Raw genomic sequence first — 57,671 nt, 5'->3', positions numbered from 1 at the left:
CAGTCCTGCTACACGCTTCCGACCTGGCGTGCGACCCCGGAGGGCCGGCCGCTCATTGAACCGCTTCTCGAGGAACGCACCCACTTCGTCCGCTTCCTGGAGCCGGTGCCGGGTATCCCGCTCGATCGTTTCCGCCCGCAAGGGCCCGAACTCCGGAGACAGATCGGGCGTCTCGCCGGGATTCTGGACCGCTCGACAACCGGGGTGACGGCCGCGAATCGGCCGATGGTCTGGGACCTCCGCGGCGCCGCGTTGCTCATCCGGGAGAACCTGGCCGCGATCGAGAGTCCCGCGCGCCGCGAGATCATCGAGGCAATCCTCGCACGGTACACGGCCTCCGTGGCGACACGGGTCGCCGAGCTGCGGGAGAGCGTGATCTACAACGACGCGAACCCGGCCAACATCCACGTAGATCCGGGGCGAATGCGGGACGGGGCACCGCACATCGTGGGTGTGGTGGACTTCGGGGACGCGATCCGGTCCTGGACGGTGGCCGACCTGGCCGTGGCCTGCGCCTACGCTGGATTGCAGACCCGCGATGCGCTGGGCGCGTTCTGCGACGTGGCGCGAGGCTACGCCGCGGAACGCGACATTACCGAGGCCGAAGCCGACGTGTTGTACGAGCTGGCGCGCCTGCGGCTCGCGCTCAGCGTGACCGTGTCGTCAGTTCGCGGCGCGCAGGAGCCGGACAACGACTACCTGCTCGTCAGCCACGCCCCCGCGTGGGAGGTGCTCGAGCGGCTGGACGGGACGCCGCCGAACCTGGGCCGCTACCGGCTGCGCGAAGCGTGCGGGCACCCGCCCTGCCCCGAGACGGCGCGCGTGATTGCGGCGCTGGAGCGCGCCGCCCCGGACGTCGCGCCCGTGCTCGATCCGGACCCGCGGGTGGTACCCACGGTCACGCTCGATCTGAGCGTCGAGTCGGGCGACGGCGGCGGGAGCTTCGATCCAACGGACCATGCCGCCTTCTCGCAGCGGTTGTTCGACCACATGCGGGACGCCGGCGCGGCGGTCGGGATCGGTCGTTACGACGAGGTCCGGTGGTGGTATACGGGCGAGGCCTTCCGGTCGCCGGGAAACGAGGTGGACGAGTGGCGCACCGTTCACCTCGGGGTCGACCTGTTCGCGGAGCCGGGGACGCCGGTCGTCGCGCCGCTCGGGGGCCGGGTCGTGTCCGTGCACGGCAACGCCGAGCGCCTGGACTACGGCCCGACGATCATCCTGGAACACGAAGTGGAAGACCCAGCGAACGGTTGGAACGAACCCGTACGGTTTCGGACTTTGTTCGGACATTTGTCTCCCGAATCTCTGCGCGCCGTCGAGCCCGGGGAGATCGTGGAGCCCGGTCGGACGATTGGCTGGATCGGCGCCCCTCCCGGAAACGGCGACTGGGCGCCGCACCTTCATTTCCAGATCCTCGTCGACCCGCTGGGCTACGAGGGGACCTTCCCGGGCGTCGCCGCCCCGAGCGCACGCGACACCTGGACGGCGGTGAGCCCCGACCCGAACCACCTGCTCCGGATTCCGGGCGAGACGACGGCTTCCCGTCCCCGCACCCACACCGCGCTCGTCGAGGACCGTGACCGCCGCCTCGGCCCCTCGCTCAGCCTCTCCTACCGGAGGCCGCTCCACATCGTGCGGGGGCGCGGAAGCTGGCTGTACGACATCGAGGGCCAGCCCTTCCTCGACTGCGTGAACAACGTGGCCCACGTCGGTCACTCGCACCCGCGCGTAAACGAGGCGGCGCGCCGGCAGATGGCGGCGCTCAACACCAACACGCGCTACCTGCACGAGGCCATCCTCGAATACACCGAGCGGTTGACCGGCCTCTTCGCGGCCCCGCTCGACGTGTGCTTCCTCGTCTGTTCCGGCACCGAGGCGAACGAACTCGCCCTCCGCATGGCGCGGACGTACACCGGTAAGGTCGGTGCGGTCGTCCTCGACGGCGCCTATCACGGGAACTCCAGTTCGGTCGTCAACCTGAGTCCCTACAAGTTCAACGGCCCCGGCGGGAAGGGTCTCCGGCCCTGGGTCCGGATGGCACCCATGCCGGACACCTTCCGGGGTCTCCATCGCGGACCGGACAGCGAGGTCGCGCCGCTCTACGCGGCGTACGTCGGCGAGGCCGCGCGAGCGCTGGAGACCGAGCCCACCTGGTTTGGCGATCAACCCCCCGGAGCTGCCGCCTTCTTCCACGAATCGATCCTGAGTTGCGGGGGCCAGATCCCGCTCCCGGCCGGATACCTTGCGGCTTCCTACACGGCGGCCCGCGAGCACGGCGCCGTGTGCGTGGCCGACGAGGTACAAGTCGGCTTCGGTCGCGTGGGGTCCCACTTCTGGGCCTTCGAGGAGCACGGCGTGGTCCCCGATATCGTCACGCTCGGCAAGCCGATCGGGAACGGGCACCCCCTCGCCGCGGTCGTCACGACCCGGCAGATCGCCGAATCCTTCGCCAACGGGATGGAGTACTTCAACACCTACGGCGGGAACCCCGTCTCCTGCGCCATCGGCTCGGCCGTCCTCGATGTGATCGAAGAGGAGGGCTTACAAGAGAATGCCTGCGTCGTCGGCAAACGCCTGCTGCGCGGGCTCGAGTATCTCTGCGACCGCCACGGTCCGGTCGGCGACGCCCGGGGCCGCGGCCTGTTCACGGGGATCGAGTTCGTACGCGAGGGAGACGATCTGGAGCCCGCCGCCGACCTGGCCGACGCCGCCGTTCAGCGCATGCGCGAACACGGCATCCTCCTGAGCACCGACGGCCCCGACCACAACGTGATCAAGATGAAGCCGCCGCTCGTCTTCTCGGAAGCCGACGCGGATCTGCTGGTCTCGAGCCTCGACGACGTCCTCTCCGAAACCGCCTTCCTGAGCTAGCTCGCGGGAGAGAGCGTCGGCGCTGGAGTTGGCGGGTTGGGGGAGTCTCTTGATACCGGACGTTGCACCCTAAATATGTTCTGTTACGTTAGATAGTCCATGAACGAACAAATCGACTCGGTCAAGCCGAGACGGGGACGCCCACCGCGCCGCGAGTTGTACCATCAGCTGCACGCCGAAGTGGTCGAACTCCGCCAACGTCTCGGTGGCCTCCCCCGTCCGGAGGAAGCGGCTGACATCTGGCGCGGGATCTGGTACGAAGAGGCACATCACTCCACCGCGATCGAGGGCAATACGCTCCTGCTCAAGCAGGTCGAGCGGCTGCTGGCGGACGGGGTCGCGGTCGGCAACCGGGAACTGCGCGAATACCTGGAGGTGCGTGGATATGGTACAGCGGCCGAGTGGGTGTACCGGCAGGCACTCGACCCGACCGGACTGTTCCACTCCGGAGAGATTCTCAGCTTGGCGAAGTTACGCCAGATTCACCACACCGCAATGTCCCCGGTGTGGGAGGTCGCGCCGCATCCCGACGCCACCGACAGGGAAACGCCCGGCAGCTTCCGTGAACACGACATCAGGCCGTTTCCCGGAGGGATGATCGCGGTGGAGTGGCCGCTTGTGTCTGCTCGGATGGAAAACTGGATCGCCGACGCGAACTCGCTCGACCCGGACATCGTCGGATTCCCCGAGGCGCTGGCGGAACTCCACTGCCGCTTCCAACAGATCCATCCGTTCCTCGATGGAAATGGCCGGACGGGTCGACTCGTTCTGAACCTGATTCTGGTGCGGCTCGGGTATCCGCCCGCGATCATCTACAAGCGAGACCGCTCCCGGTACCTCGCCGCCCTGCGGAGGGCGGACGGCGGCGACAGCGGTCCGCTCGGCGAGATGATCGCGCGGGCGATTCTGGATAACCTCTACCGCTTCGTCATACCGGCCGTAGCCGGCCCGGCCAGACTGGTCCCGCTGGCCGCGCTGGCAGATCGAGACCTGAAGGCACCCGCCTTGCGGATGGCCGCCACCCGGGGCCGGCTCAAGGCGGTGCGGGGCCCGGACGGCCGCTGGCGCAGTTCCCGTCGCTGGGTCGAGGAATACCAGTCTACCCGTTACCGCCGGGACCGCGCGGGATGACCGTCCGTTCAAGGCCAGATCCGGGGGAGGACGGCGTTTCGCCGCGGAACCGTTACGGGGGGATCGAGCACCATCCGAAAGGGTTGGCCGGCATCGGTGCCGTACGCCCGGAATCCTCTAGGGTCGAGCGTCAGGACCTCGTGCACGTCGAGTCGCTGCGCGAGGAGGACGCAGGTCGCGTCGGCGAAGTCCATCGGAGTGCCGGCGTAGCGGTCCATCAGGAGCGCTGTGCTCGTGACCAGAGAAGGCTGGCAGGCATCGTGGACGCACATGTCGCTGTCCGCGAGAGCCGTGGGGCCGGTCCACTACCGCCTCTCGCTGCGCGACGGGGTGGTAGGGCGCAAGCGTGGATCCACCTTGCGTGGCCGGGCACAGGGCGTGGTGAGTACTCCGGGGGTGCGAGCCAGCGATTCTCTCGTACACGTGGGTAGAACAACGGCGATTCTACCCAGATATGAGGAGAATCTGCCGATAAGCGCGTACCGGATCCGCAATCAGGGAGCGATCTCTCTGAGGCGCTCGGCAATGAAGGAGTTCATTGACATCCGCTGCCTGCCGGCCTTGGCGGCGAGCTCGCGGTGAAGTTCCGGGTCGATTCTGAGCAGGACCCGACCGGAATAGGGCTTACTGGGCTCTCTCCCCTTCTCCTCACAGAACTCCAGGTAATCGTCCACGGCGCGTCGCATCGACTCCTTCAACTCCATCACCGACCTGCCCTCGAAGTTGATGCCGTCTCGGGTATCGATGACGTGGCCTGCAAAAAACTCGTAGTCCTCGTCGTACTCGAAGACGCCGGTGTATCCCTTGTACTCGATCATGGCGCGACTCCTGCCCGTTCCAGGAAGCTACGCATCCGCTTCACGAGTCCTTTGCCGCATTCCGGACGCGGGTGAGGACGGTGGACGGTCTCCGCTTCGCCGTTCAGTTCGATGATCACCGATGAACGGCGCCGTTCGTGAATCTCGGCTCCCAGGCTCCGAAACATCGCCTCGACGTCCTTCCACTTCAGATTCCCTCTCGTTTTCTTGTCAAAGATCGTGGCGAGGGTTCTCCGGTGACGTCGGCGCATGGTATTATGATATCGATATTAGATATCGTCGAGCAAGCGGAGCGGGGCCCTGAGTCGCTGCTGGGGGCAGAGGCGGGCAAGAGCCGCGCTCCCCTCGAGCTCCTCGTTCCCGTCGGCCAACTCACACGGAGACCGGCCGCGAGCGTCAAGAACGCGAGTGTCCGCACCGGCGTCCAGCAGGGCCGAGACGACCTCGGGTCCTGCTCGTTGCGCGGCGTAGTGAAGCGGTGTCCTTCCGTCGTCCCTCTGCACATCAACATCCGCGCCCGCCTGGAGGAGCGACCGGACCACGGCGTATGGAGTGCGGTCTGGTCGACAACGTTTCGCGCATCGACTTCCGTACCGGCCTCGATCAGTGCCAGCACGGCGTCCGCAGCGATGGACGGGGTCCGGGGCCAAGTCGTCTCCGCCGCGTAGTGGAGGGGCGTCCGCCGCTCGACGGTACGGGCGTTTGGGTCCAGGACCGCCTCGAGAAGTGCCCGGAAGACCTCCGGGTCCTGATCGTAACGGGCCCAGTGGTGAAGGGGTGTCAGGCCGCGACTGTCCGTAGCATTCACGTCCGCGCCCGCCGCAGACAGGGCCCGGAAAAGTGCCGGCGGATGCCTCACGGCGTGATGAACCGCGCGCCTTCCGTCGGCCTCTTCAACGTCAGGATCGGCACCCGCCCTCAGCAGTGCCGTAACAGCTTCTTCTCGGCCGCACAATGTGCATCACGCTGGCCACCGTTCGTGGCATTTCCTTACCTCCCTGGGTCGGGGCAGGCTTCGCGCCCACAGCCAGAGAACGAGCGGCTGCCCCGACTCAGGGACAGCGACGATCAGGGCATGGTGGCGGCCGTCCGGTCGTCGTCGTGGGTGCCCCAGCGCTCGAACCACTTCCGCAGGATGAGTTGGGTGCGGAGGAAGTTCGACGGCAGGCGCGAAGTACCGTGCCACTCGCCCTCGAAGCGGACCATCGCGGTCGGCTTGTTCTGCGCCTTCAGCGCCTGGTAGAACTGCTCCGTCTGCGCCATCGGCGTGCGCAGGTCGAGGACGCCCGTCATGAGCATGGTCGGCGTCGTGACGTCACCCACGTACGAGATCGGCGAGCGCCGGATGTGCTCGCTCGGATCCTCCCACGGAAATTGCTGGAAGTCGGCGTACCAGCGCAGGTAGTTGCCGTCGACCTCGTTCGGGAAGTTGAACCAGTTCACCACGGGGCAGTTCGCCGACGCGGCCCGGAAGCGGTCCGTGTGCCCCACGACCCACGACGTCAGCACGCCACCGCCCGAGCACCCGTAGACGAACATGTTGCCGTCGTCCACGTAGCCGCGCGAGATGACCTCGTCGACGCTCGACATGAGGTCGTCGAAGTCGTGGTTCGGATAGTCGTACTGGATCGCGTTGCCGAACTCCGTCCCGTACCCGGAACTGCCGCGCGGGTTGGTGTAGAGGACGACGTAGCCGTTCGCGGCGTGCTCCTGCCACGAGAAGTTGAACCCGCCGTTGTACATGCCGTGCGGGCCGCCGTGGATGATCAGCATCATCGGATACTGCCGCGACGCGTCGAAATCCGGGGGCTTGATGACCCAGCCGTGAATCGGGAGTCCGTCGTAGGAGGACTCGCTCCAGATCTGCTCGACCTCGCCGAGCCGGACGCCGGCGAGAACGTCCGCGTTCACGTCGGTAAGTCGGGTCCGCCGGTCCGGCTCGTCCAGCGGAAAGGCGTAGACGTCGCCAGGTTCGTGCGCGTCGCCCCACATCCCGACCGCCATGCCGCCGTCGCTCACATCATTGAGGCCGAACATCTGCGGGCCCTCTGTCATCGCCCGCACGTCCCCGCCCACGGACGCGTAGTAGATGTTGCGATAGCCGTCCGCGGTGAGGTCGAAGTAGAGGCCGCGGCCGTTGGGGGCCCAGTGCAGCGCCCCGGGGCTGCGGTCGAGTTCAGCCGTCAGCACTCGGGGGTTCGACCCGTCCGCGTTCATCACGTAGACGGCGGATTCGATGTAGTCGAAGGTCGTCGTATCGTGCCCCACGTAGGCGATCATCCGCCCGTCCGGCGATGGCACGGGCCGATTGTCCGGCCCCTTGCGGGTCGTTACCTGGCTCAGCTCGCCGGACTCGGCGTCGAGCCGATAGATCTCGCTCTCCTGCCAGCGATAGTCGGCGTCTTCAATGATGAGGCCGCTGAAGAGGAGTGACCCGCCGTCGGGCTCCCACGCCGGGACGCCGTAGTTGAAGTCGCCCTCTGTGAGCTGGCGCGGGGTCCCGCCGTCCGCGGGCACCGCGAATATGTGCTGGTACTTGTCCCCCAGGAATCCGACGCGGTCCTGTCGATAGACGAGACGCTCGACGATGCGCGGCCCCGGCGTCCACGTCGCCCCCTCCGGCTTCGGGAGCGAGAGGTCCCAGTGACGGGCGGTCGGTTCCTCCGCCACCACCCGCATGGTGAAGGAGAGCCGGGTACCGTCCGGCGACCAGGCCAGGTTCGAAGGACTGTCCGTGAGCCGCGTGACCTGCGACAGCGCGCCCTCGGCATCCATCCAGCGCACGAAGATCTGCGTGTTCCCCTCGTCGTCGGGGGCGAGGAAGGCGATGCGGCTGCCGTCCGGAGACCAGCGCGGCGAGGAGCCGTCCACGAGATGCCGGGGGCGGGTTCCGTCCCGGTTCACGATCCAGATCGAGGTCTCCCACGAGTCGTTCATCTTGTCGACCCACTCGCTCTCGTAGACGACAGAGCCTCCATCGGGCGCGATCTGCGGATCCTGGACGCGCTCCCAGTCGAGCCACGTCTCGAGCGGCAGGGCTCCGTCGGCCTGCTGCGTCGCGAGAAGCGGAGCGGGCGCGGCAACAGAGAGGAGTACAAGAAACGGGAGGAAAAGGCGGGCGCGGGTCTTCATGATACCTCCAGGTGCGAGAACCACCGGCACGTCCCGAAACATGGCCAACACCTCACCGCCTGTCTATCGGCCCGTGATGGACCACGTGGTTGCGCCCCATGCCGGTGTCAGTCCGGCGTCGTATGTTGATTCTGGAACGACTGCGGCTGCCGCGCCGGGATCGCACCGCGCTGCGACGGCCCCCAACACGGGAGGTTTCCGTGACGACTCGCACGCCCACCGACGCGTCCCACCTGCCCGACCGTCGTCGATTCCTGAAGCGGGCCGCGGCCGGGGCGGCGCTCGCGGCGACGCCCGCGTGGACTCGGGCGCCCTCGAAGCTCGGCCTCACCATCGAGGAACTGTCGGACCGCCGCGACTTCCCGGGTACGGAGGACGAAGCCTTCTGGGAGATGGTGAAGTCCCAGTTCCCGCTGCGTCCCGGGCTCATCCTCATGAACGCGGCGAACCTCTGCCCGTCGCCCTATCCCGTTCAGGAGGCGGTGTTCGGGTACACGCGCGACATCGATCAGGACGCCTCGTTCCACAACCGGGCCAAGTTCAGCGCGCTCGCCGCGAAGTCCGTCGACGCGCTGGCAGAACTACTCGGCGCTTCGCCCGAGGAGGTCGTAATCACCCGCAACACCTCCGAGAGCAACAACGCGGTGATCAACGGTCTCACGATGGGCGCGGGCGACGAGGTCGTGCTGTGGGACCAGAACCACCCCACGAACAACGTGGCCTGGGACGTCCGGGCCGACCGCTGGGGCTACAAGGTGATCCGCGTGACGACGCCCCCGGCGCCCGAGTCGGAGGATGAACTCGTCGACGCTTTCGTGAACGCCTTCACCGACCGGACCCGGGTGCTCTCGGTGACGCAGATCTCGAACATCTCGGGCGTCGAACTTCCGGCGAGCCGTCTGTGCAGTATCGCCCGTGACCGCGGCATCTACGTGCACATGGACGGGGCGCAGAGCTTCGGCGCCGTGGAAGTCGATCTGCACGCGATGGGCTGTGACTCGTACACGGGGAGCGCCCACAAGTGGTTCTGCGGGCCCAAGGAAGCCGGCGTACTGTACGTTCGAGCCGACCGGGTCGCCGAGTTGTGGCCCAGCGTCGTCGGCGTCGGCTGGGACGGGGCGAGCGCCGGGGGCGGGGCCGACAAGTTCGGCACATTCGGACAGCGGGACGACGCCGCGGTGGCCGGCGTGGGGACGACGGTCGAGTTCCACCAGGCCGTCGGGCCGGCGGCCATCGAGGCTCGGACGCGCGCCCTTGCGGCCGCGCTCAAGGCGGCGATCCGCGAACGGGTGCCCGACGTGAGCTTCCACACCTCGGACGTGCCGGGACTCAGCGCGGGCGTGGTGATCGCGGAGCTGCCGGTCGATGACCATACGGAGATCTACAACCGTATCTACGAGGAGCACGGCGTTGCGGGCGCTCTACGCACGGCCGCGTTCCCGGGCATTCGCCTCTGCCCGCACATGTACAACACAATGGCCGAGGTCGAGCAGGTGGCCGACGCTCTCGCCCGTTCCGTCTAGCCGAGGCCTGGCGGGGCGCTGGTCGAGCACTGCTACTGCGCTCCTTCCCCAAGCGCCGTCGCTGCAATCATGCAGTCGAACGCCTCGGCGGTGGTCCTAGAGCTCGCCGCGGTTCTTCGCCCACAGCGCGTAGTGGCAGGCGCGGGCGGTGAGGGCCATGTAGGTCAGTGACGGGTTCTGACAGGCGGAGGATGGCATCGCCGCGCCGTCGATCACGAACAGGTTCGGGGCGTCCCAGGCCTGGTTGAAGCCGTTGAGGACGGAGGTCGCGGGATCCCGTCCCATCCTCGCCGTCCCCATCTCGTGGATCGTGAGGCCCGGCGCCGTGAGCTTCGTCAGCAACTCCACGTCGACTCCGCCGCCAGCTTCCAGCATTTCCGCGGCGCGGTCCGCGCTGTCCCTCATCATGACGCGCTCGTTCTCGCTCCACTCGCAGTGGATGCGAAGCGCGGGGATCCCCCAGGCATCGACCCGCTCGGGGTCCAGTTCGATGTAGTTCTCCTCGCGCGGCAGACACTCGCCGAAGGCGCCGAGTTCGAACTCCCACACGCCGGGTTCCGTCAGCTGGCGCTTGTACTCCGCCCCGAACCCCGGCATGTCGAGCCCCCGGCTCCAACCCTGCCGCGTCGACCAGCCCTGGTAGCCGTAGCCCCGGATGAAGTCGGGAGAGGGCTCGGTCACGTTCCGGAAGCGCGGGATATAGATGCCGTTGGGTCGCTCGCCGGTGTATCCGTGGTCCTCCCAGCCGGGGAACTTCGCCTTGGCGCCGGTGCTCATGGTGTGGTCCATGAGATAACGGCCGAGGGCGCCGCTCGAGTTCGCGAGGCCGTCCGGGAAGTCGGCCGACTTCGAGTTCAGAAGGATCCGCGTCGACTCGAGGGCCGAGGCCCCGAGCATGACGATCTCGCCGAAGAACTCCAGAGCCTCACCGGATTCACGATCGATCACCCGGACGCCGGTGACGCGCCCGCGGGCGGGATCCCAGATCACGCTGTGCACGACGCTGTCCGGACGTAGCGTCATCCGGCCCGTGGCCTCCGCCGCGGGGAGCGTGGCGTTGAGAGAGCTGAAGTAGCTTCTGGTGCTGCAGCCGCGGTGGCAGGGGCCGCAGTAATGGCAGGCGCTCCGCCCCTTGTGGTCGCGGGTGAGGACGGCGGTGCGTCCGATCGTCATCATCCGCGTGTCGCCGAAGTCACGCGCGATCGCCTCCTTCACGGCGTTCTCGACGCAGGTCATCTGCATGGGAGGCAGCAATACGCCGTCCGGCAGCTGCGGGAGGCCCTCGGCCCGGCCGCTGATGCCGACGAATTCCTCGACGTGAGCGTACCACGGGGCAAGGTCCGAGTAGCGGATCGGCCAGTCGACGCCGATCCCGTCGCGAAGGTTGGCCTCGAAATCGAGGTCGCTGAGGCGGTACGACTGCCGCGCCCACATGATCGAGCGTCCGCCCACCTGGCGGCCCCGGATCCACAGGAACGGCTTGTCGTCGTCCGTCGTGTAGGGGTTCTCGATGTCGTTGACGAAGAACTTCCTGCCCATCTCGTCGCAGGCGTAGCACTCGCGCTGCACGGGCTGCTCGGCGGCCAGCGCCTTGCGGTCGTTCCAGCCGCGGTACGGCATGCGGTACGGGGGCACGTGCTCGACGTAGTCCCGTTCGGGGACGATCATCGGTCCCGCCTCGAGAACCAGTACTCGGAGTCCGAGTTCGGTGAGTTCCTTGGCGGCCCACCCGCCGGTGATGCCGGAGCCGACGACGATCGCGTCCCACAGCTCCTGGCGGTTCACCGTTGCCCACCGGTTCCGTACTGGTCGAGGAGGACGCAGCCCTCGAACGCGCCGGGGATGATGCGGTATCCCAGCGTCCTGAGTCCGACCCTGGACGTGAAGTAGCCGGCGAGTGTGAACCGCTTCATGTCGTAGAAGAAGGTCCGCGTCTCCTCTTCATCGGGATCCTGGCGGCGGCGGTCGAGGTCCCCGTCCATCTCGGCGACCAGTGCGGCCTGCTGCGCCGGGGTGCAGTCGGCCAAGTCGTCGCCGTGGGCTGCCCGGGCGACGGGGTTCACTTCGTCGATGCCGGCCAGGAAACGGTCGCGGTCCGACGCGTCCAGCCAACCGGTCAGGAGGGCATCGACGAATGCGGTCACGCCCGCCTCGCTCGCGCCGGGCGTGTCGGTGCGGGGCAGAATGACCTCGGCGAGCGCCGTCACCGTCCGGGCCTGCGCGGGCGTGAGCGTCGCGGGCGGCGCGCCGCCGACCGGGCCAACCTCCGCGCGGATGCGCTGCCCGAGCGCCAGTGCCTGCGCCACGGCACCGCCCGGCATGAGCAGCGGCGCGCTGGTTGCCGCGCCCATGATCTTGAGAGCCCTGCGCCGTCTCACAGCCGATCCTCCAGAGTGCCCGTCGTCGATCGGACGCGGCGAGGCTTCCGCCGCGGACCGTCATAATATCCGACACCACGGCTCGTGCGAACCCCGCCGTTCGACGGAGACGGTGGCGAGCGACATATTCCGGGCATGAACAGACGACGATTTGTGGAGCATTCTCTTGGCGCGGGATTACTCCTCACGTGCGCCGGGCGCGCGGCCGCGAGCGGGCGACTCCTCCCGGAGGCCTGGGGGCTCCAGCTCTACACCGTGCGATCGCTGATGGCGCGCGACGTGGAGCAGACGCTCGCGGACGTGGCGCGCATCGGCTACGGGGAAGTGGAGTTCGCGGGCTACTTCGGACGTACCCCCGCGCAGATCCGGGCGTCGCTCGACGCGGAAGGACTCGCCGCCCCCGCCGTTCATCTGTCGCTGGACGAGCTGCGGACCGGCTTCGAGGCCCACGCCGAGGCCGCGGCGGAGATCGGGCACCGGTACCTGGTCCTGCCCTACCTGTCGGGCCCCGAGCGGCCGGGCAGCGGTGGCGGCGCGGAGCCGACCGCCGTCGTGGACGGCTACCGGCGTCTCGCCGACGAACTCAACCGGATCGGAGAGCGGTGCGATCAGGCGGGTCTCCGCTTCGCGTACCACAACCACGACTTCGAGCTTCAGGCGGTGGAAGTGGACGAGGAAGAGGTCCGCCCCCTCGACGTCATGCTTGAGCACACCGACCCCGACCTGGTGCGCTTCGAGGTCGACCTCTTCTGGCTCGTTCACGGCGGCGGCGATCCGCTCGACTATTTCTGGCGCTTTCCGGGTCGGTTCGAACTCTGTCACGTGAAGGACCGCACCGCGAGCGGCCAGATGGTGGATGTGGGCGCGGGCGTGATCGATTTCGCGGGGATCTTCGAGCGCGAAGGCCAGGCGGGCCTCCTCCACTACTTCGTGGAACACGATACCCCCGCCGACCCCCTCGCCTCGGTGAGCGCGAGCTACGGACACCTGGCGTCCCTCGATGGCTGACCCCAGCGCTCGGCGAAATCCGAGAGCGGTCAGCCGGCGGGACGCCATTCGCGCGGCGGGCGCCGCCTCACTCGGGCTGCTCGTGCACGGCGGAGCCAGCCCTTCGCCGGCCCACGCGGACATCGCAAGTCGTGGCGCGCAGTCCGTCCCGGGGTCGACCGGCGCCGTCACGCAGTCCGTGGCGCGCTGGTGCTTCGAGGACATCCCGCTCGCGCCCTTCTGCCGCGGCGTGGCCGACATCGGCCTCCCGGCGATCGACCTCCTCACGCTGCCCGAATGGGACGTCGCGCACGACCACGGCCTCGTCGTCTCGTGCGGCGATGTCGCGGCCGGAACGATCGAGGACGGCCTCAACGAGCCGCGCAACCACGCCGGCATCATCGAGGCGTTCGAGCGCCACATCCCGCGGGCGGCGCGGGAATCGGTGCCCAACGTCATCTGCTTCTTCGGCAACCGCCGGGGCATGGAGGACGGGGTCGGGACCGAGAACTCCATCCGCTGCCTCGAGGCGTGCGCCCCCATCGCCGAATCCGAGGGGGTGACGATCCTCGTGGAGGCCCTGAACTCGAAGCCGGGCGGACACGTCGACTACATGGGCGACCACATGGACTACGCGCTCGAGATCATCCGGGCCGTCGATTCGCCCCGCGTGAAGATTCTGTACGACATCTATCACATGCAGATCATGGAAGGGGACATCATCCGCACGCTCACGGATGCGAGTCCCTGGATCGGCCACTACCACACCGGCGGGGTTCCGGGGCGGGCCGAGATCGACGATTCGCAGGAACTGAACTACCCCCCGATCGTGCGTGCGATCGTGGACACCGGCTTCGACGGCTACATGGCGCACGAGTTCATCCCGCGTAGCGGCGATCCCATGAGGTCCCTGCGCGAAGCTGTGGAGTTGTGCGCCGTCTGAGCGGCTATCCGGCGCCGACGGCGTCAGGCCGGGCCGAAGCCTTCTCCGCCAGCACCGCCTGCTTCGTCCCCAGCCACAGCGAAACCACCAGCCACAGGCCGGCCAGTGGAACCATGGTCAGCGCCAGGGCTGCGCTCCCCAGCCCGAGCGCGCCCAGTCCCGCGAAAGACCACACGCCGATCTGATCTCCCGCCCGGTAGACGAAGAGGTCGTTGAAGTTCTTGGCCTTGTACTTGTCCCGTCGCGGGAGGACGGTGTAGAGCACCTCCCTCGTGGGCACCGCCAAGGCGAAGTTCCCCGCCCTGCGCAGCACCTGGAAGACGACGAACACGGCGAACACCGGGACCGCGCCCAGCGCCAGGAAGCCGAGGATGCTGATGAGAGGGAGGATCGCGAGGGTCAGCCGGACGCCGAACCACTTCAGAAGTCGTCCCGTCAGAAACAGCTGCGTGCAGAGTGTGAGCACGCCCACGGAGAGGTCGATGCGGGCGAAGACCGAGGTCCGTTCCGCGGCCGTGGCGAACGCCCGTGAGACGATGTCCGCCTGGATGTTGTACAGGAAGGTCGAGCCGATCGTGAACAGCAGCATGAAGGCGCCGATCCCGAGCAGGTAGGGCGATTTCAGAACGCGTTGGATCCCTTCCAGCGCGGAGCCACCGATCACCCGCTCCGCTTCCCCCGACCGGGAATCGGATGTCGGCCCGGCCGCGCAGCGCGTATCGAGCGCCTTGAGACAGAGGACGGCTCCCTCGAGCAGCACGACCGAGAACAGGAGAAGGGTGGCCGGCGAGAGGAACCCGACCAGAAATGCCGTGATGGAAGAGCCGACGATCCCTCCGACGGTTCCGCCGACCCCGATGAGGCCGAAGAGGCGCCGACTCTGGCGCTCACGGAAGATGTCGGTCATGAACGACCAGAAGACGGAGACCACGAACAGGTTGAAGACGCTGATCCAGACGAAGAACGTCCGGCCGACCCACACCGAAGCGACGCCCTCGGGCACCAGGCTCAGCAGGACGTAGTAGACCAGCAGATTGAGCATGAAGAAGCGGTACGTGACCGACACGAACCGCCTCCGGGTCCACCGGGACACGACCGCGGCGAAGATCGGGTGCACGAGCAGCATCGCCGTCAGCGTCCCGGTGAAGAGCCACGGGATGTTCTCGACGCCGCCCGCCACGGCCATCTCCTCCCGGATCGGCCGAATCACGTAGTAGGCGGACAGGATGAAGAAGAAATAGCACGCGGAGAGGAGGACGAGACCCGCTTCCTCTGGACGCGCGCCGGTCATGCGAGCGGCGAGCCTTGACGACACACTCCGGGATGGCGGGTTCATGAGCGGGCGAATCCAGGGTGACGGTTCACGGAAGCTTGCCGGTCGATGGAGAATGGGATTCTCTTCAGAAACGTCAATGGCGGCGCACTTGATGAAGAAACACGGAGAGGACACCAACGTGGCGGGTTTCGCGGGTCGGATCCTGAACATGAGACGCGGCGAGTTCGGCCTCGCGATCCTGTCCGCGCTCTTTTTCTTCCTCGTTCTGTGCGGCTACTTCTTCCTCCGTCCGGTTCGGGAGGCGATGGGGGTGGCCCGCGGGATGGGCGAGCTCCGCTGGCTGTTCGCCGTGACCTCCGTGGTGTCTCTCTTCGCCGTCCTCGCCTTCGGCGGGGTCGTGGGGGCGGCGCGCATGAACCGGCGCCGCTTCATTCCCTTCGCGTACCTGTTCGTGATCGCCTGTCTCATCGGATTTGCGACGCTGATCATCCAGGATGTGCGGGCGGGCGGCGGCCTGATCGGCACCGACGCGGAGACAAGCCTCTCGCGGGGGGTCGGGTACACCTTCTACGTCTGGTTGAGCGTGATCAACCTCTTCTCCACGAGCGTCTTCTGGGTCTTCATGGTGGACGTGTTCGACGTGGACCAGGGGAAGCGCCTGTTCCCCTTCATCGGGATCGGGGGCACGCTGGGAGCGCTCGCCGGCGGACGGGGCGCCAGCATCATCAGCGGTCTCACGGACAGTCCCTACCTGCCCGCCGGCCTCATGCTCATAGGCGCCGGCTGCTTCGCCATGGCCATCGCGGTCATGCTCATGCTCGATGGTCGTGCGGGGCGACCCACCGCTTCCCGGGCGATCGAAGCCGAAGAGGGTGGCGACGACCGCGCCGGCAAGGGCGGGGCCTTCTGGGAGGGAGCCGCCGCCGTGGCGAAGTCGCCCTACCTGCTCGGGGTCGGACTCTGGGTCGTGTTCATGGCCGTGTCCAACACGATGATCTACTTCGCCCAGGCGAACATCATCCTCGAGAGTACGGACACGTTCAGCCAGCGGATCGGGAGCTTCGCCGACTTCGACTCACTGGCCCAGATCGCGACGCTGCTGACGCAGATTTTCGTGACGACGCACCTGATCCGGAAACTCGGCGTCGGGTGGACGCTGGCCATCCTGCCGCTCGTCACCGTGCTCGGTTTCGTCGTGCTGGCGATCTGGCCCCTGTATGGCGTCATGCTGCTTTTCCAGGCGGTGCACCGCGCCACGCGCTACGCGGTTTCCCGGCCCTCCCGCGAGACGCTGTTCTCCGTCGTCGCGCCGTCGGAGAAGTACAAGGCGAAGCCGCTCGTCGATGTCTTCCTCTACCGGGGCGGCGACCTGGCGGGCGCCGGCATCGATGGCCTCTTCGCCATGCTCGGTCTGGCGCTGGCGTGGGTAGCGATGTCGACCGTGCCTCTGGCCGGGATCTGGATCGCGCTCTCGATCGTGCTCGGACGGGCGCAGGCGAGGAGGGCAAAGTCCTGAGCGGCCGGTTTCGGGGCGAGTCCTCGCGGCTCCAGCGACGCGACCGTCCGTGACGCGCCTGCCCGACGACCTGTTCGGGCCCGGCTCGCGCCTGCGGGTCATCGGCCACCGGGGTGCGGCGGCGTTCGCCCCCGAGAACACGCTCCCCTCGTTCGAGCACGCGGTTCAGGTCGGGGCCGACGCGGTGGAACTCGATCTGCACCGCAGCGCGGACGGCCACCTCATGGTCATCCACGACCCGAACCTGCCCCGCACCACCGACGGGACGGGCCCGGTGGAAGAGCGGACGCTCGACCAACTGCGGGTGTTCGATGCGGGCTATCGTTTCACCACGGACAACGGGAAGACCTTCCCCTTCCGGGGGAAGGGTGTCCGCATCCCCACTCTCGAGGAGGTGCTGGAGGCGCTCGGGTCGCTGCCGGTGGTGGCGGAAATCAAGTCGGCCGCGGCGGGTCAGGCCCTGGGGGCATGGCTGCAGAAAAGCAGGGATCGGGAGCGGATTATCGTCGGCGGGTTCGAGCGCGAGGAGGTGGAGCCCGCGAGCCGCCACGCGCGCTGGCACTGCGCCTACCAGGACGAACTCCGCCCCTACGTGCTTCTCGGAAAGGTCGGGCTGGGCCGCTGGTTCGCCCCGGCCGGGTGCGACGCCGCCATGCTTCCGGAGCGGCAGGGCGCCATCCGCATTGTCACGCGGCGGTTCGTGCGGCGAGCGCACGCGGACGGCATAGGCGTGTTCGTGTGGACCGTGAACGACCCTGACGACATGCGCCGCCTACTGGCCTGGGGCGTCGACGGGCTGGTGAGCGATGCGCCCGGGCGCGCACGCCGGATTCTGGACGAAATCGAGGTGGGGGGAGATGCCACGGTCTGAGCCGCAGAGACGCACCGTCCTCCACGTCGACATGGACGCGTTCTACGCCGCGGTAGAGATCCGCGAGGATCCGTCGCTGCGGGGGAAACCCGTCGTCATCGGATCGGACCCACAGAAGGGCAGCGGCCGCGGGGTCGTGTCGACGGCCAACTACGAGGCGCGGCGCTATGGCGTCCACTCCGCGCTGCCGATCTCGCAGGCGTGGCGACGCTGCCCCCAGGCCGTCTACATACGGCCGCGCATTCGGCTCTACGCAGAGATCTCGGCGCGGATCTTCAACATCTTCCGCTCCTTCACGGATCAGGTCGAAACGCTGTCGCTGGACGAGGCCTTCCTGGACGTCACCGCGAGCCGGCGACTGTTCGGCACCGGACCGGAGATCGCCGCCCGCATCAAGCGACGGATCACCGAGGAGGAGAGGCTGACCGCATCGGTCGGCGTGGCCGTAAGCAAGTACGTCGCCAAGGTCGCGAGCGACCTCGAGAAGCCGGACGGTCTCGTGGTGGTTCCGGCGGGGTCCGAACGTGAGTTCCTGGCGCCGCTGGAGGTGTCGAGGCTGTGGGGCGCCGGCCCCAAGGTTCAGGCGCGGCTGGCGCAGCTCCGGCTGCGGACGATCGGCGAGGTGGCGCGGCAGGATCCGTTGGCGCTCGAACAGTCGCTGGGGCCGAAGCTGGGTCGTCGACTGCACGACCTCGCCAACGGGCGGGATGCGCGGCGGGTCAACCCCGGGGCCGGGCGGAAGTCGCATGGCAAGGAGATCACGTTCCCGCAGGATGTCGCGGACCGGGATCGCGTCGAGCGCACGCTGCTGGGGCTGTGCGAAGGAGTCGCGCGGGGGCTCCGGCGGCAGGGGATCGCGGGGCGCACGATACATCTGAAGCTTCGCTGGGACGGCTTCGAGACGCATACTCGACAGCGGACGGTCGACCGGCCCACGGATACGACGGAGGCGATCTGGCCTGTGGCGAGAGCGCTGTTTCGCGAGGCGGACGACCCTCGCCGGCAGGTGCGGCTCATCGGGGTCAGTCTGTCCGGCTTCGGGGCGCCGGCCGCCGAGCAACTCGCGCTGCTCGACGCGGACAACACGCCCGCCCCTGCCGACACCGAACGGATCGAGCGTCGGCTCGCCGAGACCGTGGACACGTTGACGGAGCGATTCGGGCGCGACGCCCTGAAGCGGGCCGCGCTCCTCGACTCCCATCCGAGAGGGTCGTAGCCATGCAGGTATTTCCGATTCCGCCGGCCGGCGGACGCGGCATCATCTGGTTCTTCATCATCATCATCGTGGTGTTGATGGGCGTCACGCTCATGCTGGGGTGGGCGGCCTGGTCCACGCGGAACAGCCGGGCCGAAGTCTCGCCGGAGGGACTGAAGCTGGTGGGAGACCTGTGGGGACGGACGATTCCGCTGGACCAGTTGCAACTCGACGACGCACGAGTCGTCGACCTTCGCGGTGAACCCGATCTGGTCCCGCGGCGGCGCACGATGGGGACGGCGCTCGGGGGCTATTCGGCGGGGTGGTTCCGGCTGCGCAACGGGGAGAAGACGCTCGTCTATCTCACGGACCGCCGACGCGTGGTGTACATTCCCACCCGCGACGGGTACTCGCTCCTCCTGAGCCAGAGCGCTCCGGGACGATTTCTCGACGCACTGCGGAACGCAACGAGGGGGGGATGACGACGATGGTCCCGACTCGGGATGAGGCGCTCGCGCTCGTCCACGAATACACCGAGAGCCCCGGGCTCAGGCGCCACATGCTGGCCGTCGAGGCCTCCATGCGTGCCTACGCGAGGAAGTACGGCGAGGACGGGGAGCGCTGGGGCATCGCGGGGCTGCTGCACGACTTCGACTACGAGCGCTGGCCCAACAACGACCACGCTGCGGACTCGGAGCACCCCTCCACCGGGGTCGCCATCCTCCGCGACATGGGAGTGGACGAAGACATCCTCGAGACGATCCTGGCCCACGCGGACTATACGGGCGTCGAGGCCGTCTCCCTGATGTCGAAGACGCTGCGGGCCGTGGACGAACTCACGGGCTTCATCACGGCCTGCGCGCTCGTGCGGCCGACCCGCCTCGCGGGGATGAAGACGCGGTCGGTGCGAAAGAAGATGAAGGACAAGGCGTTCGCCGCGGCGGTCAGCCGCGATGAGATGATGGAAAACTGCGCCGAGCTGGGGGAGGAGATGGGCGATCACATCGCCTTCGTGATCGGCGCGATGCAGCTCGCGGCCGATGATCTCGGCCTTAATGGCCCACCCCCCGGCTGAGCGGCCGCAGGCCGCCAGCCCGCATCGGAGAGTCAGACCATGACCACGACCACGATCGTCATGATGATCGTCATCCTCGGATTCGTCTGGGGAGGACTCGCCGTTCTCGCATCGATCGCCTGGCGGAAAGAAGGCGCCAAGCGAGGCGGCGAGGGCTAGCAGCCCTGTGAACAGGACCCGCGTTGCCGGGATGATGTTGGTCGTGAGTCTGGCGGCGTTGGGGTCTGCGTCGTGCTTCCTCCCGCGTTTGATGAAACCACCCGAGCCCCTTCCGGGCGACCCGCCAGCCGTAGAGACCGAGCCGCCGGAGGCCGCCGCCATCATCGATTCGATCGAGGCTGCGGTTCAGGACTCGATCGCGGAGGCCGCACGACGGGACTCGATCGCCGCAGCACGCCGGGACTCGATTGCCGTCGCGCGACGGGACTCCCTGGAGGCCGTTCGCCAGGCCCGGATCGCCGCCGCGGCGCGGAGAGACTCCATCGCGGCCGCGCGTCGGGACTCGATTGCCGCCGCGCGGCGGGATTCGATCGCCGCGGTCCGGAGAGCGGCCGCACGACTTGATTCGATCGCCGCAGCGGAGCGCGACTCACTGGTGGTTGCCGCACTCCGTGACTCGCTCGCCGCCGTCGCCCGACGCGACTCTCTCGCGAGCCCGGAAACGGCACTGGAGCGGCTCCGGACTGCGGGCCCCGAGTATGTCTCCTACGACGAGGGAGCGCGCCTCGTCTGGGACACCGAGGCAGAGGCGTTGCTCGCGACGACGCTCCTCCCGGTGATCCGCGCGGAGGGACTCGACGCGGACGTGACGACCAATTTGTGGCTCCTGGTCCGATCCAACGGGCGGGTCGAGGCGACCGTGGTCCAGACCTCATCCGGCAACTCGACGTTCGATTCGGTCGCCGGACGGGCCGCGCGAGCACTGGTGTTCGCCCCCGCCCTCCGCGATGGCCGTGCGGTACCCATCTGGGTCCTGCGCGAAGTGTCGCTCCTCATGCGGTAGGTGCCCCGCCGAGGGGGCTGCAATTCAAGGTCTGATCGGATAGCTTGCGCGCCCGATGCCACGCCGCGACGACATCTCCTCGATTCTTCTCATAGGCTCCGGACCGATCGTGATCGGCCAGGCCTGCGAGTTCGACTACTCCGGGACGCAGGCATGCCGTGCGCTTCGCGAGGAAGGATATCGAGTCGTCCTCGTGAACTCGAATCCCGCCACGATCATGACGGACCCGGACATCGCCGACGCGACCTACATCGAGCCGCTGACGGCGGACTGGATCGAGCGAGTGATCGAGGCCGAGAAGCCCGACGCCCTGCTCCCGACCATGGGTGGCCAGACCGCCCTCAACGTCGCTCTGGAACTCGCGGAACGCGGCGTGCTCGACGAGCACGGGGTGGAGCTGATCGGCGCCGATGTCCGCGCGATTCAGCTGGCCGAAGATCGCGAGCAGTTCGCCGAGGCCATGACGCGGATCGGGCTGGAACTGCCGGCGGGCGGGTTCGCCCGCTCGCTCGATGAGGCGCTTGCTCTGGTCGATGAGACCGGCTTCCCCGCCATCATCCGTCCCTCGTTCACGCTCGGCGGCACCGGCGGCAGCACCGCCTACAACCGCGAGGAGTTTGCGGATCTCGTCCGCGCCGGCATCCGAGCGTCACCGATCGGGGAGGTGCTCATCGACCGCAGCGTCATCGGCTGGAAAGAGTTCGAGCTGGAGGTGATGCGGGACCGGGCGGACAACGTCGTCATCGTCTGTTCGATCGAGAACTTCGACCCCATGGGTGTCCATACGGGAGACTCGATCACCATCGCGCCGGCGCTCACGCTGTCGGACAGGGAATACCAGGCGATGCGCGACGCGGCGATCGCATGCATCCGCGAGATCGGGGTGGACGCGGGCGGCTGCAACATCCAGTTCGCGGTTCACCCGACGACGGGTCAGATGCTCGTCATCGAGATGAACCCGAGGGTGTCGCGAAGCTCGGCGCTGGCCTCGAAGGCCACCGGGTTCCCGATCGCGCGGATCGGGGCCAAACTCGCCGTCGGTTACCGGCTCGACGAGATCCCGAACGCGATCACGCAGGTGACGCCCTCCTGCTTCGAGCCGGTGCTCGACTACATCGTGGTCAAGATCCCGCGCTTCGCGTTCGAGAAGTTCCCGAAGGCGGACGCCACGCTGGGCGTGCAGATGAAGGCTGTCGGCGAGGTGATGGCGATCGGCCGGACGTTCCAGCAGGCCTGGCTCAAGGGGTTCCGCGCGCTCGAGAACGGGCGGGCGGGGTGGCTGCCCGACCCGGATCCCGACGGAGACCGTCTCGAGGACGACCTCGTCGATACGGTGCGGGCGGCGATCCGGACGCCGACGCCCGAGCGGCCGTTCCAGCTCTATCGCGGCTTCGCCGCCGGCCTTTCGGTAGCCGAGATCAGCGAGATCACCGGGATCGATCCCTGGTTCCTCTCCCAACTCGAGGAAATCGTCCGTGAGGGGCAGGCGTTCGCCGCGGCCGGGAAGATGACGCCCGCGAGCCTCGAACGCATGAAGCGCAGTGGCTTCGGCGACGCGGAACTCGCCTCGTTGCGCGGTATCCCCGAGGCCGACGTACGGGAGGCGCGCCAGGCCGCCGAACTCGCGCCGGTCTACAAGACTGTGGACACCTGCGCCGGGGAGTTTCCCGCCGCGACGCCCTACCTCTACTCGACGTACGAGGTCGAGAACGAATCGGAGCGCTCGGAGCGACGGAAGATCATCATCCTCGGCAGTGGCCCGAACCGCATCGGCCAGGGGATCGAGTTCGACTACTGCTGCGTCTCGGCCTCGCTCGCGCTCCGCGAGGAGGGGTTCGAGACGATCATGATCAACTCGAACCCCGAGACCGTCTCCACCGACTTCGACATCTCCGACAAGCTCTACTTCGAGCCGCTGACGGTGGAGGACGTGCTCGCGGTCGTCGAGCAGGAGAAACCGGAAGGGGTCATCGTCCAGTTCGGAGGGCAGACGCCGCTCACGATCGCCCGCAAGCTGGAGCAGCTTGGCGTCCCCATCCGCGGCACGAGCGTGGAATCGATCGACCGGACGGAAGACCGGCGACGGTTCGACGAGCTTTGTCGCGAGCTGGGCGTTCCGATGCCGCCGGGCGGAACCGCGACGAGCATCGATGAGGCGCTGGGCATCGCGGAGAGCACCGGGTATCCGGTCCTCGTCCGGCCCAGCTATGTCCTGGGCGGCCGCGCCATGGAGATCGTCTACGATCCGATCTCCCTGCGGGAGTATTTCGCCCGTGCCGTGCAGGCCTCGCCCGAACACCCGGTCCTGCTGGACCGCTTCCTCGAGGACGCGTTCGAGGCGGACGTCGACGCGGTGTGCGACGGGGAGACCGTCGTGATCGGTGGGATCATGCAGCACATCGAGGACGCCGGCGTACATTCGGGCGACTCCGCCTGCGTCCTGCCGCCCTATCTGCTGCGCGATGTCGACATGGAGGCCATGCGGCGCTTCACGCGAGCCTTCGCGCTCGCGCTGGATGTCCGGGGGCTCATCAACGTCCAGTTCGCGGTGCATCAGAAGACGGTCTACGTACTCGAGGTCAACCCGCGAGCGAGCCGCACGGTGCCATTTGTGAGCAAGGCGACGGGGGTCCCGCTGGCCCGAGTGGCCGCCCGGGTGCTGGCGGGCGTGAAGCTCGCGGACCTCGGCCTCGGGGACGAACTCGTGCCCCATCAGGTCTCGGTGAAGGAAGCGGTGCTCCCCTTCGACAAGATCCCCGACGCGGACACGGTGCTCGGGCCGGAGATGCGCTCCACCGGCGAGGTCATGGGGTACGCGGACAGCTTCGGACTGGCGTTCGCCAAGTCGCAGATCTCGGTCTATCAGGGGCTGCCGACCGAGGGGGCCGTCGCGATCACGGTGCACGATCAGGACAAGCCGAACATGGTGCCGATCGCGCGGCGCTTCCACGAACTCGGCTTCACGATCCTCGCAACCGAGGGAACGGAGACCTACCTGCGAGCGCGGGGCGTGCCCTGCGAGCGCATCCTCAAGGTGCATGAGGGGCGACCGAACCTGCTCGACCGCATCGTGTCGGGCGAGGTCCAACTGCTCGTGAACACACCGCTCGGCAAGCACGCGCAGCACGACGACTACATGATTCGCCGTGCCGCCGTGTCCCGTCGCGTGCCTTACACGACGACGCTCTCCGCCGCATCGGCGGCCGCCGACGCGATCATCGGACTTCGGCACCGTCGCCACACGGTGCTGAGCCTCCAGTCCCGGGATATAGCGGTGGACGGCCTCCCCCGAGCAGCCGGATCCGCCTGAGCCACACCCTCCTGACGTTCCCGCGGGAACGTGCGGCTGCATGTTATTGCATGTTTATGCATGGCACTGTATTTATTATCGTTTACGCGAGCTGGTTGCATGGACTGGGCAAATCGGGATCGACGAATGACCAAGGTAACCGCGAAGCGGGTCGCACTGGCGTACTCCGGCGGCCTCGATACGTCGGTGATGATCACATGGCTGAGGGAGCACTACGGCTGCGAAGTCGTCGCGGCCGTCGTGGATGTCGGCCAGAGAGAGGACTTCGAGGCCATCCGCGAGAAGGCGCTGTCGACGGGCGCCATAGGGTGCCGCGTGGTCGACCTGCGCGAGCGCTTTCTGACCGAGTGCGCCTTCCCGGCGCTCAAGGCCGGGGCGGTGTACGAAGGCCGCTACCTGCTCGGGACCTCGCTCGCCCGGTCCGTGATTGCCGCGGCCCAGGTGGAGGTGGCGCGGGAGTTCGACTGCGACGCCGTCGCACATGGCTGCACCGGCAAGGGCAACGATCAGGTCCGGTTCGAACTCGCCTACCAGGCCCTCGCTCCCGACCTGACCGTGATCGCCCCCTGGCGCGAGTGGGAGATCACCTCCAGAGAGGATGCCTTCGCATACGCCGCGGCGCGTGACATCCCGGTGCCGGGGAGCCCCCGCAAGCTGTACAGCATCGACCGGAACCTCTGGCACACGTCGTTCGAGGGCGGGATCCTCGAAGACCCGTCCGCGGCGGCGCCGGACGAACTGCGCGAGCTTACGGTCGCCCCCGCCGAGGCCCCGGATGAGCCGGAGGACGTGGTCATCTCGTTCCAACAGGGGGTTCCGGTGGGACTCGACGGTGTGGCCCTCGATCCGGTGGAACTGGTGCAGCGTCTCAACGAGCGGGCCGGGGCGCACAGCGTGGGGCGGGTCGACCTCGTCGAGAACCGGCTCGTCGGGATGAAGAGCCGCGGCGTGTACGAGACGCCGGCCGGGACGGTCTTGCTCGCCGCACTCGCGGACCTCGAATCGATCACGCTCGACCGAGACACGGCGGGCTTCAAGAGAGGCGTGGCCGACCGCTACGCCGAACTCGTCTATCAGGGCCTCTGGTTCTCGCCGCTGCGCCCCGCCTTCGACGCGTTCCTGGATGAGGCCCACGCGACGTCGACCGGCGACGTGACCGTGCGCCTGTTCAAGGGGCTCGCGACACCGGTGGCCCGCACGTCTCCCTTCTCGCTGTACCGGGAAGATCTCGCCACGTTCGAGGAGGATTCCGTCTACGACCAGGCGGACGCGGGCGGGTTCATCCGACTGTGGGGACTCCCCTCGAGCCTGGCCGCTCGAGTCCGGGCCGGGGCGGCGGCGAGCGTTACCGAGCTGGCGGCTCACTCGGTGGCGACCCCGCCGCAGCGTGTCGCGCGACCGATGGCCGCGGTTCGAGGCTAGGAAGAGCTTCGTGGCGGGCGATGTCCTCTGGGGGGGACGTTTCGAGAGTCCGCTCCACCCGGTGATCCGCGAGTTCACCGGCTCGCTGCCCTTCGATCGCCGGCTGGCCTGGCACGACCTTCTCGCGAGTCTCGCGCATGCCCGGATGTTGCGAGAGACAGGGATCCTGTCGACGGAAGACAGTGACCTGATCCTGTCGGGACTGTCGGAGATCCTGAGCGAGGTGGAGACCGGGCGGCTCGAGGTCGCGGGGCCCGACGAGGACGTGCACAGCTGGATCGAGCGCACGCTGGTCGAGCGGGTGGGGGAGGCCGGCAAGCGACTCCACACGGCGCGGAGCCGCAACGACCAGACGGGGATCGCACTGAGGCTGTATGTGCGTGAGCGGCTCGAAGACATCCTCGCCGGAGTGGCCGGGCTGCAGCGCGCGCTGACCGGGCAGGCGGCTGAATATCGCGAGACTTTCCTGCCCGGCTACACGCACTTGCAGCGGGGTCAGCCGGTCAGCCTCGCGCACCACCTGCTGGCTCACGTGGCCTCGCTGCGCGCCGACGCAGAGCGGCTGCGGGCCGCACACCGCGCGGCGGGCGAGTCGCCGCTCGGGGCCGGGGCGCTGGCCGGCTCCTCGTTTCCCATCGACCCCGCTCGCTGCGCGGCCCTGCTGGGACTCGACCGCACGTTCGCGAACAGCATGCACGCGGTCGCCGACCGCGACTACGCGCTCGACGCGGCCTATGCCTGCGCCATGCTGCTCGTGCACCTGTCCCGCTGGGCGGACGAGATCGTGCTCTGGTGCACGCGGGAGTTCGGTTTCATCGGACTCGACGACGCCGTGGCCCAGGGCAGCAGCATCATGCCGCAGAAGAAGAATCCCGAGGCGGCAGAGATTCTGCGCGGCAAATCCGCGCGGGCGATCGGCAACGTGACCGCGCTGCTCGCGCTCGTGAAGGGACTGCCGCTCACCTTCAACAGCGACTTTCAGGAAGACAAGGAGCGGCTGTTCGACTCGCTCGACACGGCGGACTGGTCGCTGGCGGCCGCGATTGCGATCGCGCGAGCCGTGGAATACCGGACCGACGTCATGGAGGCGGCGCTGTCCGGCGGTATGCTGACGGCGACCGAACTCGCCGACCACCTCGTCCGGCGCGGCGTCCCGTTCCGGACCGCGCACCACCAAGTGGGCGAAGCGGTGCGTATGGCCGAAGAGGCGGGCCTTGAGCTGTGGGACCTGGACCTCGAGACCCTGCGGAGCTGCTGCCCTTCGGCGGGGGACGACGTACACGAGGCGCTCCGACCTGACGCCGCGGTGGCCGCGCACGACTCGCCGGGCGGGCCGGCTCCCCGGCGTGTGCTGGAGCAGCTCGAGACGGCCGAACGCGAGGTCGGTGCGCTGGAGGCCTGGCTCGACGGTCGCCCCACGGCGCCGATCCGGCAGGCCCACCTCCAAGAGCGGTTGCTGGAGGAGGGGCTGGAATGAGCTCCGCTCGCCGCCGTACGCGGGAGCGTGCGATTCTGGAGATCATCGAGGCGCAGCCGATCCGCACTCAGGCCGAACTCGCGACCGCGCTCGCGCGGCGGGGCTCCGAGGCGACCCAGGCCACGCTGTCACGGGATATTCAGCGCCTCGGCATCGTCAAACTGCCTGGCATGAACGGCCCTAGATACCTCCGCCCCGCCCCGGAGACGGCGCCGCCGAACCCCCGCCGCGTACTGGAAGTGGCACTGAGCGAGTTCGCACTGGAGGTCGGGTCGGGCGATGCGCTGCTCGCGATCCGGACGCTGAGTGGCTGCGCCAACGCCGTCGCGGTCGCAATCGACGAGTCGGGCCTCGATGGTGTCGTCGCGACGGTCGCGGGAGACGATTCGATTCTCGTGCTGTGCCGCGACGTGGACATCCGCTCCCGGCTCACGGCCGAGTTGAGGTCGCTCGCCGGTCTCTGAGCCGTCCTACCGCGTGCCGCTGGTGATCGGCTGACCCGGGTAGACGCCGGGCACGATCTCTCCGCCGCGCACCACCGCGGTCCCTCCGACGAGGACGTACATGACGCCCTCCGAGGGCGCCGCCGGATCCGCGTACGTCGAGCGGTCGATGATCGTCTCCGGATCGAACACGGTGAGGTCCGCGTCCGCGCCGGCCTGCACCCTCCCCTTCCGCGCCATGACCGGGGCAAACCCCTCCACTCGCTGGGCCGGCAGGATGGTCATCTTCGCGAGCGCGTCCATGAGGCTCAGCGCGCCGCGCTCGCGGACGTAGTGTCCGAGGACCCGCGAGTAGGTTCCGGCACCGCGCGGGTGGATCGCGGCGTACAGGTACGGGATCCCGTCGCTCGCCACGATCACGTCGGGCTGCGCCACGATCCACTCGTTCGTCTCCTCGTTCCTCCCGTGGATCACGACCCAGCCGCCCTGCTCCCGGTACCGCCGGAAGCTCTCCGCGTTGAGCCGCTCCGGCGTCCCCGACCACTGCAGGCGGCTGTACTCCTCGTCGGTCAGACCCTCCCAGGAGTCGAACAGCGCGGACTCGATCCGGGTCGAGCCGGCCGTGTAGGGGTAGGACTCCGTCGTGATGTCGATCCCGCGCTCGCGGGCCCCACGGATCATCTCCAGCGTCGTGCGCGCCATCTCGTCCGCGCTCGAGTTCATGTGGACGATGTGGAGCGAGGCCCCCGTCGCAAGCGCGTTCGCGATCACCTCCTGGAACGCTCCCAGCGTACCGCCGGAGTTCTCGCCGCGGATGTGGACGTAGGCCGGGGCCCCTTGCGCGGCCGCGAGTTGGAAGGCGCGGTAGATCTCCGTCCGTGACGCGCCCGGCGTGTAGGTGATGCCGAACCCGATCCCGAGTCCGCCCTCCGCCAGCCCCGAGGCGATGAGCCCGTTGAGTTCGAGGATCTGGTCGTCGTCGAGCGCCCTGTAGACGGCCTCGGACTCGAAGGCGCTGGCTTCCCCGGGCGGCGTCATCGTCGAGTGGCCCACGTCCACGCCCGTGATCAGCTTCACGCGCGCCCCGGGATGGCTCACCGTCGCTCCGAAGTGGATGGGCGCGCTCCCCTCCCGGGAGGCGACCCATTCGGCCATCGGATACACCCCGATTTCCATCTCGAGGGCCGTGGTCACGCCATCGAGCGCCTGGAGCTTCGCGCTGACCGTGTCCTGTCCGTGCGCGTGCAGGTCGACGAACCCCGGCGCCACTACGAGACCCGACGCATCGATCGTGTCCCGTCCCGCGACGCCTCCCTCCGCTACGGCCGTGATCCGGCCATCGGTGACCGCCACGTCGCGGACGGCATCCAGCCGCGTCTCCGGATCCATGACCCGGCCGCCGAGGATGACGAGGTCCGCGACGGCTTCCACCCCCGGCGTTCCTTCGCCGCTTTCGGGGGAAGCGCACGCCGCGAGCGCGACCGTCACCAGCCACGCGGACCCGAGCGCAAACATCGAACGCCGGCCGCGGCCGACACGCCTGTCGCTGATCATTCGACGACCTTTCCCGGATTCATGAGGCCCTTCGGGTCGAGCGCCTCCTTTATGGACCGCATCGCGTCGACGGCCTCGCCATGCTGCGCCCTCAAGTAGGGGATCTTGCCGAACCCGACCCCGTGTTCGCCGGTGCAGGTCCCTCCGACCGCAATCGCCTGCTCGATCATACGCGTGTTCACCCGCTTGGCCCGCGCCATCTCTTCCGCGTCATCCGGATCGATGATGAACAGGACGTGGAAGTTGCCGTCTCCCGCGTGCGCGACGATCGGCGCCAGCAGGCCTTCGGCATCGATGTCCTCCCGGGTCTTCAGGAGGCATTCGGCCAGCGTTGAGATCGGGACGCAGACGTCCGTCGCCCAGCCGCGGGAACCCGGCCGCAGCGCGAGCGACGCGTAGTAGGCCTCGTGCCGCGCGGCCCACAGCCGCGACCGTTCCTCGGCCAGCGTGGCCCAGGCGAAATCCGTCCCGCCGAGTTCCTTCGCGATCTCGGCGACCTCGCCGGACTGCTCCTCGACCCCCGCCGCCGTCCCGTGAAACTCGAAGAAGAGCGTGGGGCGAACCGGATAGTCGAAGTCCGAGTAACGGTTCACCGCGTCCATCTGCACCTCGTCCAGCAGTTCGACCCGCGCCACCGGCACGCCGGTCTGAATCGTGTAGATCACGGCGTCCACGGCGTCGGCCAGCGTCGGGAACGAGCACACGGCCGAGGCGATCGCTTCCGGAATCCCCTGTAGCTTGACCAGGACTTCCGTGATGATGCCGAGCGTGCCCTCCGAGCCCAGGAAGAGCCGGGTGAGGTCGTAGCCCGCCGAGGATTTGCGCGCCCGCCCGCCCGTGCGGATCACCGTCCCGTCGACGAGCACGACGGTGAGTCCGAGCACGTTCTCTCGCATCGTCCCGTAGCGGACCGTGGTCGTCCCCGAGGCACCCGTCGCGGCCATGCCTCCGAGGCTGGCATCGGCGCCCGGGTCGATGGGGAAGAACAGACCCGTCCCCTTCAGGTGCTCCTCCAGACCCTTGCGCGTCATCCCCGCCTCGACACGGCAGTCCATGTCCTCGGGGTTGAGTTCGACCAGCCGCGTCAACCCGCTCGTCGCGATCGTCACCCCGCCGCGCAGGGCGGCAACATGCCCCTCCAGCGAGGTCCCCGCCCCGAACCCGATCATCGGGACATCGTGCCGGTGGCAGGCGCGCGCGATCGCCGACACTTCCTCGGTAGACTGCGGGAAGACCACCGCATCGGGCGGCTGATTTGCGTGGAACGACTCTCCCTCGCCGTGCTGCCGGCGCATCGCCTCGGCGGTCGTGAACCGGTCGCCGAGCAACTGTTCGAGTTCGTCCTCCAGTGTCGCGGGGAGCGGTGTCCGGGTTGTCTTCGTCGTCGTCTGCGTAACCGTGCTCATGCCGGACGTTGCCCGCCGACCCCGTCGTTCGTCAAACGCGGTCGGTCGCCACGGTCCCTTGACCCCGGCGCACGGGGCCCGGACTTTGCGCGCATGGATATGCGTGGAGTCATGCTGTTTCTGCACCTGATCGGGCTGGCGTTGTGGTTCGGCGTCACGCTCACGCTCGCCCTGCTGGCCGTCCGCGCCAACCGGACGGGCGACCGGGCCGTCATCGCGTTCACCTACCGGGCCGGCCACCGGGTGCTCATGGGTCCCGGGCTCATCGGCATGCTGCTGACCACGATCGCGGGCTTCGGCCTCGCCGGGGTGGGCGGCTACGGGGTCCTCCAACCCCAGCCGCACCACTGGCAGTTTCAGATGCAGGTGCTCGGCCTGATCGCCTTTGTACTCGCGGTGGCGATCCAGATTCCCAACTCCGGACGGCTCGCCCGCGCCGCCGACGCGTCGGCCAACGCCGAGGAGGACAGCGCCTCGTTCGTCAAGTTCCGGAAGACGAACGCGATCGTGGGCTCGATCAACGGGGTCCTGATCCTGATCGCGACCCTGCTCGGCGCCCTTCGCCCCTTCTAGCCGCCGGCGAGCCGGGCGAAGTGGCTCGCCCGCAGGTAGGCCCGCTCGGCGGCCTCCAGATTCCCTCTTAGTTCCTCCGCCACCCCCTGAAACGCGTACGCCAGATAGTACGCGGTTGGGATCGAGGACCTCGTGGACGGCTCGGGCCACTCCTCCCATTCGAGGAGGGCGTCGACCAGAAACACGTCATCGATCAGTTCACGGGAACGCTCCCGCTCGTTCCACGGGGGCCAGAACGAATTCGGGAAGTGCTCCCCCACGTTGACCAGGGTGTCCGAAGGCTCGAGCGGCCGGTCCATGAGCTTGAAGGCGAGCCCATGCCGCACGAGGTGTGGCTGAAGTCCCCACGCGTCCCAGACGGGCCAGGCCGTCGCGGCGAAGTAGACCGGCCGGTCTCCGAGTGACTGCCGGGCGATCTGAAACACCATGATGTCCCAGCGCTGCACCCGCTCGCCTCCACGGACGGCCGCCGTGACCCAGTCCGAGACCCGGTACGCCGAGTCCTCCGGGACCTCGCGAACCTCCGGGAGGGCATCGATCTCCTCATCACTCAGGGGAACGACCGAACGCGTCGGCGGGGCGACGGCCATTCTCCGGTAGAGACTCGCCGCAGTGTCCGGATCGAACGGCCGCTGGCACACGATCGTCGTCGGTGAGTCCGCCGGGGACTCGCCCGGCTCGCAGGGCGTCGTCAGCTGGCGCAGCTGTTTCGGATACCACGGCAAGCCGAGATAGGACTGCACGATCACGGTCACGTCGCGCCGGATACCTTCCACCTCCTGGAGATACCAGAGCGGGAAGGTGTCGTTGTCGCCGCCGGTGAACAGCACGCCGTAGGGTTCGACGGACTGCAACACGTTGTAGGCCCAGTCCCGGGCCGCCCGGTCTTCTGTCCGGTCGGCGGGCGAGAAGTTGAAGAAGAAGGGGATGAGCCCGATGGCGAGCAGCGGCGCCGCCTTGAGGTGCCGCCCGCTGAAGCCGGTCTGCTGCGCGGGCAGCGGCCACCGACCCCACAGCGCGACGAGTCCCAACCCCGCGTAGATCCCCCACAACTGGAAGCCGATGATAAAGAAGTAGTCGCGTTCCCGGACCTCGTGAGCCTGCGGATTCGGCACTTCCTCCAGGTAGAGAGAGTAGCCGTGCCTGAAGTTGAGATAGTAGACGAGGAGCAACGTGACCGTGAACAGGAGAGTTCCCGAGTAGACGAATGTCTTCCGGTGACTCCGCAGGTGCGTCCAGAGGCCGACCAGCGCGAGGAAGAGGAAGAGCATGCTCGCAGCGAGCCGCGCGCCCGGGGGCAGCGACCGCGCCCACTGCCAGTCGAAGTACTGCCAGTAGTTGGCCATCTGGGCCGACAGGGGAGCCTGCCGCTGCGTGATCGGGCCCGGCGCGTACTGGTCGCGGATCAGCGAGAGGGCCAGGGCCTCGCACGCCACCGCGATCTTGCTCTGCCCGTAACGGTCGTCGATCCGTTTCGGCGTAACGGCCGAGACGAGCGCAGGACACTCGGGATCGGCCTCGTCGATGATCGGGTTCTGCGCCGAGCGGATGGGGACGACGAGGAGCTGCACCGAGTAGCCGACCGCGAGGAGCGTGACCCCGAGGCCCAGAACCAGCGGATTCAGCGCCGCGCGCCACCGGTGGAAGAGGACGAACGCCGCAAGCGCCAGCCCCGGCAGCAACGACATCGTATGGTTCGCCCACCCCAGGCCGAGTACCAGTGCGATCAGCAGGAGCAGGCGATTCCCGCGCGGTGTGTCCGCCTCGTCCAGCCACATCATGGCCAGATAGCTCACGAGAGCGACGACGAACAGAGAGAGCGTGTAGACCTTCTCGTTGAGGTTGGACTGGCTCCACACCGTGAAGGCGGTCGCTCCGATCCACACGGCCACGATGGCGGCCACCAGCACATCGTGCCGGTTCTGACGGAAACGCGCCACCATGCGTGCGACGGTCAGGAACCAGAAGAAGCTCGCCCCGGCCGAGAGGGTGGCCGCGAGCGCGTTGATGCGCAGAGCGACGGGGAGGCCGGTGAAGCCGAGCAGCAGGTCCCACACGCGTCCGACGAGCACGAAGAACGGATTTCCCGGCGGGTGCGGCAGTCCGAGGATGTGTGCCGTGGTGACGTACTCCGACGTGTCCCAGAAGCCGATCGTCGGCGCAATCGTCAGCAGGTAGAGGATCCAGATTGCGAGGGCGGTCAATAGCGCCCACGCCCACAACGGCAGGCGCCCGATTTGCTCGCGTTCGATCCCGGACGTCACTCCGATGGCGACTCCGGTGGCGGCCGCAGGCCGGCGAGCAGCCCGAAGTGATCCGCGCGCTGATAGGCCTGTTCCGCGGCCTCCACATCTCCCAGATGCTCCTCGGTCATACCATGGAGGTAGTACCCCAGGTAGTACTGGGCGGGGATGCTCGACTCCGTTGACGGCTCCGGCCACTCCTCCCAGTCCAGCAGATCTTCGACCAGGAACACATCCCACAGCAGTTCCCGCGTCCGGACGCGGTCGTTCCAGGTGGGCAATGCGGTGTTCGGCATGTACTCGCGCAGGTCGACGAGGTCTTCCGAGGCTTCCAGCGGGCCATTCACGAGCTTGAACGCGAGGCCGTGCCGGACGAGGTGAGGCTGGAGTCTCCATTTCCCGTAGACCGGCGGAGCCGTCGCCGCGAAGTAGACCGGCCGGTCGCCGAGAGACTGCTGGATGATGTGGTACACCATGATGTCGGGATAGGAGAAGCTCTCACCTGCGAGAGCGTTCGCCCCGATCCACCGCGAGATCTGGAAGGTAGTGTCGGCCGCCACCGCGAATCCGGGGGGCAAGCCGTCGATCTGAGCGTCGTTCCATGCCATGATCGAGCGGGTCGGCGGCGTTGAGGACATCGCCGCGTAGGGGCTCGCCGCGGCGGCCACATCGAACGGTCGCTGGCACACCACGGTCGTGGGTGAATCCGCAGCCGACGCCCCCGCCTCGCACGGCGCCGTCAGTTCCCGCAACTGTTTCGGATACCAGCCCGTGCCGAGATACGAGTGAACGATCACGGTCACGTCGCGCCGGATCCCCTCCACCTCCTGCAGATACCACAGCGGGAACGTGTCATTGTCCCCGTTGGTGAACAGCACCGCGTACGGTTCGACGGACTGCAGAATGTTGTACGCCCAGTCGCGGGCCGCCCTGTCTCCCGTCCGGTCGGCGCGAGAATAGTTGAAGAAGAGGGGGATGAGACCGATCGCGAGCAGCGGCGCCGCCTTCCGGTGCCGCGCGCTGAAGCCCGTGGGTCTGTCGTCGGAGAAACTCGTCGGGTAGTCCCGCGCCTGGCTCGTGCGCACGGGCACGGTCCACTGCCCCCACAGCGCGGCGAGTCCCAACCCGGCGTAGATCCCCCATAGCTGGAAACCGATGATGTAGAAGTAGTCGCGCTCGCGAACCTCGTGTTCGAGGTAGTTCGGCACCTCCTCCAGATAGAGGGAGTAGCCGTACTTGAAGTTGAGATAGTAGACGAGCATCAACGTGACGGTGAACAGCAACGTTCCCGAGTAGACGAACGTCTTCCGGTCGCTCTTCAGGTGGGTCCAGAGGCCGACCAGCGCGAGGAAGAGGAAGAGCATGCTCGCGACGAGTCGCGCGCCCGGGGGCAGCGCCCGCGCCCACTGCCAGTCGAAGTACTGCCAGTAGTTCGCGTACTGGGCCGACAGCGGCGCCTGCCGTTGTGTGACCGGGCCCGGGCCGTACTGGTCGCGGATCAGCGAGAGGGCCAGCGGCTCGCATACCACCGCCCACTTGCTTCTCCCGAAGCGGTCGTCGACACGCTTCGGCGTGATCGCCGACACGACGGTAGGGCACTCCGGGTCCGCTTCATCGATGATCGGGTTCTGCGCCGAGCGGATGGGGACGAAGAGGAGCTGCACCGAGTAGCCGACTGCGAGCAGCGTGACCCCGAGCCCCAGAACGAGCGGGTTGAACGCGGCGCGCCAGCGGTGGAAGAGCACGAAGGCCGTAAGCGCCAGCCCCGGCAGCAACGACATGGTGTGATTCGCCCACCCCAGGCCGAGCAGCAGCGCGATCAGCAGAAGCAGCCGGTTCCCGCGGGCGGTGTCGGCCTCGTCCATCCAGACCATCGCCAGATAGCTCACGACGGCGACGACGAACAGCGAGAGCGTGTAGACCTTCTCGTTCAGATTCGACTGCGTCCATACGGTGAACGCCGTGGCGCCGATCCACACGGCCACGATGGCGGTGACCAGTACCTCGTGCCGGTTCTCGCGGAAGTGCGCGACCATGCGCGCGACGGCGAGAAACCAGAAGAAGCTCGCCCCGGCCGAGAGGGTGGCGCTGAGCACGTTGATCCGCAGGGCGACAGGGAGGCCGGTGAACCCCAGCAGAATGTCCCACACGCGTCCGATGAGGACGAAGAATGGATTCCCCGGCGGGTGCGGGAGCCCCAGGATGTGCGCCGTGGTCACGTACTCCGACGTGTCCCAGAAGCCGGTCGTGGGGGCGATCGTCAGAAGATAGAGGGCCCACACGGCGAGGGCCGTCAGCAGGCCCCAGAGACGCAGCGTCAGCGGGCCGATCTTTTCGCGCTCGATGCCGTTCATCACGCCGTTACCAAGCCCCTCCGGTCACTTGGTTCGCGTGGGAAGATGCCGCCACGAACACCGGACATCCGAGGCGGTTCACCTGCGCGCCGAAACTAGCCGCCCGTCGCGGTGGGAGCGAGCCGTCCCGCAGCCTGTCGGGACTCCGAGCGCTCGAGCGGCCAGAGCTGTACGCGCTCGATGCCGAGATCGTCGGATACGCTCCCCAGGATGTAGTCTTCGCCGATCTCGAAGATCCTCAGATCCGGGGGGAGGTCCATCAGGCCGAGCACCCGGCCGTCGGCGTCCAAGACCGTCCACGCGGGGGTCGGCTCGCCGGGCAACTGGTAGTCCTCCACCCAGAGACTGCCGCGAGAGTCGGTCAGAATCCGACCGAACGCGGGGAATCTCTCCGGCAATGGCATGTCCTCCAACTCGGCGAGCACTCTCGCTCGCTCCTCCTCGGTGCGGTCCGCGTACTGCTCGTCGAGATGGTCATCGAGGTCGGACTGGGTCGGACTCCGAACGTCGTGCGCCCGCCGCACGATCCGCGCCAGTGCGCCGTCCGCCGTATAGGCCCGGATCTCATAGAGGTCGTTCGAGCCGATGACGATCAGATCCCCCCAGACGTGAGCGATGGCGGAGTGGCGGAAGGGCTGTGGGTACGGGGCCATGCCCCCGCCTTCGGCGAATATGTACCACTCCGACGCCGGATACGTCCCGAGCGCCGCATGCAAGTTGCCGTCCGGCACCGCGATGGCGTATTCGACCTCCCTGCGAACCAGTCCGGTCCCCATGGTGCCGGCGACGAAAGCGGGCACGGTACCCAGGAACATCTTTCCGTCGGGCAGCACGCCCATGAGGCGGTAGTATTGATCCTCCAGCACGAAAGTGCGCCCGTGCACACCCTGGGCGTTGAAGATCGAGACCCTCCTCGCATACAGGTCCGACGCCGCGATGGAATCGCCGGGCCAGGGCTCGACGCTCCAGGGAGCGGCGAAGTCGCCGAACTCGCCCGGCCCTTCGCCCCGGCCTCCCCACGATGCGAGGTGGGTCCCCGACGCGTCGAACACCCGCAGTTCGCCGGATCCCGCGTTGGCGACGACGATCCTCCCGTCCGGAAGCCTCGCGGCGTCCCTGACCTGATACAGCTCGTACGCCGGGATCCCCCTCGAAGGCGCCGATCGAGAGCGCGGGCGCCTCCGCGATGCGCCATCCGAGCCGGGTCTCCGGCGCGGGTTTGTCGTTCTCGACGATCGTCACGCCCGCGCTGTCGCGGATCACCGACTCAAGGCCCGAGCGTCCCTCTTCGGCATCCCCGCACGCGGCGGCAGCGGCGGCCAGGATGCACACCCCCGCCAGAGTCATGGTTCTCATGGTGTACCTCGGTGCGCTGGCGTGATTCGAGCGCGGATGACGTAGGGTACGTCCAATTCATCCGTCGCGACCAGCCAGACCAGATCGCCGCGCACGACCGGGGTGACCTGCTCGAAGAGTCTGAGGCCGGAGCCCAGGCTGGCCGTGCCGAGATAGGCCACGTCCCTCGAGTAGACATCGAACAGGACCCCGCCGCCGCTGAAGGGGGTCCGGATCCACAGGTTGCCCTCCGCTGATTCGAAGATGTCCTCGACGGCGGGTCTGATGGCGGGGACCCGGGACCAGTCCCATTCACCCACGCCCATGTTGGAGAGCATTTGCCGCATCATGTCGATGATGGAATCGCGTTCCACGGCAGGGACGGGGACGGGGGGTCTTCGGGTCTCGACCAGAAGCGTCGTGTCACCGCCCGGCTGCCACCGCTTGATGCGGTATTCGGGATCTCCGGGCTGGGTCGACCATACCGCGCCTCGCTTATCGAGGTAGGTGACCTCGTGCGGGTAGAACGGGATCGAGTACGCCATGTAGCGGCCGCCCATCTCCTGGTAGAAGGCACCGGGCTGGCTTGCGGGATCGAACTCTTCGCCTTCCGGGCCGTCGCTCGGCAGCGGCAGCGAGTCTATGAGTCTCATGTTGAGATCGTAGACGCGAAGCAGCATCCGGTTCCCTGACACCGACGATGGCCGGTAGATGCGGTTCCCCTCTACCATCGCACCGTTCCAGGTCGCATTGAAGTTCGCGTCGGCGAACGGGAAGGATTCCACGAACCCCTCTTCGGGATCGAAGACGGACATGCGCCCGTTGCGGGTATCCGGCACCCACAGCCGCCCGTCCTGATCGAGCATGAGACCGTTCGCATCCGCGAACTCACCGGGTCCCTGCCCCTTGCGGCCGTGGGTCGCGATGTGAGCGCCATCGGGACCGAAGACGCGGAGTTCCTGCGCCTGGGATTCGAGGACGGCGAACCCTCCGCCGTCCAGCGCGACCAGACCCTTGAGGTATCCGAACACGTCCAGCCCGTCACCCTCTACGGAGCCGACGCGCAGTTCCTCCACCAGAGTCCACGTGGGCAAGGTCTCCGGCGGCGGGATGTTCGTGACGCGGACCGTCCCGGAGGGCATTGTGTCCCGTTCGGCAATCCAGCCGCTCGTCGACGTCGAGCCGCCACAACCTGTCGCGACCAGACAAGCGGCAGCGAGAATCGCTGATCTTCTACTTCTCCCATCCATCGTACAGCTCCTCGCTCGAAGTTGGTCTTTTCGCACCGCCCCTTCGGGTCCGGTGGGGGAACAGTACGTCAGTAGATGCTGAAAAATCAACACTTGATCCGCGTGGCTCTCCCATGAGCTGGGTTGTGGCGGTTAGCTATCGTTTGAGGCGGCCAGTTCCCTGGGCAGCGAGTAGAGGGATACGTACTCGATGTCGAGGTCATCTCGCTCACTGAGGAGGAGATGGTCTCGGCCGACTCGGGTCAGATTCCCTCCCGGCGGCAGCGCGATCCGGCCGAGGAGGCGCCCTTCGCCATCGAACACGAGCCAACGCTCTCCCTCGGGATCACCGGGCCGAGGCATCTCTCTTGCCCAGAAGCCGCCCTCCGGGGCGGCGTGAAGTCCGGCGACCGTCCCGAACTGGTCGGCGACCGGCCTCGCGTCGAAGCGCCGCAGCACCTGCTGGCGACGCTCCTCCGTCGTCGCGCGGCGGCTCTCCGTCTCGCGTGCCGCCGCCACATGCGCCTGGGTGACGGTGCGGTCGCGCCCGATCCAGCGGATCAACCGTTTCAGCCGACCATCGAGATCCAGAAGGCGGACTTCGTACGCGTCCCCCAGCGTCAACGCGATGGCGTTCTCCAGGGCCCTGGCTCCGGCCAATCCCTCGAAGAGCCGGTCGACGAACATTGTCTCGCCCTCTACTTCGACCGGCCCGAGATTCCAGCCGGGGACATTGAAGACCGTGTCCTGAAGTGCCCCGGATCCGTCGTACCGAAGCCCTATGAGCGGCGACCACTCGAACTGGGTCGATCTCACCATCAGCAGGCTGGCGACGAGGAGACTGCCGTCCAGGAAGCGCCCGCCGGGGAGCGGGGCGGCCGGGAGCGGGCGCATGGGGCTGACCTCGAGGAACCTCCCGCCGGCAGTCCAGTAGGCGAGCCTTCGATTCCGCCAGTCATAGATGACGAGAGAATCGGCCCCGGCCTTCCATACACGCTGCGGCAGCCCGAACTCCCGCGGCCCCTGACCCAGCGACCCGAAGAACGCACGGAGTGTGCCGTCCCGAGCGAAGATGCGAATGAGGGGCTCGATCTGACTCACGACGGCGATCGAACCGTCGTCCAGTTCCACGGCGTCGGTGACGCGAAAGAGCTGGTGTTCGGGCGGACCGTCCTGGCGGCCCAGACGAAGTCTCGGTCGGGAGGGCAGCACAAACTCGGAGATATTTCCGCGGTTCTCGACGATTTCGACCCCCGCGCTGTCTCGCACGGAGAAGTCCGGGCCCCCGCCGCCGGGAGACGCGTCGCACCCGATGTACAGAAAGACACTCACCAGGATCGTTGCGCGGATCGTTGTACCACAGGCGGTCATTGATCTCTTCCGGGGACTCGATTGAAGCGAACGCGTGCCGCGCGCCGGACGTCGAGAGAGTCGCGTGTCGTGCCATAGAGTGTCGTCTCGGTGACCCAGAGAGATCCGCGGTGGCTGACGCGTCGCGGCCATCGATATCGCGCCACCAGGGTGTCCCGGCGGTAGACGTCGGCCTCACGCATCTCCTGCCCGTCGACGCCCGTTTTCTCCACCCACAGCCGGCCTGCGCGATCAAAGAAGAGGCCGGCCAGAACCGGTTTGCGGTCGGGGATCCCGAATGGGTGTTCCCGCACGTCGAATCTCTCCTTCTCCCGGTCGATCTGGGCCTGCGCACGGCGGCGTTCATCCGGGGTGAGCTCTGGTCCCCGCAGTGGATCTTCGATCGCTGAGGTGCTTCGGTCGGGATGGTGAAGCGTGACCGAGTACGCGGAACTGACCGCCGTGGCCCACCGACCTTCCGGCCCGTGCCCGTGAAGCCATAGGGGACCGAAGGGCTGGTAGACGAAGAATGAGAAGGCCTGATCTCCCACCATGACGTCGATCTGGCTGCTGCCGGTGGCCTGCTGCCCGGACGCCGACATCGGGACCGTATCCACGGCCGTGCCCGGACCCAGATGAAAGCGCGTAAACCTGGTCTCGCCGGCCGGCATCCCGAGATCGACGAGCCGACCCTCCGCGTCGAAGGTCACCGGAGCGATCAGGTTGATGGCGGCGTTGACGCTTCTGAGGCTACGCACGTACTCCGCGCCCGCGGCTCCGAGGCTGAACGCGCTGTAGCGGTAACTCTCCCGTACCCACAGGAGGCCGTCGGGCCCGAACGTCATGCAGCAGGGATTCGTCGTCTCGCCGGGACCCTCCCCCTGACCGCCGAAACGAAAGGCGAAGCGACCGTCCGGCTCGAACACCCGCACCTCGTGGGTCTGATAGTCCGCGACGATCAGCCGCCCGCGGTCGTCCGCCACCACGGAGCCGATGGTCGTGAAGAGGTAGGGATCTTCTCCCTCGACCTCGCCGACCTCGAGGTCGATCGACCCCTCGTAGACCGGGACCTCCCGCGACGCCGGGAAACGGCCATCCGCACACGCGGCAACCCCCAGGAGCAGCGCGATGCTCACCGGAATCCCGTTGAACATCCCCGCGTTCCTCAGGATCGCCGGTCCGGGCTTCATGAGCCGGAGCGGGCGAGGGGCCAGGACTCCACGTACTCGATGTCGAGGGCGTCTCGCCGCGTGCCGAGGATGTAGTCCTCGCCGATCTCCGTGACGGCGAAGCTCCCCGGCATCTCGAAAAGGCCGAGGGCGCGGCCCTCCGGATCGAACACGGTCCATAGCCGGTGCGTTTCCCCGGGCAGCCGGTATTCCTCGACCCAGAGGTAACTCAACCGGTCGACGAGCACCTGGGCGAAGGCGGGGAAGGCCTCGACGAGCGGCATGTCGGCAACCGCGTCCAGCGCCTCGGGCCGATCGGGATTCTGCCGGGCCACCCAATCGCGCAGGTCGGCCCGGGTCGGTCCGCGGGCCTCGTGGTCGCGACGGACGATCCGCGCCAGCGACCCGTCCGGCTGATAGGCGCGGATTTCGTAGCGGTCGTTGGTGGTAATCACGACCAGATCCCCCCAAACGAAGTCGAACGCGCGGCGATCGAAGGGATAGCTGCGGGGCCAGGGCGGCCCGTCGGCCGTGTTGACGAGGTACAGTTCCGATCCGGGGTACGCACCCAGGTCCCGCTGCACGCTCCCGTCCGCTTGGAGGATCCCATACTCCAGATCCGGCCGGATGAGCTCCGAGGTGCCCGGCTCCCCGCGCTCGAACGTCGTGAGCGTGGCGGCGAAGACTCTGCCGTCCGGGAGCGGGCCGACCACCCGCTGGTAACCGCCCTGCAGCCTGAGGGCGCGACCGAAGGTTCCATCGGTGGAGAAGATGGAGATCCGGCTGCTGAAGGAGTCCGTGGCCATCAGCGAGTCGCCCGGCCACGGTTCCACCCCTCCCGGAGCCATGGCGCCGAACTCGCCGGGGCCGTCGCCCTGGCCGCCCCACGATTCGAGGTGGATGCCGTCCGAGTCGTAGACGCGAAGCTCCCCGGTCCCCGCGTTGGCGACCACGATCCGCCCGTCGGCGAGCCGCATCGCACCGCCGACCCGGAAGAGTTCGTACGCGGGGTCCCCCCCGGCCGTCCCGATCAACACCGTCGCCTCCGGGCCGACCCGCCAGCCCAACCGCGAATCCGGAAGCGGGCGCCCGTTCTCGACGATCGTGACCCCGGCACTGTCCCGGACGGTGCTTCCTAGCCCTCCGTCGCCGTCCGGGCCGCCCGCGCACGCCACAAGGAGGACGCCACAGAGGACACCGGCGAGGACCGCCGGCAGGAACCCGGGAATCCGCATCGTTCGGGGCGTTCGGATGGTCATGGCCTGTCCAGGGAATATAGGCGGACGTATTCGACGCCCTGCGCGTCACTCCACACGCCGAGCAGGTAGTTGTCACCGATCTCCAGACCCGGGGCGAAGTCCGGGATGAAGCCTCGCTCCAACCCGGCTGGCACGGAGACGCTGCCCAGCCAGGTGCCGTCGGCAGCGAAGACCTCGAAGGGCCCTACCTCTATCCCTGCGCCGAAGAAGGGCTCCACCCAAAGGGTCCCCAACGCGTCCAGGCGAATGGAGCGCAGGATGGGGAGCGTCGGGGCCCTGGGATCCTCTCTCCGACTCCGCGCCATCTCCTCGGCCTGCGCGCGCGAGACGCCGCCGTACGTGACGTTCGTCTCGATGTACTCCTCGATCTCGGCATCCACGTGGGCGCTCGTGACGGGAATCGGTGCGATGTCGCGACGAAGGATCCGAGCGGTGCTGCCCTCCCTGAGGGAGATCGACCGTACATGGAACGCCTCCGTATCGACGGCTGCGAGCGTCCCGGGAGCGACGGCGAACTGTGGCCCCTTTCCGAAGTCGTAACCGATGTGCGCGACGCTCTCGCCGTAGCGCCGTATCACTCCCTCTTGACCGGGAAAATCCGACACCGCATGGATCGTCCCGTCCGAGAGATCGAGGGTCCCGATCCTGATCCCCGGCCATCTGACGACGCCCTCCACCTCCGGCCAGGCGCCACCGTAGGCACCGTCCGTGAAGTTCATGATCAGTTGGCGCCCCGATACTCCCACAGCCGATCGAGGTCGAGATTCGCGCCAGGGTGGCTCCACCCGGATTGTCCGGGCGAGTTCACCGTCCGCAGCGAAGATCTGCACGCGCCAAAGCCGGTTGTCGTAGGAAACGAGGGAGTCGCCCGCGAGCACGCCCAGGAAAGACAGGGAACGGTGTTCGCCCGGCCCTTCGCCTTCACCGGCCGCGCACCATACGAAGGTCCCGCCCCGGTCGTAGCGGCGAAGTTCGCCTGAGCCCCCGTCCCCGAGCACGATGTCGCCCGTGCTCAGGCGTACCGCCCCCACGACACCGTGGAGTTGGTATTCGGGATCCCCGATGGCCGTCCCGATCTCGAGCAGCGGCTGCTCACTCACGATCCAACCCTCGTCAGGTCCCCACACCGGCTCAACAGCGGTGGCGATCGCCACTCCGGCCGAATCCGAGTGCAGCGTGCCGGTCTGCGACCCCGCCACACCACAAGCCGGCAGAGCGAACAAGGCCAGGAGTGGAGAGACGGCACCTGTGCGGACCCACCGCATCAGGAGACAACCGCGGCCGCCGTGATCCATGACTCTCTCCCCGTGGTCTGTTCAGTTGTGCCGAACCGGGGACACAGTCAGCGGCGGCTTGGTTGCGCGGGGATCGAGGATCCCTCCACCAACGCGTAGACCACGACGCTCTCGACATCCATCTCGTCCCGGAACACCCCGAGGACGAACTCGCCGGTCACATCGAGGATACGGAATCCGGGCGGAGCCTCGATCCTTCCCAGCCACTCCCCATCCGGGGAAATGACGGTGTACGGCGACGCGCCTTCCTGGAATCCGCCCGGTCGGTAGGAGGGCAGCCATACGCGTCCTTCGGCGTCGGTGAACGCGGAACCGAAGAGCGGCATCGGCCGACCGACGCTCGCGAGGTAGGTGGCCATGTCCTCCTCCAGGATCTCCTCGAACCGGGACTCGGGAACACTGCGGTACTCAGCGCGGGTCCTCCTTCGTTGGGCGGCCTCGACGGACTGCACCAGTTCCGTGGTCAGGTGGGCGGGTTCGGCTTGCCAGCGTACGATCTGCGTCACGGTGGCGTCCGGCAGACGCCAGGTCACCTCGGGCCGGTCGGACCTCGTGTAGACGAACCGTCCGGCGGCGACCACGACCTGGCCCACCGCCTCGATCGGATCCCACCACTCCAGCTCCGGCGGCATCCGCGTCAAGAAGTCGTACGACGCGACCGTGTCGAGGGCGGCGGTCTCCATGTCGACGCGGGCCATGTGCCCAGGGCGCCATTCCCCTTCGAATCCGGTCCGGAAGTTAGGAGCGGTGAACAGCACCGAAGTCGCCAGCAGCAACTCGCCGGATGCACCGATGCCCGCCACACGGAGACCGCTTGACCGATGGAGCTCGGCGGCGCGCGCGATCGAACGGCCGGCGAAGAGCGTGACGCGGCCCAGGCGCCGGTCGGCCACCAGGACGCTGTCCTGCCCCGGCGCGAACAGGGCGTCGACATACCCGACTTCGCCCGGTCCCTCTCCCCGTCCGGCAAGCACCTCGTGCGTCGTGCCATCCGGGCTCAGGACGACCAGTTCGCTGCTCCACTCGTCCGAGAGAACGGCGCCGCCATCGGGAAAGAGTCGGCCGAAGTTGATTTGCTCGAATTCGTAGTCGCCAGGGTTCGCCCCGTGCCGGTACAGCGGTTCCGGCGCAAGGGCGAAGGGCGGCTCGACCTCCGGCACCCCCGCATACTCGACGATCCGCACCCCGGCGCTGTCCCGCATCCGGACCTGGGCATCGCCGGTGAGTCCGGTGTCTCCCCCGCAGGCAGCGAGGGCTGTCGCCAGCATCAGTACGCGGCTTGTCACCGGCCGAATGGCAGGTCTCCGATGTCGTACCAGTCGAGCGCCCGATCCGGAATCCCGTCGCCATCGTCCGGCCCGACCTGCCGCTCGACCAGCGCGACCAGTGTCGACCCCAGGAGGTCGAAGCTCCTCAGCCGATCCCTGACCCGCACCGACCCGACGTATTCGGCGTTCTCGTACACGTCCAGGTAGGACCATTCGCGTTGGTCGCGCTGGGTGGCGATCCAGTAGCGGTTGGCGTCGTCGAACAACTGCTCGCCCGTGGACAGATGGTAGTTCTTCGGGGTGGCGCGATAGCTTTCCAGCCGCTCCTCGACGCCCTCGGAGATGGGGAAGCCCCGCCGCCTGTTGAAGCCCCTGAGCATCTCCTCGAGCCGTGCCACGTCGCGCTCGTCCGGGAGTTCCGGGACATACATCGGCGCGCGGAGCACGGTGGCGTCGCCGGTGTCACCGACGAAGATCAGATGACCTTCGCAGGCCACGAAGGCCCAGCCCTCCTCGCGGTTCGGGATGCCGTAGATGACTTGCCCACACTCGACATCCCACGTCGCCTGCGGAGACCCTTCCTCCCGCACGACCTGCCCGGAGGCGAGGTCCACGTCGTACCGGGTCACCAGCGATCCGGAAGTCTCGCGGCCGAGCATCACCATGTAGTCCAGCGACAAACCCGAGACCACAGCGCCGAACGACGGGAGGGGCTCAAAGAAGCTGCCCGGCAGCATCACGTTCGATACGTAGGCGCCCGATGCCTCGAAGACCGTGAAGCGGCCCAGCGCCGGATCCACGACCCCAACCGTTCCCTCATCTCCGCGAGCGAGGTACTCGGGATTGCCAAACTCCCCGGGACCTTCCCCCTCACGCCCGAAGACTCCCGCGACGGTGCCTTCCCCGTTGACGCAGCGGACCTGGCCCTCGTAGGAGTCGATTACGCAGGCCGTGCGCCCGTCCGCAAGAAGCGCGACTTCGTTGCTCTCGCTCAACGGCACGGCTGCCGTTCGGGTTACCTCGGGCGTGAAGATGCCCTCACCAACGGCCCCACCCTCACCGCAGGCCCCGGCGAAGGCGAGGAGTGGTAGGCACGTACCTGCGCGGACCCACTGTATCAGAAGACAACCGCGGCCGCCGTGATCCATGACTCTCTCCCCGTGGTCGGTTCGGGCGATACCGAACCGCAGACACAGTCAGCGGCGGCTTGGTTGCGCGGGATCAAGCGGCGCTCCGAGACTGAGGGCCAGCTACACGACGTAGGCCTCCGGGGCGGCGACCGTGAGCCGTCCGGCTTCCGCAGCGAAGATCGGACCCTTCCCGAACTCGTAGCCCTTACCGAGCCGGACGACCCCGACCACGCCGTCAAGTTGATACTCACTCGCGCCGAACGCAGTCCCGATCTCCACCAGGGGCTCGTCGCCGACGATCCAGCCTTCGCCGGGTTCCCAGACGGGTTCGAGAGCGGTGGCGATCGCCACGCCCGCCGAATCCGAGTGCAGGGTTCCGACCCGCGCCGCCCCCGAGTCACAGGCCTGGAGGATGAGCGCGGGCACGAGCAGCAGGCCCGGACCGGTGAGCCTCAGCGTTGCGGAACGACCGTTACGGCGATGCTGACCTTGCGTCAGGAGGAGGGCTCCCGCGACAACGACCGGAGCTGCACGTATTCCACACCCAGCTCGTCGTATACCCATCCCAGAATGTAGTCTTCGCCGATCTCGAAGGTGCGGAGCCCGGGTGGGGTTTCAATGAGGCCCTGAACCCGTCCTTCCGGGTCGAAGACCGTCCACGCCGCAACCCGATACTCCCGCACCCAAAGATACCCGGCACGATCCGACAGGATCTCCGCGAAGGCGGGGTAGGAGTCCACCAGAGGCATGTCCCGCACTGCATTCAGGTTGCTGATTCGATCCTCGTCCGGCAGGTCCGCGTAGCGCCGGGCGTAGTACTCGTCCAGGTCGGCCTGGGTAGGGCTCTCCAGGTCGCCGTCCCGGCGGACGACTCTGACCAGCGACCCATCCGTGGCGAATGCCTTGATCTCGTAACTGTCCTGCACCCCGATCGCGACGAGTTCTCCCCATACAGCTCCCATGGTGCCGCGGCCAAAGGGGTGGGGCATCCCGCCCTCGATGCTTCCGTCCGCCGCGAAGATTGCGTAGAACTCGCTTCCGGGAAATTCGCCAAGTGAAGCCTGCAGCGCGCCCTCCGCGTCCAGGATTCCCCATTCCGCGCCCCGGCGCACGAGTCCCGAGGATCCTGTCATATCCCCGCTGAGTCCCCCACTGCCACTCGTGAAGATCTCCCCGTCGGGCAGCAGGTCGACCACGTTGAGCAGCCTTGTGTCGAGGTGCACGTCGCGACCGTGGTTCCCGTCCGCGTCGAACAACGACAAGCGGGTTCCCCAGGGATTCGCTGCGGCGATCGAATCGCCGGGCCAGGAGGTTACGGCGGTCGGGCTGTAGCTGACGAACTCGCCCGGGCCCTCGCCCCGGCCTCCCCACGTCGCCGCGTGCGAGCCGTCCGCGTTGAAGACCCTGAGTTCATTGCTGCCCGAGTTCGCGATCACGATCCTGCCGTCCGCGAGTCGCGTGGCATCGGTGACCCGGAACAACTGGTCGGCTTCTCCGCTGTCGACGGCGCCGATCGAAAGGGATGGCTGCACGCCGAACTCCCACGGCAGCCGCGAGTCCGGTGCGGGCGCGTCGTTGTCGACAATGATGACGCCGGCGCTGTCCCGGACCACCACCTCAAGCCCGCTGTCGGCGTCTTCGCTCGTGTCCTCGCACCCCACACAAAGGGTCAGAGCGAGGATCCCGGTTGCGAGGCATCCCCTGGTGGTCGGCTGGCTCAGTCCCGCGATCAACGTGCGGGCGGTGACTGATCACGATCGTCCGACTGACCGTTGATCCATGCTGTCCAGGCCTGGAGATCTGTTCCGAAGTCCTCGCCGCTCACGGTTCTCAGAAACGCGATAGCCGGCTGCCGCGTCCCGCGATGCTCGGCGCCGGCATAGGCAAGCAGGAGGTCTGGCCGTTCTCGGGCCAACTGCCGACCGAACTCCGGATCGACTTCGGTCGCAACCAGGACCCGCAGAACCAGATCGAAGGACCACGGATTCGTACCACCGAAGTGCGCCAGCAAAGGCTCTCGCGCCGCAGACCATTCGACAGGGCGCCTGCTATCCGAGTAGATCAACCCCTGGAGCAGGCTCTGCGCTACGTGCGTGACTCGGTCTTCCGGATCGGTCAGTGAGAGCACCAGGCCGTGCCACGACGTATCCCGGTCCATGAAGTTGCCGAGCACGAGCGTCGCGATCGCGCGCGCGGACCACGAGACATCCCTCGCCAGGAGTTCGTGTGCGAGGCGGTGATCTCGTCGGCCGTCTGCGCGGTCGATCCGGGTCCATACCTCCTCGAGGACTTCCGGGTCGGCACCAATCCATTCGGTGTCCTCGCGAGAGTGGAGCGTGCGCGCAGCCGAAGTCAGTATATAGAGGTCCTCCTCGGCGGTCGCCTTCAGTTTCCGCCAGGTGTCCGGCAGACCGAGGGTTTCGCTGCCTACCGCACGGTATCGGACACGTGTGAGGTCTTCCACGCCGACCACGACGGTGTAGACCTCGTCGGATCCGCGGGTTCTGTACGACATGGCAGCCGCCTCGGCGAATCCGAGTTCGAGCTCCATGACGGCCGCACAGGCGTGAAACGGCTGGTCGGGAGCCAATTCCTGGATGGCCTCGAACAGGTCGCGCGCGCGCCACTCCTTCAACCCGACGAACTCGACCGGTCCGTCAGGCCCTTCCATAACCTGGCCGGCGCCCGGCGACGCAGTCGTGAGCAGGAGCACCGCGGCGCAGAGCATTGATCGCGTGTTTGTCATGAAGCGCATCTCTACTCTCCCCGGAGACCTGGCGGCAGGTGCGTCGTTCGCGTAGGGCGGTCAGGAACCATCGGCGTTCAAGCTGCGCCTCAATGTCGCGGGCCACCGGGGCGATGCGCCGCTGTGTCGGCCGGGGGCGTACGCAACAGTTGGAGAAGGAAGTCCACGGCTTCTTCCGATCCCGTCCGACCGAGCCAGTAGATCCCCCGCTCCCGTACCTCCTCGTCCCGCTCGTCGCGGATGAGCTCCATCATCGTCGGGGCGGCGTTCGGATCGGAATCGGCTCTTTGGTAAATCGCGTATAGCGCGTGCCTTCTCATGAAGGGCTCCGAGAGACTATCCCGGAAGAGGCCGGCGAGACGTGGCACATCCACTGACGGGGCGGCCGCCCACGCGCCGAACGCTTCGCCGCGCACGTCGGCGGATTCCGTCCTCGTGAAGGCGATTTCGAACGCCCAGGTAGCGGAGTTCTCATCCCCGGTTGCACTTATCTTCGATTCCAGCGCGTTCAGCAGGCTCTCCTTGAGCCCATCAATCTCGATATTAGGGTAAATGCCGGTGAGGACTGCACCCTTCACTGCAGTGCGCCGGCCAAGCGCACGAATGGCCTCCCGGCGGATGCGCGCCTCTTTCGATGTGGAGAGGGCTGTGTTGATGAGTTGGTCTTGTATCGCGGTGGCTCCTGACGGTCCCGCCCAGTACCGACTCCTTCGGAGCGCGTTGATCGCGGCCACCTGGGTGCGATAGTCATCCGATTGCGCGAGCGTGGTCGACAACCTCGTAAAGGCGGCCGTCGAGTCGAAACGCCACAGTTCCGAGATGGCTGCGATCCGCACCGACTGCTCCGGATGGTATTCCACCACACCGATGAGCAGGCCTGCGGCCTCGGCCGTCTCTTCCCTCGCAATGAGGACGACGGTCTGTTCGTGGAGCTTCAGCGAGCATTCATCCATGCGGTCCAGGACGCCGCGCAGGACCTGCATGCGATTGACCTCCTCGAACCGCATCAACGCCTCGAGCGCCGCCAGCTGAACCGACACGTCTTCGCAGGCCTCCTGTTCCTGGCCCTGAGAGCGGGCGGCTACCTGCGCAGTGAATTGCGTCAGCGTTTCGGACTGAGTGGGCTGCGCCCGGTCCGGTCGGGTGACATCCCGCGGGTCCGGCCGCGTCCTGAGCAGCGTGTCGGCCAGGCCCTGCACATCCGCGAGCGCCACTGGCAGGTGACGGATCTCACCCCCCACTTCAACCGGCATCACATCGAATCCGGTCATTGGGTCGAGCGTCGCCTCCGCCTCGCGCAGAAGCTGCTCCGCCTCGCCGGCATCACCGCGGGCTGCCAACTGGCTTCGGATCTGTAGGTGGAGGTTCCTGACATCGGCGTAGAGGCGCCCGTGCCTCTGAGCCTCGTCGTGTCCAACCATCAGGACTTCCAGGAGGAGCCGGGCATCCTCCAGGTCGCCCTGCCGGTAGCGGGTGAATGCCTCCCAGTAGAAGGCGTCGGCGACATACCGTTTGTTCTGCAAGCGGCCGCTTCGGATCGCGGCGAACAGCTCGGCGGCGCGCTCGAAGTCCTCGGCACTTATCGCACGCCGGGCTTCGACGAACATGTTTTCCTCTTGCGTATAGGTGCGAGGTGGTCGAACGGCCGCCGAGTCAGGTGCAACAGTCGTCGAGTCCTGTGCCGCGAGCGACCTGGCTCCGAGCAGCGAGAGCGATCCCGGCAGTACAGCCGTGTCCACGGCCGCGACGCCGATCAAGGCCATTCCGAGGGCCATGAGGCTCCTCTTGCACTTATTCATCGCATACCTCCGTGATCATCTTCCTAGGTTCCGCTGGCGGAACGAAGCCGCATCAACATGCCCTGCTGCTCCATGCTTTCACGTGCCAGCTCTCTCTCGAAATCGGGCGCCTCCGGACCCAGACGCGCGATCTGGACGAGGACGAGTTCGAGATCCTGAAGCAGCGCCCGTTCACGCTCGCCTTCCGCAACGGGTGTATTGAGTAGCGAACGGGTTTCAACGAGTGTCTCGCGTGCCCACCTGGCCAGGTCGCTTTGGGATTCGGCGCCTCCGGGATCCGTCCGGAACATCACAAGCAGGTCGGCGGCCCGGTTGAGGTGCCGGAATGTGTCGGATTCGTCGGCCTGGGCGCGCGATGGCGAGAGGCTGGTGGGTCGCTGCGGCGGCGAGGCGACGGCCTCGCGGACGGGCGGATCCGCTTCAGAGCCGCCCGGCGGGACGGCCGGATCGGGTGCCGCCGGGGGCGTGGCCACGGCGAATTCGCGACTCGTCTCCAGGGGCTCCTCGATAAGCGAGGGCACCAGCGTCTCGCCGGCGACAGCCGACGCGATGGGTCCGGAGTCGGTCGCGGCGACCGACTCCGGTGCCGCGGTCGCGACCATGTTCGTACCGGCAGGGACGGGGAGCCGCCCCCCGCGGCCGAGCGCCACGGCCAGGACGACCGATGCGGCGGCGGCTCCCGTCAGCCAGACGACCGCCCGGCGCGGACGCCGCCCGAGCCTCCGGGCGGCGGTGAGCCGAACGGGTCCGTGCGTCGCTTCGCGAGCCTCCGACACGACCGGCCGCTGCCTGGCCCATTCGGCTTCGATGGCCTCCCACATCGCCTCGCGCGGCGCGGGCGGCGGCTCGTGATAGCCCAACGCTTCGAACGGCTCCTCGGCCGAGTCCACGGCCCGGCTCGCCGTGCCTCCCACCTGGAGCGCATCTCCGGCGAGGCGGATCTCGATCTCCGTCCACATCGCGTCCGCGGGAGCGTCCGGGGGGGCGTGGTAGCCCGCCGCCTCCCTCCGGAGGAACTTCGCGAACCGGTCCGCGTCGTCCATGCGATTCTTCAACACGCCCACTCCCCCGCGAAGTCCGCGAGCTCTTCCCGCAGGCGACCGCGGGCCCGGAAGAGCTGTGACTTGGATGTACCGGCCTTGATCCCGAGCATTTTCCCGATCTCCTCGTGCGTGTATCCCTCGAGATCGTGGAGGAGGAACACCGTCCGGTAGCCGGTGGGCAGTTCATCGATCGCCCGGTGAAGCCGAGCCTTGACGTCCGGCTCGACCCCGCGCGGCCCGCCGCTCGCGCGAAGATCGTCGTGCAGCACCGTCTCGCGGCCGCGGAAGCGCTTCACTTTCCGCAGTCCGTTCAGCGACACCGTCGTCGCGATGGACCCCAGCCACGTTCCGAACGCGGACTCGCCGCGAAACGTGTCGATCTTCGTGAACGCCCGCACGAACGTCTCCTGAGTGAAATCCTGCGCGAGATGATCCTCGCCCGCGAACCGGTAGCAGATCCGGAACACACGGTCGATGTGCGCGTCGTACAACACGCGCGCAGCGTCCTGATCCCCGTCCTTAAGCCGCTGGATGAGTTGTGGTTCCGTCACCGTGGCAGGGTCTCCGGGTCCACGCCGGTTCTTTCGCTTACAGACCGGTGACACAGCCAACGGGGGATTAGTTGCGCGGGGATCGGCCGGCCCGCGGGGTGCGGGCCGGGCCGATGAAGGGGCAGGGGCCGGGCGGGAGTCCGCCCCGGCCCCGCGGGGGTCAATCAGGCGACGGCGACTGCCGCGCCCTCGATCACCTCGGCGATGTGTTCCAGCGCCCATTCCAGACTCGCCTTCTCGATCGTGAGCGGCGGGGCGAAGCGGATCACCTGCTCGTGCGTCTCCTTGGCGAGAATCCCGCGCGCCTGCAGCGCCTCGCAGAACGGGCGAGCCGACCCGGACTCATCCCGGATGACGAGGCCGATGAACAGGCCGCGACCCCGCACGTGATCGACGTGAGGCGAACCGATCGCTTCCAGCTCTCCCTTGAACCAGGAACCCAGCTCGTTCGACCGCGCCGGCAGATCCTCATCCCGGATCACATCGAGCGCCGCCATGCCGACCGCGGCCCCCAGCGGGTTGCCGCCGAACGTCGACCCGTGGTCTCCCGGGTGGAAGACGTCCATCACCTCGGAGTTGGCGAGGATGCCGGAGACCGGGAACACACCGCCCCCGAGCGCCTTCCCGACGATCATGATGTCGCCGCGATCACCCTCCCAGTCGGCGCAGAACAGCTTGCCCGTCCGTCCCAGACCCGTCTGGATCTCGTCATTGATCATGAGGACGTTGTTCGACCGGCAGATGTCGAGCGCCCGAGCGTAGAATCCCTCGGGCGGGACCACGACCCCCGCCTCGCCCTGGATCGGCTCGACGAGGAAACCAACCGTGTTCGGCGTGATCGCGGCCTCGAGCGCGTCGGAGTCACCGTAGGGGACCGGCACAAACCCCGGCGTGAAGGGACCGAAGCCGAAGGTCGAACCGGAATCCGACGAGAAGCCCACGATCGTGGTGGTCCGGCCGTGGAAGTTCTGCTCGCAGACGATGATCTCGGCCTGGTCCTCGGCCACGCCTTTGACCGTGTACCCCCACTTGCGGGCCGCCTTGATTGCCGTCTCGACGCCCTCGGCGCCCGTGTTCATCGGCAACGCGCGCTCGAACCCCGTCGTCTCGCACAGCTGCTGGAGGAAGGGTCCCATGCGGTCGTTGTGAAAGGCACGGGAGGTGAGCGTGAGCTTCTCGGCCTGCTCACGCAGGGCCGCAATGATACGCGGATGACGGTGGCCCTGGTTCACCGCCGAATAGGCACTCAGCATGTCCAGATACCTGTTGCCCTCGACGTCCCATACCCACTCGCCTTGCCCGCGCTCGAGCACGACGGGGAGCGGGTGGTAGTTGTGCGCGCTCCACTTGTCGACCTGAAAGAGATATTCGCTGGTGTTCATCGCTTCCTCATAGGCGGTCGAGCGATCTCGACCATTGGTTGTGCCTTGGCAGTCCGTGGCGGACCGGAACCGGTCTCACCGGATTGAACAGGACCTGAAACGGTAGGCTCAAACCCCGCCGGCGGCAAGATGATCCGGGACCCGCGTTTTCCCGTGTCCAGCCACGGGCTGCTACCTTGCCCGGATGAGCGATACGTCCGTCATCCCCGACTTCACGGAGTTCTCCCGGCTGGCCGAATCCGGCCGGATCGTTCCTGTCGCGATCGAGATCCCGTTCGACCTCGACACGCCGGTCACCGCGTTCTCCAAACTCCGCCGCGGGCCGTTCTCCTTCCTGCTCGAATCGGTCGAGGGAGGGGAGCGCTGGGCGAGGTTCAGCTTCCTCGGCTCCGCACCCCGCGAGGCCTGGCGCCTGGACGGATCGGAGATCCGGCGCTGGAGGCCCGCCACGGGCTGGGGCGATCCTCAACCGACGACCGATCCGTTCGCGGCGTTCGAGGCCTGGATCACCCGCTACGAACCGGTCGAGGTTCCCGCCCTGCCCCGGTTCTGGGGAGGGGCCGTCGGCTTCTTCGGCTACGACACCGTGCGCTGGCTCGAGCGATTGCCACACGCGCCGCCCGATGACATGTGCGTGCCCGACGCCTGCTTCATGGCCACGGAGCAGGTCCTGATCATCGACAACCTCTATTCCCGGGCCTTCGCGGTGGCAGCGGTGCCGATCACGGAGGCCGACGAAGACCTGGCCGGGATCTACGGGGATGCGCGCGATCGGCTGGCCGACTGGGTTCGCGGGCTCGAAGAGCCACATGGGCTGGGACGGCTCGGCGCGGAACCGGCGGGTGGGCCCGAGGTCTCGGGAAATCGCTCGCGAGAAGACTACGAATCGGCCGTCGATCGGATTCGCGAGTACATCGTGGCCGGGGATGCGTATCAGGTCGTGGTTTCCCAGCGCGCCGGCGCCCGCTTCGGGGGCGACCCGCTGGAGTTGTACCGCGCGCTTCGCCGCAGCAATCCGTCGCCCTACCTCTTCTTCATCGAACTGGACGGAATGCGCCTCATCGGCTCGTCCCCCGAGACTCTGGTCCGGGTCGAGGACGGGGGCGTGACCGTGCGGCCGATCGCCGGCACACGCCCGCGCGGCGCCAACCCCGAGGAGGACGAACAGCTCGCTCGGGAGCTGCTCGCCGATGAGAAGGAGCGGGCGGAGCACCTCATGCTCGTCGATCTGGGTCGCAACGACGTGGGGCGGGTCGCCCGGCCCGGCACCGTCGAGGTCTCGCGCTTCATGGAGATCGAACGCTACAGCCACGTCATGCACCTCGTCAGCGAGGTCGCCGGGTCGCTCAGAGCGGGAGTCGACGCCGTGGACGCGTTCCAGGCCTGCTTCCCGGCCGGCACCCTGACGGGCGCTCCCAAGGTGCGTGCGATGGAGATCATCGACGAACTCGAGCCGACGCGGCGCGGGCCGTACGGCGGGGCGGCGGGATACGTGGGCTACGGCGCAACGAGTCTCGACATGGCGATCGTGATCCGGACGCTGCTCTCGATCGAGGACCGCGTGTACGCCCAGGCAGGGGCCGGAGTCGTCTACGATTCGGAACCCGCGCGCGAGTGGGAAGAGACTCGGCACAAGGCCCGCGTGCTCCTGGAGGCGTTGGCCGACGTATAGCGCCCCCGCGGGAGTTTCACCACGCTGCTAGAACCGGGCGACCCTCTGTTCGCGCGCCACGATGGGGTCGATCTCGGCCGCGTTTTCCTTCGCGTAGGCGAGCGCTTCCTCGAGAGCTTCCGTCCGGGTGCCCGCGAACCTCTGGCCCACTGCCGCGCTCATCGCGCACGCCGGTCCCGCCGCGGCGGCGACTTCCCACACTTCCGGCCCGCCGCGCAACGCCGCCCGACGACCCGCCCGAGTCTCCCGGAACTCGATCTGCGGGTACTTCTGAGCACCGAGCCATTCGTGGAGGATCTGCCGCAATCCCTCCGAGGGACTCCACTGCTGCTCGCGGAAGACGCGTTCGAGTTCCGACTCGAGTTCCCGCGACAGGCGCGTACACAGGGGACGGGGTAGCGGCATGTATACATAGTATACCATTTGCCGTTAAGGTGCCAGTCCCATGGGTTTAGCCCCTTCCGCACAGAGGGGATGTCACCTTTTCGCGACTCGCGGCGTCTAAGGGTGTACGTGGGGCCGCCGCACAACGGGAACGATTCGGTTGGCCCCTCCGACGAATCGAGGGAGCGATACGACCATGGACGTACAGAGGATTTCAGCCCGGATCGGCCTTGTCTTTTCGCTGACGCTCGCGATCGCGCTCCCCGCCCCGGTGAGCGCGCAATCGGCGACCGGAACCATCCAGGGGAAGGTGGTCGATACGGCTGGCAACTCCGCCATCGCGGGCGCCCAGGTCTTCGTCCCGGGAACCCTCATCGGGACGCTGACTGACGCGGCCGGCGCCTATACGCTCGAGAATGTACCGGCGGGAGGGCAGGTCGTCGCCGTTCGACTCATCGGATACCGGGAGACGCGTAGGAGCGTCACGGTCGTCGCGAACCAGACGGCGGTGCTCGATTTCTCCCTCGAGCAGACCGCCTTGAGGATCCAGGATCTCGTCGTGACGGGTGTCGTCGAGCCCACCCCTCAGGTCAAGCTCCCCTTCACCGTGGAGCGACTGAGCGCCAGCGCCTCGGCAATGCGAGTAGCGCAGGCGCATCCCGACTACAACACCGAGTCATACGCACGCATCGACGAGAACGACTTTCGACTGGTTAGCGCGTCGCCCCTCTCCACCTTCTCGATCGACGTGGACCGCGCCTCTTACGCCAACGTGCGGCGTTTCATCCAGGCGGGTGAGCGGCCGCCCGCCGACGCGGTCCGGATCGAGGAGTTGATCAACTACTTCCCCTACGAGTGGGACGACGTGTCGGCAGACCACCCCTTCGCGGTGGAGACCGAAGTGTGGGACGCGCCATGGAAGCCGGAGCATCGGCTCGTCCGCGTCGGGCTGCGGGCCCCCTACGTGGAGACGGGGCACCTGCCGCCCAGCAACCTGGTCTTCCTGATGGACGTGTCCGGGTCCATGTCGTCACCGGACAAGCTGCCCCTGCTGAAGAAAGCGTTCGCTCTGCTCGTCGAACAACTGAGGCCGCACGACCGCGTCGCGATCGTCGTCTACGCGGGGGCGGCCGGCCTCGTGCTCCCCTCGACGCCCGGGAACCAGCGCGGGAAGATCCTCCAGGCGGTGCAGCAACTCGAGGCCGGGGGAAGCACGGCCGGCGGGGCCGGCATCGCGCTCGCTTACGACGTAGCCCGCAAGAACTTCATCGAAGGCGGGAACAACCGCGTCATCCTCGCGACCGACGGCGACTTCAACGTCGGCGCCTCCAGCGACGGGGAGATGGTGCAGCTCATCGAGAAGGAGCGCGAGAGCGGGACCTTTCTGACGGTCCTGGGCTTCGGCACCGGCAACCTGAAGGACTCGAAGATGGAGCAGATCGCCGACCACGGAAACGGGAACTTCCACTACGTGGACGGCCTCCTCGAGGCACGGAAGGTACTCGTGGAGGAGATGGGCGGGACGCTCCTCACGGTCGCGAAAGACGTCAAGCTGCAGGTGGAGTTCAACCCCGAGCGGGCCGCCGCGTACCGGTTGATCGGCTACGAGAACCGGCTGCTCCACGACGAGGACTTCAACGACGACACGAAGGACGCGGGCGAACTGGGTGCCGGACATACTGTGACGGCGCTCTACGAGGTCGTGCCGGCCGGGCTCCCGGTGCCGCGGGGCAGCGTGGACCCGCTGCGCTACCAGCCGACGGCCGATCCGCCACCGGTGGAGGAGGCGGCGACGAGCACCTTTGAGGACGAGTTGCTCTACGTGAAGGTCCGCTACAAGGCGCCGGACGGCACGGAGAGCAAGCTGCTGGCCCATGCCGTCTCGGACCGAGTGACCTCCCCGTCGGGCGGCTTCCGTTTCGCCGCGGCGGTGGCCGGGTTCGGCATGCTGCTGCGGGACTCGCCACACGCCGGCGATTACACGCTCGACGACGTGATCGGCCTGGCCGAGCTCGGCAGGGGGACGGACCCGCGCGGGTACCGGGGAGAGTTCATCCGTCTTGTGGAGACGGCTCGCGACCTGAAGCTGCTCGGGACGGCAGCGATCGAGGACCGACAGCGTTAACCTTGCGGCTCGTCCCGCCGCCGCACCGGGGAGGAGCCGCCCGAGTTGAAGCTGAACCGACGCATCTCCGGCCAGATCGAACGGCCGGCGGACAAGAGACGCTACGTCCGCCGCCTGTTTGCGGGCGTGGCCGACCGCTACGACCTGACCAACGATGTCATGTCGCTGGGCCTTCACCGCCGCTGGAAGCGTCGGCTCCTTCGGTTGGCCGACCTGCGCCCGGGCCACCGAGTGCTCGACCTTGCCGCCGGCACCGGAGACCTCGCCCGCGGCGTACTCGAACTCGCCTCCCGGGAGACGTTCGAGATCCAGGTGTTCGCGGCGGACCTCACGCCGGAGATGATGCGGATCGGCCGCGCGAAAGCCGACGCGACCGTCGATGGGTGGATCGGGGCCGACGCCCAGCGGCTGCCCTTCCCCAATGGCGCCT

At 67.6% G+C, this 57,671-nt stretch carries 48 protein-coding genes and 1 pseudogene (2 of these 49 cut by a window edge); 20 read left to right on the top strand and 29 right to left on the bottom strand.

The window, feature by feature from the left end; translation table 11 throughout:
* Positions 1–2,874, top strand: the 3' portion of a protein-coding gene (locus ACN9M6_RS10230; protein ID WP_419162826.1) for an aminotransferase class III-fold pyridoxal phosphate-dependent enzyme. The gene continues 273 nt to the left of window position 1, outside the view; 2,874 of the gene's 3,147 nt are visible here — the last part of the coding sequence; the start codon falls outside the window, past its left edge; it ends in the stop codon at positions 2,872–2,874.
* Positions 2,875–2,973: 99 nt separating this feature from the next.
* On the top strand, positions 2,974–4,005 hold the full coding sequence (locus tag ACN9M6_RS10225; protein WP_419162825.1) for a Fic family protein: 1,032 nt from the start codon (positions 2,974–2,976) through the stop codon (positions 4,003–4,005).
* Between the two features lie 8 nt (positions 4,006–4,013).
* Here the strand turns inward: ACN9M6_RS10225 and ACN9M6_RS10220 are convergent, their stop codons facing one another.
* The 6 genes and pseudogenes from ACN9M6_RS10220 to ACN9M6_RS10195 form a co-directional block, all read right to left on the bottom strand.
* On the bottom strand, positions 4,014–4,277 hold the full coding sequence (locus ACN9M6_RS10220; protein ID WP_419162824.1) for a hypothetical protein: 264 nt from the start codon (positions 4,275–4,277) through the stop codon (positions 4,014–4,016).
* A 222-nt stretch (positions 4,278–4,499) separates the two neighbouring features.
* The gene (locus ACN9M6_RS10215; protein ID WP_419162823.1) at positions 4,500–4,823 is read right to left on the bottom strand and encodes a type II toxin-antitoxin system HicB family antitoxin; all 324 of its coding nucleotides are present in this window, start codon (positions 4,821–4,823) and stop codon (positions 4,500–4,502) included.
* Positions 4,820–5,074: a type II toxin-antitoxin system HicA family toxin gene (locus tag ACN9M6_RS10210; RefSeq protein WP_419162822.1), complete on the bottom strand. Its 255-nt coding sequence runs from the start codon at positions 5,072–5,074 to the stop codon at positions 4,820–4,822. The genes ACN9M6_RS10215 and ACN9M6_RS10210 overlap by 4 nt, the downstream gene beginning before the upstream one ends.
* Before the next feature lie 18 nt (positions 5,075–5,092).
* Positions 5,093–5,365: an ankyrin repeat domain-containing protein gene (locus ACN9M6_RS10205; RefSeq protein ID WP_419162821.1), complete on the bottom strand. Its 273-nt coding sequence runs from the start codon at positions 5,363–5,365 to the stop codon at positions 5,093–5,095.
* 44 nt (positions 5,366–5,409) lie between these two features.
* Positions 5,410–5,778, bottom strand: a pseudogene (locus ACN9M6_RS10200) (ankyrin repeat domain-containing protein); the annotation flags it as partial.
* Between the two features lie 113 nt (positions 5,779–5,891).
* Complete coding sequence (locus ACN9M6_RS10195; protein WP_419162820.1) at positions 5,892–7,955, bottom strand: S9 family peptidase; 2,064 nt, start codon at positions 7,953–7,955, stop codon at positions 5,892–5,894.
* Between the two features lie 200 nt (positions 7,956–8,155).
* Here ACN9M6_RS10195 and ACN9M6_RS10190 point away from each other — a divergent pair, with 200 nt between their 5' ends.
* Positions 8,156–9,478 carry an aminotransferase class V-fold PLP-dependent enzyme gene (locus ACN9M6_RS10190; protein ID WP_419162819.1) on the top strand — a complete coding sequence of 441 codons (1,323 nt, stop codon included), beginning with the start codon at positions 8,156–8,158 and terminating at the stop codon, positions 9,476–9,478.
* Between the two features lie 96 nt (positions 9,479–9,574).
* Here the strand turns inward: ACN9M6_RS10190 and ACN9M6_RS10185 are convergent, their stop codons facing one another.
* A complete protein-coding gene (locus ACN9M6_RS10185) occupies positions 9,575–11,263 on the bottom strand; it encodes a GMC oxidoreductase (RefSeq protein WP_419162818.1) in 1,689 nt (562 codons plus the stop codon).
* Positions 11,260–11,856 carry a gluconate 2-dehydrogenase subunit 3 family protein gene (locus tag ACN9M6_RS10180; protein WP_419162817.1) on the bottom strand — a complete coding sequence of 199 codons (597 nt, stop codon included), beginning with the start codon at positions 11,854–11,856 and terminating at the stop codon, positions 11,260–11,262. The genes ACN9M6_RS10185 and ACN9M6_RS10180 overlap by 4 nt, the downstream gene beginning before the upstream one ends.
* Positions 11,857–11,991: 135 nt before the next feature.
* On the opposite strand from ACN9M6_RS10180, the gene ACN9M6_RS10175 reads away from it, so the two are divergent.
* Together ACN9M6_RS10175 and ACN9M6_RS10170 are read left to right on the top strand one after the other, a co-directional pair.
* Positions 11,992–12,864 carry a sugar phosphate isomerase/epimerase family protein gene (locus ACN9M6_RS10175; RefSeq protein ID WP_419162816.1) on the top strand — a complete coding sequence of 291 codons (873 nt, stop codon included), beginning with the start codon at positions 11,992–11,994 and terminating at the stop codon, positions 12,862–12,864.
* The gene (locus ACN9M6_RS10170) at positions 12,857–13,786 is read left to right on the top strand and encodes a hydroxypyruvate isomerase family protein (protein WP_419162815.1); all 930 of its coding nucleotides are present in this window, start codon (positions 12,857–12,859) and stop codon (positions 13,784–13,786) included. Before ACN9M6_RS10175 ends, ACN9M6_RS10170 begins: the two co-directional genes overlap by 8 nt.
* A gap of 4 nt (positions 13,787–13,790) precedes the next feature.
* Here ACN9M6_RS10170 and ACN9M6_RS10165 read toward each other — a convergent pair whose 3' ends face one another.
* Positions 13,791–15,077 carry an NTP/NDP exchange transporter gene (locus tag ACN9M6_RS10165; RefSeq protein ID WP_419162814.1) on the bottom strand — a complete coding sequence of 429 codons (1,287 nt, stop codon included), beginning with the start codon at positions 15,075–15,077 and terminating at the stop codon, positions 13,791–13,793.
* Positions 15,078–15,213: 136 nt separating this feature from the next.
* Between ACN9M6_RS10165 and ACN9M6_RS10160 the strand changes: the two genes are divergently transcribed.
* The 11 genes from ACN9M6_RS10160 to ACN9M6_RS10110 all read left to right on the top strand — a co-directional run bounded on the left by ACN9M6_RS10160 (position 15,214) and on the right by ACN9M6_RS10110 (position 27,395).
* Positions 15,214–16,578, top strand: coding sequence for an NTP/NDP exchange transporter (locus ACN9M6_RS10160; RefSeq protein ID WP_419162813.1), 1,365 nt, complete (start codon positions 15,214–15,216; stop codon positions 16,576–16,578).
* Between the two features lie 49 nt (positions 16,579–16,627).
* Complete coding sequence (locus tag ACN9M6_RS10155; RefSeq protein ID WP_419162812.1) at positions 16,628–17,449, top strand: glycerophosphodiester phosphodiesterase; 822 nt, start codon at positions 16,628–16,630, stop codon at positions 17,447–17,449.
* Entirely contained in the window at positions 17,436–18,665 is a 1,230-nt protein-coding gene (dinB, locus tag ACN9M6_RS10150) for a DNA polymerase IV (RefSeq protein WP_419162811.1), read from the top strand. The genes ACN9M6_RS10155 and dinB overlap by 14 nt, the downstream gene beginning before the upstream one ends.
* A gap of 2 nt (positions 18,666–18,667) precedes the next feature.
* On the top strand, positions 18,668–19,126 hold the full coding sequence (locus tag ACN9M6_RS10145) for a PH domain-containing protein (RefSeq protein ID WP_419162810.1): 459 nt from the start codon (positions 18,668–18,670) through the stop codon (positions 19,124–19,126).
* Positions 19,123–19,719: an HDIG domain-containing metalloprotein gene (locus ACN9M6_RS10140; protein WP_419162809.1), complete on the top strand. Its 597-nt coding sequence runs from the start codon at positions 19,123–19,125 to the stop codon at positions 19,717–19,719. Before ACN9M6_RS10145 ends, ACN9M6_RS10140 begins: the two co-directional genes overlap by 4 nt.
* Before the next feature lie 39 nt (positions 19,720–19,758).
* Positions 19,759–19,878: a methionine/alanine import family NSS transporter small subunit gene (locus ACN9M6_RS10135; RefSeq protein WP_419162808.1), complete on the top strand. Its 120-nt coding sequence runs from the start codon at positions 19,759–19,761 to the stop codon at positions 19,876–19,878.
* Between the two features lie 91 nt (positions 19,879–19,969).
* Positions 19,970–20,722 carry an energy transducer TonB gene (locus ACN9M6_RS10130; RefSeq protein ID WP_419162807.1) on the top strand — a complete coding sequence of 251 codons (753 nt, stop codon included), beginning with the start codon at positions 19,970–19,972 and terminating at the stop codon, positions 20,720–20,722.
* Positions 20,723–20,777: 55 nt separating this feature from the next.
* Positions 20,778–24,032: a carbamoyl-phosphate synthase large subunit gene (gene carB, locus ACN9M6_RS10125; RefSeq protein ID WP_419162806.1), complete on the top strand. Its 3,255-nt coding sequence runs from the start codon at positions 20,778–20,780 to the stop codon at positions 24,030–24,032.
* Between the two features lie 126 nt (positions 24,033–24,158).
* A complete protein-coding gene (locus ACN9M6_RS10120) occupies positions 24,159–25,454 on the top strand; it encodes an argininosuccinate synthase (RefSeq protein ID WP_419162805.1) in 1,296 nt (431 codons plus the stop codon).
* 10 nt (positions 25,455–25,464) lie between these two features.
* Entirely contained in the window at positions 25,465–26,931 is a 1,467-nt protein-coding gene (argH, locus tag ACN9M6_RS10115) for an argininosuccinate lyase (protein WP_419162804.1), read from the top strand.
* Positions 26,928–27,395 (top strand): arginine repressor, encoded by a 468-nt coding sequence (locus tag ACN9M6_RS10110; RefSeq protein WP_419162803.1) that lies wholly within the window; start codon positions 26,928–26,930, stop codon positions 27,393–27,395. The genes argH and ACN9M6_RS10110 overlap by 4 nt, the downstream gene beginning before the upstream one ends.
* Before the next feature lie 6 nt (positions 27,396–27,401).
* On the opposite strand, the gene ACN9M6_RS10105 is transcribed toward ACN9M6_RS10110, so the two are convergent.
* Positions 27,402–28,928, bottom strand: a complete 1,527-nt coding sequence (locus ACN9M6_RS10105) for an amidohydrolase family protein (protein ID WP_419162802.1) — start codon at positions 28,926–28,928, stop codon at positions 27,402–27,404.
* Positions 28,925–30,334, bottom strand: coding sequence for an FAD-linked oxidase C-terminal domain-containing protein (locus ACN9M6_RS10100; RefSeq protein WP_419162801.1), 1,410 nt, complete (start codon positions 30,332–30,334; stop codon positions 28,925–28,927). Before ACN9M6_RS10100 ends, ACN9M6_RS10105 begins: the two co-directional genes overlap by 4 nt.
* A 93-nt stretch (positions 30,335–30,427) precedes the next feature.
* Here ACN9M6_RS10100 and ACN9M6_RS10095 point away from each other — a divergent pair, with 93 nt between their 5' ends.
* Positions 30,428–30,907, top strand: coding sequence for a DUF2269 family protein (locus ACN9M6_RS10095; protein ID WP_419162800.1), 480 nt, complete (start codon positions 30,428–30,430; stop codon positions 30,905–30,907).
* On the opposite strand, the gene ACN9M6_RS10090 is transcribed toward ACN9M6_RS10095, so the two are convergent.
* The 17 genes from ACN9M6_RS10090 to rocD all read right to left on the bottom strand — a co-directional run bounded on the left by ACN9M6_RS10090 (position 30,904) and on the right by rocD (position 53,060).
* Positions 30,904–33,171, bottom strand: coding sequence for a DUF2723 domain-containing protein (locus ACN9M6_RS10090; RefSeq protein WP_419162799.1), 2,268 nt, complete (start codon positions 33,169–33,171; stop codon positions 30,904–30,906). The two genes, ACN9M6_RS10095 and ACN9M6_RS10090, sit on opposite strands and share 4 nt — an antisense overlap.
* Positions 33,168–35,504, bottom strand: coding sequence for a DUF2723 domain-containing protein (locus tag ACN9M6_RS10085; protein WP_419163741.1), 2,337 nt, complete (start codon positions 35,502–35,504; stop codon positions 33,168–33,170). Before ACN9M6_RS10085 ends, ACN9M6_RS10090 begins: the two co-directional genes overlap by 4 nt.
* Positions 35,505–35,599: 95 nt before the next feature.
* A complete protein-coding gene (locus tag ACN9M6_RS10080) occupies positions 35,600–36,556 on the bottom strand; it encodes a hypothetical protein (RefSeq protein WP_419162798.1) in 957 nt (318 codons plus the stop codon).
* 300 nt (positions 36,557–36,856) lie between these two features.
* Complete coding sequence (locus tag ACN9M6_RS10075; protein WP_419162797.1) at positions 36,857–37,981, bottom strand: 6-bladed beta-propeller; 1,125 nt, start codon at positions 37,979–37,981, stop codon at positions 36,857–36,859.
* 240 nt (positions 37,982–38,221) lie between these two features.
* Positions 38,222–39,400 (bottom strand): hypothetical protein, encoded by a 1,179-nt coding sequence (locus ACN9M6_RS10070; RefSeq protein ID WP_419162796.1) that lies wholly within the window; start codon positions 39,398–39,400, stop codon positions 38,222–38,224.
* Between the two features lie 35 nt (positions 39,401–39,435).
* Positions 39,436–40,608: a 6-bladed beta-propeller gene (locus ACN9M6_RS10065; protein ID WP_419162795.1), complete on the bottom strand. Its 1,173-nt coding sequence runs from the start codon at positions 40,606–40,608 to the stop codon at positions 39,436–39,438.
* Positions 40,605–41,846, bottom strand: a complete 1,242-nt coding sequence (locus ACN9M6_RS10060; protein WP_419162794.1) for a hypothetical protein — start codon at positions 41,844–41,846, stop codon at positions 40,605–40,607. The genes ACN9M6_RS10065 and ACN9M6_RS10060 overlap by 4 nt, the downstream gene beginning before the upstream one ends.
* The gene (locus ACN9M6_RS10055; protein ID WP_419162793.1) at positions 41,843–42,946 is read right to left on the bottom strand and encodes a hypothetical protein; all 1,104 of its coding nucleotides are present in this window, start codon (positions 42,944–42,946) and stop codon (positions 41,843–41,845) included. The genes ACN9M6_RS10060 and ACN9M6_RS10055 overlap by 4 nt, the downstream gene beginning before the upstream one ends.
* A 242-nt stretch (positions 42,947–43,188) precedes the next feature.
* A complete protein-coding gene (locus ACN9M6_RS10050) occupies positions 43,189–44,409 on the bottom strand; it encodes a hypothetical protein (protein ID WP_419162792.1) in 1,221 nt (406 codons plus the stop codon).
* 14 nt (positions 44,410–44,423) lie between these two features.
* The gene (locus ACN9M6_RS10045) at positions 44,424–45,404 is read right to left on the bottom strand and encodes a hypothetical protein (RefSeq protein WP_419162791.1); all 981 of its coding nucleotides are present in this window, start codon (positions 45,402–45,404) and stop codon (positions 44,424–44,426) included.
* A gap of 255 nt (positions 45,405–45,659) precedes the next feature.
* Entirely contained in the window at positions 45,660–45,965 is a 306-nt protein-coding gene (locus ACN9M6_RS10040; RefSeq protein ID WP_419162790.1) for a hypothetical protein, read from the bottom strand.
* Positions 45,966–46,033: 68 nt separating this feature from the next.
* A complete protein-coding gene (locus ACN9M6_RS10035) occupies positions 46,034–47,272 on the bottom strand; it encodes a 6-bladed beta-propeller (RefSeq protein ID WP_419162789.1) in 1,239 nt (412 codons plus the stop codon).
* Positions 47,269–48,294, bottom strand: a complete 1,026-nt coding sequence (locus tag ACN9M6_RS10030; RefSeq protein ID WP_419162788.1) for a hypothetical protein — start codon at positions 48,292–48,294, stop codon at positions 47,269–47,271. Before ACN9M6_RS10030 ends, ACN9M6_RS10035 begins: the two co-directional genes overlap by 4 nt.
* A gap of 80 nt (positions 48,295–48,374) precedes the next feature.
* Positions 48,375–50,084 (bottom strand): HEAT repeat domain-containing protein, encoded by a 1,710-nt coding sequence (locus ACN9M6_RS10025; protein WP_419162787.1) that lies wholly within the window; start codon positions 50,082–50,084, stop codon positions 48,375–48,377.
* A gap of 23 nt (positions 50,085–50,107) precedes the next feature.
* A complete protein-coding gene (locus ACN9M6_RS10020; RefSeq protein WP_419162786.1) occupies positions 50,108–51,142 on the bottom strand; it encodes a hypothetical protein in 1,035 nt (344 codons plus the stop codon).
* Entirely contained in the window at positions 51,136–51,678 is a 543-nt protein-coding gene (locus tag ACN9M6_RS10015) for an RNA polymerase sigma factor (protein WP_419162785.1), read from the bottom strand. The genes ACN9M6_RS10020 and ACN9M6_RS10015 overlap by 7 nt, the downstream gene beginning before the upstream one ends.
* A 164-nt stretch (positions 51,679–51,842) precedes the next feature.
* Entirely contained in the window at positions 51,843–53,060 is a 1,218-nt protein-coding gene (gene rocD / locus ACN9M6_RS10010) for an ornithine--oxo-acid transaminase (RefSeq protein ID WP_419162784.1), read from the bottom strand.
* 184 nt (positions 53,061–53,244) lie between these two features.
* Between rocD and ACN9M6_RS10005 the strand changes: the two genes are divergently transcribed.
* A complete protein-coding gene (locus ACN9M6_RS10005) occupies positions 53,245–54,732 on the top strand; it encodes an anthranilate synthase component I family protein (protein WP_419162783.1) in 1,488 nt (495 codons plus the stop codon).
* A gap of 27 nt (positions 54,733–54,759) precedes the next feature.
* Here the strand turns inward: ACN9M6_RS10005 and ACN9M6_RS10000 are convergent, their stop codons facing one another.
* A complete protein-coding gene (locus ACN9M6_RS10000; RefSeq protein WP_419162782.1) occupies positions 54,760–55,137 on the bottom strand; it encodes a hypothetical protein in 378 nt (125 codons plus the stop codon).
* Between the two features lie 175 nt (positions 55,138–55,312).
* Between ACN9M6_RS10000 and ACN9M6_RS09995 the strand changes: the two genes are divergently transcribed.
* The gene (locus ACN9M6_RS09995) at positions 55,313–57,241 is read left to right on the top strand and encodes a YfbK domain-containing protein (RefSeq protein ID WP_419162781.1); all 1,929 of its coding nucleotides are present in this window, start codon (positions 55,313–55,315) and stop codon (positions 57,239–57,241) included.
* Between the two features lie 45 nt (positions 57,242–57,286).
* Positions 57,287–57,671 carry the 5' portion of a ubiquinone/menaquinone biosynthesis methyltransferase gene (locus tag ACN9M6_RS09990; protein WP_419162780.1) on the top strand. 356 nt of this gene lie beyond the right edge of the window, so 385 of the gene's 741 nt are visible here — the first part of the coding sequence; its start codon is at positions 57,287–57,289; the stop codon falls past the right edge of the window.

The organism is Candidatus Palauibacter sp. (assembly GCF_965197445.1).
Taxonomy (GTDB): domain Bacteria; phylum Gemmatimonadota; class Gemmatimonadetes; order Palauibacterales; family Palauibacteraceae; genus Palauibacter.
The sequence above is the reverse complement of the archived record's forward strand: the minus strand, read 5'-3'. Positions and strand labels throughout refer to the sequence as shown.

Bases quoted from the DNA above. Each gene is read 5' to 3' on its own strand.
- ACN9M6_RS10225 (WP_419162825.1), top strand. From the start codon at position 2,974: ATGAACGAACAAATCGACTCGGTCAAGCCGAGACGGGGACGCCCACCG.
- ACN9M6_RS10220 (WP_419162824.1), bottom strand. From the start codon at position 4,277: ATGTGCGTCCACGATGCCTGCCAGCCTTCTCTGGTCACGAGCACAGCG.
- ACN9M6_RS10215 (WP_419162823.1), bottom strand. From the start codon at position 4,823: ATGATCGAGTACAAGGGATACACCGGCGTCTTCGAGTACGACGAGGAC.
- ACN9M6_RS10210 (WP_419162822.1), bottom strand. From the start codon at position 5,074: ATGCGCCGACGTCACCGGAGAACCCTCGCCACGATCTTTGACAAGAAA.
- ACN9M6_RS10195 (WP_419162820.1), bottom strand. From the start codon at position 7,955: ATGAAGACCCGCGCCCGCCTTTTCCTCCCGTTTCTTGTACTCCTCTCT.
- ACN9M6_RS10175 (WP_419162816.1), top strand. From the start codon at position 11,992: ATGAACAGACGACGATTTGTGGAGCATTCTCTTGGCGCGGGATTACTC.
- ACN9M6_RS10170 (WP_419162815.1), top strand. From the start codon at position 12,857: ATGGCTGACCCCAGCGCTCGGCGAAATCCGAGAGCGGTCAGCCGGCGG.
- ACN9M6_RS10165 (WP_419162814.1), bottom strand. From the start codon at position 15,077: ATGACCGGCGCGCGTCCAGAGGAAGCGGGTCTCGTCCTCCTCTCCGCG.
- ACN9M6_RS10160 (WP_419162813.1), top strand. From the start codon at position 15,214: ATGAAGAAACACGGAGAGGACACCAACGTGGCGGGTTTCGCGGGTCGG.
- dinB (WP_419162811.1), top strand. From the start codon at position 17,436: ATGCCACGGTCTGAGCCGCAGAGACGCACCGTCCTCCACGTCGACATG.
- ACN9M6_RS10145 (WP_419162810.1), top strand. From the start codon at position 18,668: ATGCAGGTATTTCCGATTCCGCCGGCCGGCGGACGCGGCATCATCTGG.
- ACN9M6_RS10140 (WP_419162809.1), top strand. From the start codon at position 19,123: ATGACGACGATGGTCCCGACTCGGGATGAGGCGCTCGCGCTCGTCCAC.
- ACN9M6_RS10135 (WP_419162808.1), top strand. From the start codon at position 19,759: ATGACCACGACCACGATCGTCATGATGATCGTCATCCTCGGATTCGTC.
- ACN9M6_RS10130 (WP_419162807.1), top strand. From the start codon at position 19,970: ATGAAACCACCCGAGCCCCTTCCGGGCGACCCGCCAGCCGTAGAGACC.
- carB (WP_419162806.1), top strand. From the start codon at position 20,778: ATGCCACGCCGCGACGACATCTCCTCGATTCTTCTCATAGGCTCCGGA.
- ACN9M6_RS10120 (WP_419162805.1), top strand. From the start codon at position 24,159: ATGACCAAGGTAACCGCGAAGCGGGTCGCACTGGCGTACTCCGGCGGC.
- ACN9M6_RS10110 (WP_419162803.1), top strand. From the start codon at position 26,928: ATGAGCTCCGCTCGCCGCCGTACGCGGGAGCGTGCGATTCTGGAGATC.
- ACN9M6_RS10105 (WP_419162802.1), bottom strand. From the start codon at position 28,928: ATGATCAGCGACAGGCGTGTCGGCCGCGGCCGGCGTTCGATGTTTGCG.
- ACN9M6_RS10100 (WP_419162801.1), bottom strand. From the start codon at position 30,334: ATGAGCACGGTTACGCAGACGACGACGAAGACAACCCGGACACCGCTC.
- ACN9M6_RS10095 (WP_419162800.1), top strand. From the start codon at position 30,428: ATGGATATGCGTGGAGTCATGCTGTTTCTGCACCTGATCGGGCTGGCG.
- ACN9M6_RS10085 (WP_419163741.1), bottom strand. From the start codon at position 35,504: ATGAACGGCATCGAGCGCGAAAAGATCGGCCCGCTGACGCTGCGTCTC.
- ACN9M6_RS10075 (WP_419162797.1), bottom strand. From the start codon at position 37,981: ATGCCCTCCGGGACGGTCCGCGTCACGAACATCCCGCCGCCGGAGACC.
- ACN9M6_RS10065 (WP_419162795.1), bottom strand. From the start codon at position 40,608: ATGAAGCCCGGACCGGCGATCCTGAGGAACGCGGGGATGTTCAACGGG.
- ACN9M6_RS10060 (WP_419162794.1), bottom strand. From the start codon at position 41,846: ATGACCATCCGAACGCCCCGAACGATGCGGATTCCCGGGTTCCTGCCG.
- ACN9M6_RS10050 (WP_419162792.1), bottom strand. From the start codon at position 44,409: ATGCTGGCGACAGCCCTCGCTGCCTGCGGGGGAGACACCGGACTCACC.
- ACN9M6_RS10030 (WP_419162788.1), bottom strand. From the start codon at position 48,294: ATGCGCTTCATGACAAACACGCGATCAATGCTCTGCGCCGCGGTGCTC.
- ACN9M6_RS10025 (WP_419162787.1), bottom strand. From the start codon at position 50,084: ATGAATAAGTGCAAGAGGAGCCTCATGGCCCTCGGAATGGCCTTGATC.
- rocD (WP_419162784.1), bottom strand. From the start codon at position 53,060: ATGAACACCAGCGAATATCTCTTTCAGGTCGACAAGTGGAGCGCGCAC.
- ACN9M6_RS10005 (WP_419162783.1), top strand. From the start codon at position 53,245: ATGAGCGATACGTCCGTCATCCCCGACTTCACGGAGTTCTCCCGGCTG.
- ACN9M6_RS10000 (WP_419162782.1), bottom strand. From the start codon at position 55,137: ATGCCGCTACCCCGTCCCCTGTGTACGCGCCTGTCGCGGGAACTCGAG.
- ACN9M6_RS09995 (WP_419162781.1), top strand. From the start codon at position 55,313: ATGGACGTACAGAGGATTTCAGCCCGGATCGGCCTTGTCTTTTCGCTG.